Genomic DNA, 56890 nt, shown 5'->3' on the forward strand with positions numbered 1-56890 from the left:
AAGAAAACGTTATGACATATGATATAAAGCAGTTCAATAAATTAATGAAGACAGTGATCGAATGGAAAAATGAAATTATTGCAGCAATTTCAACGGGTTATAGCAACGGATATATAGAAGGATGTAACAATCGAACAAAGGTACTCAAACGGACTTGTTATGGCATACAAAAATTTAAACGAATGAGAAATCGGATACTTTATATGGCTGCATAAAAATAGAAAATAGCGAGGAGAAATCCCTCGCTAAAAATTCACTTTATGTTTTTACCCCAACACTTGACAAAGAACCTTTATTTTAACATATCCTGCAATAACATAATGTTCAATATAGCTACGATACTGCCGATGCTCCACAAAAGAGTTTTTTGTAGTTTCGTATTTGCATATTTCCCCATTATTTTTTTTGAAGATGTTAGATAAATTTGTAAAACGATTGTCCAAGGTAACTGAATGCTCAAAGCAATTTGTGAATAAATAAGTCCTTGAAATGGATCATCAATAAAAAATAAAATAAGTAAGGCCAATCCATAAGTTAGTAAAACACCATGCCAAGAGTGATGATCTTTAATATTGTAGGCTTCTTCGAATAAACCGGCATAAATACTGCCTCCGGCTATACCAGCGGTGGTAGTGGATGCAATTCCTGAAAAAAATAAAGCAATTGCAAAAATTAAAGCAGCACCATCGCCTAAAAGTGGTTTCAACATGGTTTGAGCTTGATCTAAAGCATCAACAGGTACTTGATTCGTAAAAAAGACAGCCGCAGCAATTAAAATCATTGCACTATTGATCGCCCAGCCAAGTCCCATGGAAAAAAGTGTATCTAAAAATTCATATTTTAATTGTTTATGAATGATTGTTTCATCTTCGAGATTCCATTGACGGCTTTGAATAATTTCAGAATGCAAAAATAGATTATGCGGCATAACGACCGCTCCGAGTACACTCATAATAATGGGCAGTGAATTTTCTGGTATGGTCGGTATAACCCAACCGGTAACGGCCTGTCCCCAATTGATCTGAACCAGACTTAATTCTGCTAAAAAAGACAGACCAATCAAAGATACAAAACCTATAATGACTTTTTCTAGTTTTTTATACGAATTCGACCATAACAGCCAGCCACAAAAACAGGCTGTGAACACAGCACCCAGTTTTATTGGAAGATGAAATAACATCGAAAGCGCAATTGCTCCACCCAAAATTTCAGCTAAAGCTGTGGCAACAGAAGCCGCTATGGCTGAAAATAAAATCGTGCGTGAAATCCAAGGCTTAAGATAGATTGTAGCGGCTTCGGCTAAACATAAACCACTTACGATGCCTAAGTGAGCAACATTGTGCTGTAAGACAATTAACATGATGGTAGATAGTGTGACCATCCATAGTAAATCATAGCCATAATCAGCACCGGCTGCCATATTGGAGGCCCAGTTTCCCGGATCGATAAAACCAACTGTAATTAAAATACCAGGGCCAATATATTTTAAAAAGTCACGGGCTTTTTCGCTGGAATCATGCGTTATTTTAAAGTAAGAATATAAATTTTTCATTCGCAAGACCTTCCTTATAGAATAAATTAAAGAATGCAGGTTCGTTTCCTATTTATTTTCGGTTCATTACTGTTTACGTAGTTAGTGAAACGTATCTATGCACAAATTCTTGTATAGTATTATAAATTCCCGCATGATTCATTAAGTTCCTGCATACAATAAAACTATATAATTAAAGAATGTTAACAGTCTGTTAAATGGGAATAAAAATAGGACTTTAGATTCTTTAAATTATTATACTGCCTCAATCAGCAGATTTAAAATATCAATTTTATGTCTGACAAAAATGATAAAATTTGCTTTCGTTACAGGTATTTTGCAGATAATGTCGTATTAGCATACATAGAGAGTAAATATTGTATAGGGGAGCTGCATAGTATGAAAAAGTTATTTAAATGTAGTGTATGTAATTTTATTTGGGAAGGCGAAGATGCTCCAGCCGTTTGTCCAAAATGTGGGCAGCCACATGAAAAATTTGTGGAATTGACACCAGAGCAAGCTGCTTTGGTTTACAAATCAGAAAAAACCAATGATATACACATGAAAATTGTGACATTGGTTGATAAAATGATTGAAGTTTCTAAACAGGGGATTATATTAGATCTTGATCCAGCCTGTGTTGCTGGTTTTAAAGCTGCCATTGAGGAAGGCTATATTATAAAGCAGCGCTCAAAAGCAGAAATTGAAAATCATATCGGCAAGGGTAAATGGTAAAATAACAGTAAAAGCTCTGCAATCGGAATTTTATTCCGTATTGCAGAGCTTTTTTATTTGATCGCTCTAAAAAATAGATCCGATATTCTTTCATAGAATTGCTTTAGGACTAAGCTTCATTGTTTGAAGATGGCGGCACAAAAACTCGTTTTGCGAGTTCTGCATCTAAATACAATAAATCAACACCGTGATCGCCAATCAAATCTAATTTTCCAATTACCTCAGCTGCGTTGGATTCTTCTTCGATTTGTTCGTTAATATACCAATGCAGGAAGATTTGTGTAGCAAGATCGTTTTGCTCAACAGCTACTTTATATAATTTGTTAATCGATGAAGTGATTTCTTGTTCATGTTCTAATACGTGCTTAAATATTTTAGCTGGCGTGCCAAAATCAGCTGGCGGTGCATCAATATTTTGTATGACTACTACACCTTCACGACTGTTTAAATAATCATATAACTTTAGCGCATGAAATGTTTCTTCTTCATATTGAACTCGTAACCAATTGGCAAAACCTTTTAAGTTCTTTGTTTCCATATGCGCTGACATAGCTAAATACAAATTCGCCGAATAAAATTCAAGTGTAATTTGATCATTGATAGCATTTTGCATTTTTTTACTTATCATACTGAAGAACCTCCTGTAAAATAAATTGTATCTATAACACAATAATACCATTTTTGTTTTTTTATGCAAGTTTATTCTAAAAAAATAATAAGGACTTTATGCGAAATATTCAAACAAATGTAAACATAATAAAAAACAGCAAACTCTTTTACAAATGTTCTATTTGTAGAATATTGAAAAAATAATATCACTGTTATATAATATGAATATAAAAATATAAAATTATAAGTAATGAATAATAGATAATAGATAATAAATAATATGAAGTAACAATAAATATGTAGATAATTAATTAATCAACTAAAAAAATGAACGATAAACCTGTAGAGGAGTTGCTTTTGTGAAAAAAATCATTGATGATATACGAATGATATTCAAATGCTGTAGTCTCTATTATGAAGATAATATGAGTCAACAAGAAATTTGTGATTTTCTTGAGATATCAAGACCATCTGTTTCTCGTATGATAAAAATGGGAAAAGAACAAGGTATTGTAAAATTTGAAATTAAAAGTCCTTATGGTGTTACATTTGGTAAAATGGAACGCGAACTAGAAAAAAAATTCAATTTAAAAGAGGTTATTATTGTTGATTCGAGTTCAATAGTAAATGGAAATGAAGGGATAAACAGTAAATTAGTTGAAGAGTCCATCGACTTTTTAGGAAAATTGCTAGAAGATGGTGAGTACGTTGGTGTTACAATGGGGATGACATTGCAAAATCTCACAAAAATGGAATGTATTGAAGAGCCAATCAAATGTACTTTTGTACCAATTGTTGGTGGTGTGGGTGAAAGTAGACCGGATATTCATTCGAATTATATTGCAATGAAAATGGCTAAAATGTTTGGCGGTGATTGTATACAATTTTTTGCTCCAGCAGTATTTTCTAATGCTGATGTATTAACTGGGTTTATGATGGAAAAGTCAGTGAAAAATATTTTCAAAATATTTAGAAAAATCAATACAGTCATTATGGGGATAGGTGTACCGGATAGAACAGGTTCCACTCTAATGCATACGGGTTATGTAGATGAAAATATCTTAGAAGAGTTTGTTAAGTTGGGTGCTGTTGGTGATATAGCATTACAGTTTTTTGATGAATTTGGAAAAGTTGAAAAATTCAGAGAATTTAATGAAAGAGTTGCAGGAATGCCAATTGACCAATTAAAGAAAGTACCACAGCGAATTGGAATTGCTGGAGGCACACAAAAAGCAAAAGCTGTGTATGGTGCGATAAAAGGAGAATTTTTGAATATATTAATTACCGATATTGATTGTGCCAAAGTATTATTGGAAATGTAGGAGGATTATTTATATGGAGTTTACAACATTGATTGCAGTTTTACTAATTTTTATGCTGATTCAAGCTAGTGGGACATATCTTCAAGTTAAGCAGTATAAAAAAGCTGTGCGAAGGCTGCATAAAATAGGAAATGTGGGTATTGGTAGTAGAAAATCAAAATTGAGACCTGGTAATATTGTGGTTATTGCTTGTAATAACAAAGGGGAAATTACAGGTGGTGAAATCATGGAAGGTTTTACAATATTTAATGGTTTTAAAGAGCTTAATGATATTATTGGGAAAAATATTTATGATTTAAAAGCAGAATATATGGCTTTACCAGAAAAAAAACAAAAGATTTACCAAGCTCATGTTCAAGCAATTGATGCTTTGGATATGCGTTTAAACTCAATAAAAACTTAGTGAGATGAAAAAACTTATAGGTGTTTTTAAAGCAGGTGTGAGTTTTATCATATAAGATGATTAAAAAATCTATTAAAGGAGGTCATTCAATGAAATACAATGCTGAAATTACTGGATGGGGGTCAGAAGTAACAGCATTATTAGATGATAAAGATTTAAACTTTATTATCATCTTTAATGAAACAGCACCACCAGAGCTGGCTGAAATTTCAGTTTTGCATAGAGTAGCTCCACTTTTAGCTGATATCAATGTGTTAGATACATTGATTCTTTGTGACAAGGTATTTACAATTACAGCGATTGGTGACGAAGCCTTGCATACATTAAGAGAACTTGGACATTGTACATTGTCTTTTAAGGGTGGTAATGAACCAGAAAGACCAGGCTGTATTATGATTGAAGGGGATGAATTTACATCGAAAGACTTAGTTAAAGGCGGTACTATAGAAATATTTTAAATAAAAAATGAATAACAGGAGTGATTTATATGTTAAACATGAATCAAAAATTGATTAAACGTCAACAAGAAGGAAAAATTATCCGTACAGGTATCGTAGGTGCAGGGCAAATGGGTAGAGGCATGGTAACACAAATGGCATTGATGCAAGGTATCACACCAGCAATTGTATCTGATATTGCGATAGAAAATGCTATACATGCTTTTAATTATGCTGGTATTAAAGACGATCAAATTGCAATTGTCAATACTCTTACTGAGGCAAATAAGATGATGGAAATGGGTAAATTTGTAGCAACAACAGATGCAAATTTAGTATCGCAAGCAAACTTAGTAGAATGCGCAATTGATGCAACTGGTGTACCTGATGTAGGAGCAAAAGTAGCAACGGATGCAATGAAAAATGGTAAACATTGTGTCATGTTAAATGTAGAAACCGATGTAGTTATTGGACCTTACCTCAAAAAACTAGCGCAGCAACAAGGCGTGATTTATACAGGCTCTGCTGGTGATGAACCTGGTGCGGTAATGGAATTATATTGTTTTGCAAAGGCAATGGGGATGGATGTAAAAGTAATGGGTAAAGGTAAAAATAATAAACTGGATTATGATTGCAATCCAGATTCTGTATTAGAAGAAGCAACTCGCCGTAAAATGAGTCCTAAAATGCTTTGTTCTTTTAAAGATGGTACAAAAACAATGGTAGAAATGACTGCTATGTCTAATGCTACGGGTTTAGTTCCAGATATAATCGGTGGTCATGGGATCGTATCTGATGTAAAAGGATTAGCAGATTTGTGCAGATTGAAACAAGATGGTGGTGTGTTAAATAAACATGGCGTGGTTGAATATGTAAATGGTATTGCTCCGGGTGTATTCGTTGCTGTGTCTACTGAAAATGAAGAAATTGCATATCAAATGAGATATCATAGCATGGGGAATGGACCATTATGGATTTTATATCGTCCATACCATTTATGTAACCTTGAAACACCATTAACTGTAGCAAAAGCTGTAATTGATGGTGAAACTACGATCGTACCAATGGATGGCCTTGTAAGTGAATGTATCACAGTAGCCAAAACTGATTTAAAAGCTGGTCAAACCATTGATGGTATAGGAGGTTTTACAACGTATGGTTCTATCGCAACAGCAGAAGAATCGGATGCAAAAGGATATGTGCCGTATGGTTTAGTAAATAAAAACGCAAAAATGTTGAAAGATGTGAAGAAAGGTCAACTGATAACGAAAGATATGGTTCAACTTGATACTGCAACGCTTATCTACAAATTGCGTCAAGAACAAGATAAAATGTACGGCAAATAAAAGGATTTATCCGCATGGTTGTTCCTCCTATAATTTAGTTAACGTAATGTAAGTTGAATTGTTAATATTGCATAAAATTTACAAAAAAAGGGGTAAAATTATGTTAGTTACATCAAAAGAACTTTTGCAAACAGCCAAACAACAAAAGTTCGCTATACCGTCTGCTAATTTCTTTGATTGGACCTCTGTAATGGCTCATACAGAGGTTGCCAGTGAGATGAAATTGCCTATTATCTTAAGTTACGCTGAGGCGCATAAGGATTATTTATCTTTAGAAGAAGCAGCCTTACTTGGTAAATTTTATGGAAAAAAAGTAGATGTTCCGGTGGTATTGCATTTGGACCACGGCACATCTTTAGCAGTAGTAAAACAAGCTATTGATTTAGGGTTTACATCGGTTATGATCGATGCTTCTCAAGATGTGTTAGAAAAAAATATTGTGATCACTAAAGAAGTAGTGGCGTATGCACATGCAAAAGGTGTTGTCGTAGAAGCTGAAATCGGACATGTTGGGACTGGAACTCTTGTTGGTAGTGTTGGTGAAGGCGGTGACTCTGGGCAGGATGATGATTCCATTTATACCTCGGCAGAAGAAGCGATGGAAATGTGTAAACAAACGAAGGTTGATTCATTGGCGATATCTATCGGAACAGCACATGGTACCTATAAAGGGATCCCTGTTATTAATTTTACAAGACTAGAAGAAATTGCAGCAAGTATGGATACACCACTTGTATTGCATGGAGGTTCATCTTCTGGTGATACAAATTTAAATAGATGTGCAACAAGTGGCATTGCTAAAATTAATATATATACTGATTTTGTTCTTGCTGCTAAAGATAAAATGTCTATAACAACAGCAGAAAACTATTATGAAGTAATAGCACAAGCGAAACAAGGCATTAAAGATTGTTTGAAACATTACTATCAAGTATTTGAAACAGCAAAATACAATAAATAGGAGATGGGAACATGGAGGAGAAAATCAGAACACCATTTTTTATGGTAAACCTTAAATCATATCTTTATGGAAAGAAATCATTAGAATTGGCACTAGAGGCTGATAAATGGGCAGAAGGCAAGGAGTTTGATGTGTTTTTTACAGCATCCTCTACGGATATTCGACTGATTGCAGAAAAAACAAAAAATCTTATCGTAACGGCACAACATATGGATGCACTAAAAGCTGGTCGTGGTATGGGGTACTTAGTGCCAGAAGCGTTAAAAGAAGCTGGTGCAAAGGCTGTATTTCTGAATCATGCAGAACATTCTTTAAAATTAGTAGATTTAGTAAAAACGATTGAAAGAGCTAAAGAAGTAGGTATGTATACAGTTGTCTGTGCTGATTCCGTTAAAGAAGCACAAGCAATTGCTTTACTCGATCCAGATATTATTTTATGTGAACCGACTGAGCTTATCGGTACAGGGAACACGAGTGATCAAGCTTATATCAAGCAAACAACTGACAGTATCAAAAAAATAAACCCTAATATTTTGGTTATGCAAGCGGCCGGAATTAGTACTGCGGATGATGTGTATCGTACAATTATGGAAGGTGCAGATGGAACCGGTGGTACAAGTGGGATTGTGTGTGCTGAAGATCCAAAAGAAATGGTAAAAGACATGATTAAAGTGATTAAAAAAGCGAAAGAAGATAGGGGGATTTGAGATGACAGTATATATTGAAGAACTGATAGTGAGATCTAATGGAAACAGAGCATCTTATCATGAAATTACAAAAGAAGTTAGAGCAGTTATTGAAAAAAGTAAAGTAAAAAATGGTATTTGTGTAATCACAACACCACATACAACGTGTTCGGTAATCTATGAAGAATATTCTCATGATACAAATTATTGTGGTGATGAGTATTTGCAAGTTGATTTTAATAATGTATTAGAAAAAATTGTTCCAAGATGTTTGACAGAAGGACAATATTATCATCCAGGACCTGAACATGTTGCTTTTGGTGAAAAAGATTGTGATACAGCATTGGTACCAGACAGAAGATCTTTATTAAATACAGAAGCTCATATCAAAGCATCTCTTGTAGGAGAAAGTGTAACAAGTGCTATTGAAAATGGTGTATTGCAGATTAATCAAGTTACAGGTTACTACTACTTTATTGATTGGGATCCAAATCGTCCAAGAGATAGGCAATGTAAGATTGTTGTCATGGGGGAATAAAAAAGTTTTTTACAAGGTATAAAATAGTTTTCGGTGTTAATCCATTTTAGGAGCTGATGGCTTCTTATATGGCAAAAGATAGAATATATAAGAAGCCTTTAGTCTTAACATAAAAAATTTAAAACTCTCTACGCAATCCATTCTTTTATAAAAAAATATAGCATGTTTTCACAAAACAATAATCGGAAAATTCTAAAAAAATAACATACACGGTCAAGTTTGGTAAGTATCGTCGATGATTTTTTGAAAAAATTAGGGAGGTAAAAGCATTATGGAATTTATTGCAGGTTTAGCCAATGGTTTTATGGACGTCTTTAAAGCAGGTGCAGGTACTTTTGCAAGTTGGGTGGCAGGAATTATTCCTTTAATTGTGGTTTTAATGACGGCTGTAAGCTCAGTTATTAAATTAATTGGTGAAGAACGGGTAGATAAATTAGCACAACGAGCAACACAAAACATTATTACGAGATATACAGTGTTGCCAGTATTAGCAGTGTTATTTTTAGGAAATCCAATGTGTTATAGTTTTGGCAGATTTGTACAGGCAAAACATAAACCAGCATTTTATGATGCAGCGGTGAGTTTTGTCCATCCAATCACGGGACTATTCCCGCACGCAAATGGTGGCGAACTTTTCGTATACATGGGAATTGCAGCCGGAATTACGACGTTGGGATTGCCACTTGGTGACTTAGCGGTAAGGTATTTCTTAGTCGGGATTGTCGTTATCTTTATTCGCGGGGTTGTAACAGAAAAAATCTATGCGTATATGAAAGCTAAAGAAGAAAATTAAAATTGGTCTATAGAAAGGATGGAGTAATTTATGTATAAGGCAATTACAATATCTAAAGGCAAGGGTGGCTGGGGTGGACCTTTAACGATTCAACCAACAGAAACTTGTAATAAAATCATTAGCGTTACTGGTGGTGGAATTCATCCAGTTGCGGCAAAAATTGCAGAAATGACAGGCTGTGAAGCAATTGATGGATTTAGTTCAGCTGTACCGGATGTAGAAACTTTGGTAGCCGTTGTTGATTGTGGTGGCACAGCGAGATGCGGTGTATATCCGAAGAAAAAAATCTTTACTGTAAATTTAACACCAGTTGGTAATGTTGGACCATTGGCGCAATATATTACTGAATCATTATATGTATCAGCAGTAACTGTAGAAACAATTACGTATGCTGCAGAAGAAACTCCACTGACTGCAAAAGATGGTTTTAAAGCAGGCAATGTAAGTCCCACTAATGAAGCAGTGCCAAATGCGCCAAAAACTAAAGCACAAGCAAGAGCGGAACTTGCAAAGATGAATGCAGGAAAAGAAAAGAACTTTATAACAAAATTAGGAATTGGTGTTGGTGGAGTCGTAAATAAATTCTACCAAGCTGGTCGCGAAACGATAGATATGGTGGTAAAAACTATTTTACCATTTATGGCATTTGTAAGTATGTTAATTGGTATTATCAGTGCATCGGGCATTGGAGATGTAATAGCAAAAACAATTTCACCATTAGCAAGTACCTTGCCGGGGATGCTAGTCATTTCGGTAGTATGCTCATTGCCATTTATTTCGCCAGTAATTGGACCAGGTGCAGTTATTGCGCAGGTTGTAGGTACACTTTTAGGTGTGGAAATAGGATTAGGGCATATTCCAGCGCAATATGCGTTACCAGCATTATTTGCCATTAATGCCCAGGTAGGCGGTGACTTTGTACCAGTAGGACTTAGCTTGGGCGAAGCCGATCCAGAAACAATAGAACTTGGAGTTCCGGCTGTATTATATTCACGTGTAATTACAGGTCCACTTGCGGTATTGATTGCATATGCAGCTAGCATTGGAATGTATTAATCAATACTTAAAATTGTAAAGAAAAGTTTGGATCTTAAGGAAAGCTTTGGTTGAACTAAGTATTTTATGTGATATGTATTAGATTTTTAATCATACAGTTGTGCAGCTTAAAGGTCTTAGCATTTTGGCTAAGGCCTTTTTTTATAATCGGAAGAGTACACTGACAATAGGAGTATTATATTTAAATAATGAGGTAGGATGGAGTATTTGATTTTTTCTAAATTCTGTACTTTTAAGCCGACATATTGTATCATTAAATTATGTTGGGTTTATCTAGCAAAATTGTTGATCAAAAGGGGAATGATTAAATGAGTAACATCGATATGACATCAGTAAATGCAATCCGTATTTTAGCAGCGGATGCAGTACAAAAAGCTAAGTCAGGGCATCCAGGTTTGCCGCTGGGCAGTGCAGCAATGGCTTATGAATTATGGGCAAAACACATGAATCATAATCCTAAAAATCCGAAATGGGTTAATCGTGATCGGTTTGTTCTTTCGGCTGGACATGGTTCAACGCTACTTTATTCACTTTTACATTTATTTGGTTATGGTTTAACCGTTGATGATTTGGCGAATTTTCGTCAAGATGGATCACTGACTCCAGGCCATCCGGAATATGGTCATACGGTAGGGGTTGAAGCTACAACTGGACCATTAGGTGCTGGTATGGCTATGGCTGTTGGTATGGCTATGGCGGAAACACATTTGGCGGCAACATTTAATAAAGAAAATTTCCCAATTGTTGACCATTATACATATGTACTGGGCGGCGATGGCTGTTTAATGGAAGGTATTTCTTCGGAAGCCTTTTCCTTAGCAGGTACATTGGGTTTAAGTAAATTAATTGTATTTTATGATAGCAATAAAATTTCTATTGAAGGCAGTACGGATCTTGCTTTTACAGAAGATGTGCAAAAACGTCTTGCCGCATTTGGTTTTCAGATCATTATAGTTGAAAATGGCAATGACTTGGTGGAAATTGGTAAGGCAATTGAAACAGCGAAGGCTGATAAAAAAAGACCATCCTTTATTACTGTAAAAACACAGATTGGTTTTGGCTGCCCGGCTAAACAAGGGAAAGCAAGTGCACATGGTGAACCACTGGGCGAAGACAATGTGAAAGCGTTAAAAGAAAACTTGAAATGGGAAAAACTTGATCCGTTTTATGTGCCAGATGCCGTGTATGCGAATTATAAAGAACTGGCAAAACAAGGTGCACAGGCAGAAGCGGAGTGGAATAAGCTTTTTGCAGCGTATTGCGCTAAATATCCAGACTGTAAAACATTATGGGATACATTCCACAATGAAGTAGATGCGAAAAAATTATTAAAAAATGAAGCATTCTGGGCTTATGAAAATAAACCGCAGGCAACACGGAATTTATCTGGTAGTGCAATCAATAAGTTGAAAGATATCATGCCAAATCTATTTGGTGGTAGTGCAGATCTTGCTCCATCCACAAAGACACATATGGATGGTATCAGTGATTTTTCAAAAGAAAATTATATTGGTCGTAACCTGCACTTTGGTGTAAGAGAACTGGCTATGGCTGGTATCGCCAATGGGATTACTCTTCACGGTGGTCTTAAGACTTATATTGCAACATTCTTTGTTTTTAGTGATTATATAAAACCAATGGCGCGATTGGCAGCTCTTATGGGAATCCCTGTAACGTATGTGTTAACGCATGATAGCATTGGTGTCGGAGAAGATGGTCCGACACATGAACCGGTTGAACAATTGGCTATGCTCCGTGCTATGCCAAACTTTAATGTTTTTAGACCAGCAGATGCAACAGAAACAGCAGCTGGCTGGTACTTAGCGGTGACAAGCAGACATACACCAACGGCACTGGTTTTAACAAGACAGAATTTGCCACAACTTGCTGGCAGCAGTAAAGAAGCACTGAAAGGTGCTTATGTTATTGCGGAAGCAACGAAGAAAGTGCCAGATGCTATCCTTATTGCGAGTGGTTCAGAAGTTGAACTTGCAGTAAATGCTAGAATTGAACTGGCTAAAGATAATATTGATGTACGTGTTGTAAGTATGCCTTGTATGGATTTGTTTGAAGCACAAACAGATGCTTATAAAGAAAGCATTCTGCCTCGATCTGTAAAAGCTAGAGTTGCAGTTGAAGCAGCGATTGATTTTGGTTGGGGAAAATATGTTGGTCTAGATGGAGCAACCGTTACGATGAAAGGGTTTGGTGCATCGGCACCGGCTGGAATCTTATTTGATAAATTTGGTTTTACGACGCAAAATGTTGTAGAAACTATGAAAAAAGTATATTTATTGGCAACGGATACAGATCAATAAAAACATAAAAATTTAATATATGTTGAAAGAACTCTTCCTATATAATTAAGAAGGGTTCTTTCTTTTTGTGGAGTACAATATATTTTTTTGAAGTGAGCTTAGGGGAATAATACAAAAAGATACACTAGGTAACGTGTGCATGGAAATATTGAGCAGATAAGTGTTGACATTGATTTTATCTGATGGTATTATATATAAGTGCCTGAAATAAAAGCATTCATGTTGGTATATAGGGGTGAGGCGAATGACGCTTGAAGCACTGAAAAACGCCAATAGAGTGATTGGCATAAAACAAGTTACGAAAGCTGTGAATAAAGGATTTGTTGAATCCGTTTTTCTTGCGGATGATGCTGATGAGAGGGTATTGAAGCCCCTTGAGGAGTTATGCAAAAGTAAAAACATTGAGGTTGTAAAAGTTTTGGCAATGAAAGATCTTGGTCAAGCTTGCATGATTGAAGTTGGCGCAGCGGCCGCAGCAATTTTGAAGTAGTTATTATTGTTAAAAATCTCATCTCTTTCATATATGAAGGAGATTGGATTATTAAATAATAAATTTTGAATTTAAGGAAGGAGGTGCATGTATGCCTACAATTAATCAGTTAGTTCGCAACAGCAGAAAAAGTATGCAGGAGAAATCCACAGCACCAGCTTTGAAGAATTGCCCTCAGAAACGTGGCGTTTGTACAAGAGTATATACAACTACTCCTAAAAAACCAAACTCCGCACTGAGAAAAGTTGCCCGTGTTCGTTTAACGAACAGTATCGAAGTAACAGCTTATATTCCGGGTATTGGTCATAATCTTCAAGAACATAGTGTTGTTTTGATTAGAGGCGGCCGTGTAAAAGATTTACCAGGGGTTCGTTATCATATCATTCGTGGTTCTTTAGATACGGCAGGTGTTCAAGATCGTATGCAAAGCAGATCGAAATATGGTGCAAAACGCGCTAAGAAAAAATAATTTATAAAGTTTATAAATGAAGATTATTGAGTAAGGAGGGATATCAATGCCAAGAAAAGGTGCTGTACCTAAACGTGACGTATTACCGGATCCGGTATACAATTCTAAAATAGTAACGAAATTCATCAACAAGGTAATGCTTTCCGGTAAGAAAGGCGTTGCTGAAAAAGTTGTGTATGATGCATTTGAAAGCATTAGAGCAAAAACTGGTAAAGATCCATTAGAAGTTTTTGAAACTGCTTTGAAAAATGTTATGCCAGTTCTTGAAGTTCGTGCTCGCCGTGTTGGTGGTGCTAATTATCAGGTTCCAATCGAAGTTCGTCCTGATCGTCGTATGACGCTCTGTATTCGTTGGATTGTTAATTATGCAAGACTTCGTGGAGAAAAAACAATGAACGAAAGACTTTCTGGTGAATTAATGGATGCTGCCAACAATACTGGAGCAGCAATTAAGAAAAAAGAAGATACTCATAAAATGGCTGAAGCTAACAAAGCATTTGCTCATTATCGTTGGTAGTATCTATCTATAGAAAGTAAGGAGCGATGTAATAGTGGGTAGAGAGTTTTCACTTGAAAAAACTCGTAACATAGGAATTATGGCACATATTGATGCCGGTAAAACCACTACTACTGAACGTATTCTCTTCTATACAGGTATCGTACACAAGATTGGTGAAGTTCATGAAGGCGCTGCTACAATGGACTGGATGGCTCAGGAACAGGAAAGAGGTATTACAATTACTTCTGCTGCGACTACTTGCCACTGGAAAGATCATCGTATCAACATCATCGACACACCAGGCCACGTGGACTTTACAGTTGAAGTAGAACGTTCACTTAGAGTGCTTGACGGCACGGTTGCTGTGTTCTCTGCTAAGGGTGGGGTTGAACCTCAGTCTGAAACAGTATGGCGCCAGGCTGAAAAATATAATGTACCTCGTATGGCGTACATTAATAAAATGGATATTATTGGGGCGGATTTTTACAATGTTATTCAAATGATGATTGATCGTTTGAATGCAAACCCAGTTGCAATTCAACTTCCAATTGGTGCTGAAGATCATTTCCTTGGTGTAATCGATCTGATAAAGATGGATGCCATCATATATGAAGATGACCTCGGTGAAGTTAGTGAAGAAGTTGCTATTCCAGAAGATATGAAAGAAATCGCTGCAAAATATCGTCAGATATTACTTGATGCCGTTGCTGAATGTGACGATGAGTTAATGATGAAATATCTTGAAGGCGAAGAATTAACAGAAGCCGAAATCAAAGGAGCAATTCGTAAAGCGACTATCGCTTGCACGATGACTCCAGTTGTTTGCGGTTCTTCTTATAAAAACAAAGGTGTTCAGCCAATGCTTGATGCAGTAGTTGATTACATGCCTGCACCGACGGATGTTCCGGCGATTAAAGGTACAAATCCTGATACTGGTGAAGAAGATAGTCGTCCTTCTGACGACAGCGCACCATTTTCAGCTCTTGCATTTAAAATTATGGCGGATCCATTTGTTGGTAAACTTGCATTCTTCCGTGTATATTCTGGTATGCTTTCTTCTGGGTCTTATGTATTTAATTCTACAAAAGGCAAAAAAGAACGTATCGGTCGTATTTTGCAGATGCATGCAAACCATCGTGAAGAAATCAGTGCTGTTTATAGCGGTGATATCGCAGCGGCAGTTGGTTTGAAAGATACAACGACAGGTGATACGCTTTGTGATGACAAAGCTCAAATCATTCTTGAATCCATGATCTTCCCAGATCCAGTTATCTCGGTTGCAGTTGAACCGAAGACCAAAGCAGATCAGGAAAAAATGGGTATTGCACTTTCAAAATTAGCTGAAGAAGATCCTACATTCCGTGTAAGAACTGATCAGGAAACTGGACAGACTATTATCTCCGGAATGGGCGAACTTCATTTAGAAATTATTGTTGATCGTATGCTTCGTGAATTTAAAGTTGATTGTACTGTAGGTAAACCTCAGGTTGCTTACCGTGAAACAATCCGCAAACAGGTTAAATCCGAAGGTAAATTTGTTCGTCAGTCTGGTGGTCGTGGTCAATACGGTCATTGCTGGCTTGAACTTGTTCCGCAGGAACCTGGTGTTGGATTCAGCTTTGAAAACAAGGTTGTTGGTGGTTCGATTCCAAGAGAATTTATCAATCCAATCGAAGCTGGGATAAAAGAAGCTATGGAAAACGGTGTTGTTGCCGGCTATCCAATGGTTGATATTAAAGCAATCGTATATGATGGTTCATACCATGATGTCGATTCTTCTGAAATGGCTTTTAAAATTGCCGGTTCGATGGCATTTAGATCAGGTGCTCAAAAAGCAACACCAGTACTTCTTGAACCATACATGAAAGTTGAAGTTATTGTTCCAGAAGATTATATGGGTGATGTAATTGGCGATTTAAATTCAAGACGTGGTCGTATTGAAGGAATGGAACCTAGAAATGGTGCACAAGTCATTGATGCATTTGTTCCACTTTCTGAAATGTTTGGTTACTCAACGGATTTACGTTCGAAAACACAGGGTCGTGGGAACTACTCAATGGAAATATCCCATTACGATGAAGTTCCTAAAAATATATCAGAAGCTATTACAGCTAAAAACAAGGGCGAATAAGGGAGGAATTATTCACAATGGCTAAGAAAAAGTTTGAAAGAACGAAACCACATGTAAATATTGGTACTATCGGTCATGTCGATCATGGTAAGACTACTTTGACGGCTGCTATCACAAAAGTGTTATCAGCACAAGGCGGCGCTGACTTTATGGATTATTCTATGATTGATAAGGCTCCAGAAGAAAGAGAACGTGGGATTACAATCAACACAGCTCACGTAGAATATGAAACTGAAAAAAGACATTATGCTCACGTTGACTGCCCGGGCCATGCCGATTATGTAAAAAACATGATCACTGGTGCGGCACAAATGGATGGTGCTATCTTGGTTGTAAGTGCAGCTGATGGTCCTATGCCACAGACTCGTGAACATATCCTTTTATCCCGTCAGGTTGGCGTACCAGCTATGGTTGTTTTCTTAAACAAAGCTGATATGGTTGATGACGAAGAATTATTGGAACTTGTAGAAATGGAAGTTCGTGAACTTCTTTCCAGCTATGAATTCCCTGGTGATGATATTCCAGTTATTACTGGTTCTGCATTAAAAGCTCTTGAAGGCGATGAAAAATATACAGCTAAAATCCTTGAACTCATGGACGCTGTTGATGAATACATCCCTACACCAGTTCGTGATACAGATAAACCTTTCTTGATGCCTGTCGAAGATGTCTTCACAATCACTGGCCGTGGTACAGTTGCTACTGGTCGTGTTGAACGTGGCGAAATCAAAATCGGCGACATTGTAGAAATTGTTGGTATGTCAGAAGCTCCTAAATCTACAACCGTAACTGGTATTGAAATGTTCCGTAAAATGCTCGATAGTGCTGTAGCTGGCGATAATGTTGGCGCACTTCTTCGTGGTGTTGAACGTAAAGAAATTGAACGTGGACAAGTTCTTGCTAAACCAGGATCTATTCATCCACATACGAAATTCATGGCTCAGGTTTACGTATTGACGAAAGAAGAAGGCGGCCGTCATACACCGTTCTTCACAAACTATCGTCCACAGTTCTACTTCCGTACAACTGACGTAACTGGCGTTGTTCGTTTACCAGAAGGTACTGAAATGGTTATGCCTGGCGATAACATCGAAATGGATATCGAATTAATCACTCCGATTGCTATTGAAAAAGGTTTACGTTTCGCTATCCGTGAAGGCGGCCATACAGTTGGTGCCGGTCGTGTAATCGAAGTTAAAGCTTAATTTTAACAATTAGTTATATAAGGGCGACGATATCGTCGCCCTTATATAAAGATTTTTTTTGGTACCCCCATGCGATGACGTGGTAGATTGCTCGCATAATCGAGGGAACTATCACGGAGAAATGTCCGGTCTTGAACTTGGGCGATAAGGAGGAAATTATATTGTCTAAACAACAGAAAATTAGAATTCGTTTAAAGGCTTATGATCATAAAGCTCTTGATCAGAGTGCAGTGAAAATTGTTGATACTGCAAAGAGAACGGGTGCAATGGTGTCCGGTCCTATTCCACTACCTACTGAAAGAAATATATATACAATTTTACGTTCTCCACATGTCAACAAGGATTCACGTGAACAGTTCGAAATGAGAACTCATAAACGTCTGATTGACATTTTAGAACCAACTTCCAAAACCGTAGACGCTTTAATGCGCTTGGATTTGCCAGCTGGTGTGGATATCGAAATCAAATTGTAAGAGGAGGTGGAATGAATGTCTAAAAAAGCAATTTTGGGTAAAAAACTTGGTATGACTCAGATTTTTACCGAAGAAGGTAAAGTAGTTCCTGTTACAGTTGTTGAATCAGGTACAAACGTTGTTGTACAAAATAGAACGTTTGAAAATGATGGTTACAATGCTGTACAGTTAGGTTTTGGAGCAATAAAAGAATTTAAAGTAACAAAACCTATGAAAGGTCATTTCGCAAAAGCTGGCGTAACACCAGTGAAATATATTCGTGAAATGCGTTTGACTGATGTTTCTGAATATAAAGTCGGTGATACAATCGGCGTTGACATATTTAGTGCTGGTGAATTAGTTGATGTTACAGGTACTTCCAAAGGTAAGGGTTTTGCTGGTACTATTAAACGTTATAACTTCGCTTGCGGCCCAATGGGTCATGGCTCTAAATCACATCGTGAACCAGGTTCTACTGGTGCAATGATCAGTGGTCACGGCGGACGCGTATTAAAAGGTAAAAAATTACCAGGTCGTATGGGTGGCGCACAAGTTACTGTACAACGCTTAAGTGTTGTAAGAGTAGATGCTGATCGCAACTTGATCTTAATTAAAGGAGCTATTCCTGGTCCTAAGAATAGTTTCGTAGTAATTAAAAATACGATTAAACCAGGTAAAAACTAATTGGAAGGAGGATATGCTATATTATGCCTAAAGTAGCAGTTTATACGATCACTGGTCAAACAGCTGGTGATTTAGAATTGAATGAAAACGTCTTTGGCGTTGAAGTAAATACAGCACTTGTTCATCAAGCGATTGTTATGCAGCTTGCAGCACAGCGTCTTGGTACACATGCAACTAAAACTAGAGGTTTTGTTCGCGGTGGTGGACGTAAACCTTGGAAGCAAAAAGGCACAGGTCGTGCAAGAAGCGGAAGCACGCGTTCCCCAATTTGGGTAGGCGGCGGTACGGTTTTTGGACCTTCACCTCGTTCTTATGCTTTCAGAATGCCTCGTAAACAACGTCGTTTAGCAATTAAATGTGCTTTGTCTGATAAAGTACAAAGTGGCGATTTTGTCGTTTTAGAGAACCTCAATTTTGATGCTCCTAAAACAAAAGATGTTGTTAAAATGTTAAATGACTTTAGCGTTGATAAAAAAGTTCTGATTGTTACAGCCGACATGGTTGAAAACGTAGAAAAATCTTCGCGCAATATCCCTGGTGTAAAAGCTATCAGTTCTTGTGGATTGAATGTTTATGATATCTTGAATCATAACAAACTCTTCATTACAAAAGATGCGATTACACGTATTGAGGAGGTACTTGCATAATGGACGCACGCGATATTTTGATCCGTCCACTTATTACTGAAAGAACTACTGAACTTATGGCTGAAGGTAAATATGTATTTGTTGTGGCTAAAGCAGCAAATAAAATTGAAATCAGCAAAGCAGTTTCAGATATTTTTAAAGTAAAAGTTGAGTCGGTAAACACAGTAAATGTGCTTGGTAAAGTAAAACGTATGGGACGCAGCATTGGCAAACGTTCTGATTATAAAAAAGCAATTGTGAAACTTGCAGCTGGAGAAACAATCGAATTCTTCGAAGCATAAGTTTCGACTTTTTGAAAAGGAGGTTAATTACGTGGCAGTAAAAAGTTTTAAACCATATTCTGCAGGCCGAAGATTTATGACAGTGGCTTCATTTGATGAAATCACTACAGATAAGCCTCAGAAATCCCTTGTTGAAAAACTAAACCAACATGGCGGTCGTAACCAACAAGGTCGTTTGACAGTAAGACATCAAGGCGGCGGTCATAAACGTTTATATCGTGTAATCGATTTTAAAAGAAATAAAGATGGTATTCCAGCACGTGTTGCTACAATTGAATACGATCCGAATCGCAGTGCACGTATTGCGCTTTTAAATTATGTTGACGGTGAAAAACGTTATATTTTAGCACCAAACGGATTGAAAGTTGGGGATCAAGTTGTTTCAGGCGCTGATTCAGATATCAAACCTGGTAATGCACTTCCAATTTTAAATATTCCAGTTGGTACGATGATCCACAATATTGAGCTGAAAATTGGTAAAGGTGGACAATTAGTTCGTTCTGCTGGTGCGAGTGCTCAATTAATGGCAAAAGAAGGCGATTATGCACTTTTGCGTATGCCTTCCGGTGAACTTCGTAAAGTTCATATCAACTGCCGTGCAACAATCGGTCAGGTTGGCAATTTAGAACATGAAAACATTACGATCGGTAAAGCAGGTCGTTCCCGTTGGTTGGGTATTCGCCCAGCAAACCGCGGTGTATCGATGAATCCTAATGACCATCCACATGGTGGTGGTGAAGGACGCAGCCCAGTTGGCCGTAAAAATCCTGTTACTAAATGGGGTAAATGTGCTATGGGTGCTACAACTCGTCGTAAGAAAAACTCTGACAAGTTTATTGTTAAGGGTCGTACGAAATAAATAAAGTAAGATAAACAAGCAGGTGCGAACCTTAATTATTAAGTTTGCCCTGGATGAAGGGAGGACATACTTTGTCAAGATCAATAAAAAAGGGACCTTATGTTCATGAAAGTGTTATGAAAAAAATCACAGCAATGAATGAAGCCGACGAAAAAAAGGTCATCAAAACTTGGTCACGCAGCTCTACAATTTTGCCGACATTTGTTGGTCATACGTTGGCAGTGCATGATGGTCGCAAACATGTACCTGTATACGTAACTGAAGATATGGTTGGTCATAAACTTGGCGAATTCGCGCCGACACGTACTTTCAAAGGTCATTCCGGCGAAGAAAGACGTACATCACTTAAGTAGTAAGTGCCGAAAGGAGGCTCCTCTGTGGAATCGAAAGCAATAGCAAAATACATTCGCGTAGCTCCTCGTAAAGTGCGTGTTGTTATGGATCTTATCCGTGGCAAAAACATTGGAGAAGCGTTTGCGATCTTAAAGTTCACACCTAAAGTTGGTGCTGACGTAATAGAAAAAGTATTGAAATCAGCAATAGCAAATGCTGAAAACAATTTTGATATGAATGTTGATAAGCTTTATGTATCCTCGGCTTTTGTTGATCAAGGCCCTACATTAAAACGAATCCATCCGCGTTCCCGTGGACAGGCGTTCAAAATTTTGAAACGCACATCTCATGTTACAGTTGTAGTAAAAGAAAGATAAGAAGGAGGGAAACGAATTGGGTCAGAAAGTTAATCCACATGGTCTGCGTCTAGGTATTGTGAAAACTTGGGATGCAAAATGGTACGCAGATAAAGATTATGCAGCTAACCTGCATGAAGATATTAAAGTGCGCACATACTTGAAGGAAAACCTTCATACTGCTGGCGTATCTAGAATAGAAACAGAACGCTCAAAAAATCGTTTGAAATTAACGATTCATACGGCTAAACCTGGTATGGTTATTGGTCGCGGCGGTTCTGGAATTGAACAAATTAAAACTGGTTTGAAAAAACTTACTACAAAACGTGTTGATATTAATATCGCTGAAATCAAACAGCCTGATATGGATTCTACACTTGTAGCTGAAAATATTGCAGCTCAATTAGAACGCCGTATTGCGTTCCGTCGTGCAATGAAACAAGCTGTTACCCGTACAATGCGCATGGGTGCAAAAGGTATTAAGGTAATGGTTGGTGGTCGTCTTGGCGGTGCCGAAATTGCTAGAAGTGAATTCTACCGTGAAGGTAGTATCCCTCTTCATACGTTAAGAGCTGACATTGACTACGGTACAGCTGAAGCTCATACAACTTACGGCCGCATCGGTGTAAAGGTATGGATCTTCAAAGGTGAAGTTCTTCCAGAAAAGAAACAACCAGTAGCTGTTGCCTCTGTTGAAGGGAGCGAAGCTTAATGTTATTACCAAAAAGAGTAAAATATCGGAAACAATTCCGTGGACGTATGAAAGGTAAAGCCCATAGAGGCAATACTGTAAGCCATGGTGAATTTGGTCTTCAAGCATTAGAACCAGCTTGGATCACAAATAGACAAATTGAAGCAGCTCGTATTGCTATGACTCGTTATATCAAACGTGGCGGCCAAGTTTGGATTAAAATTTTCCCAGATAAGCCTGTAACTTCGAAACCTGCTGAAACTCGTATGGGTAGTGGTAAAGGTTCCCCAGAATACTGGGTAGCAGTTGTTAAACCAGGTCGTATTTTGTTTGAAATGGATGGCGTGACACCTGAGATTGCTAAAGAAGCAATGCGTCTCGCAGCTCACAAACTTCCTATTAAAACAAAATTTGTTACACGTGACCAAGCTCAACAGCTGGCGGATTTGGCAGAGGGTGGTGAAGTAAATGAAGGTTAAAGATATACGAGATATGAGTGCTGGCGAACTTAACCAGAAAATTGCTTCGCTTAAAGAAGAGTTATTTAACCTCAGATTTCAACTCGCTACTGGTCAGCTTGAAAACCCGATGCGTATCAAAGAAGTTAAGAAAACAATAGCCCGTCTTAAAACAGTTCAACGTGAACAAGAGCTTAAAGCTTAAAACGTTTACAGACGAAAATGATATGCAGAGGAAGGAGGCTCCCCTAGATGAGCGAAGAAAGAAATGAACGCAAGACTAAAGTTGGTAAAGTTGTAAGTGATAAAATGGATAAAACAGTTGTAGTTGCTGTTGTTGATCTTGAACAACATCCACTCTACAAAAAAGCAGTAAAAAAGACTGTTAGATTCAAAGCGCATGATGAAAATAATGACGCACATACTGGCGATACCGTATCAATCATGGAAACTCGTCCACTGTCTAAAGACAAACGCTGGAGAGTAGTTGAAATTCTCGGAAGAGCAAAATAAGATTGATCTTATGAGGCAATTCTGTTTAGGATTTTAAGAAGGAGGTAAAACAATGATTCAACAACAAACAATGCTCACTGTTGGTGATAATACTGGTGCAAAAGAAATTATGTGCATTCGTGTTTTAGGCGGTTCATATCGCAAATTCGCTAATATTGGTGACGTAATTGTAGCTGCAGTTAAATCCGCTGCTCCTGGCGGCATGGTTAAAAAAGGTGAAGTTGTTAAGGCTGTAGTCGTACGTACTAAAAAAGGGTTACGACGTTCAGATGGCTCTTACATTCGCTTTGATGAAAACGCAGCTGTTTTAATTAAAGATGATAAAACTCCAAAAGGAACCCGTATTTTTGGACCAGTAGCTAGAGAGTTGCGTGACAAAGATTTCATGAAAATCGTCTCACTAGCTCCAGAAGTTATCTAATAGTGAGGAGGTGCCATATTGTCACTTAAAAAATTACACGTAAAAAAAGGCGATACAGTTTTAGTATTGTCTGGTAAAGATAAAGGCAAACAAGGTAAAGTTGTTCAGGCGTTACCTAAAAAAGACAAAGTTGTTATTGAAGGCGTAAACAAAATTAAACGTCATACAAAACCTAGCCAAAGTGCTCCACAAGGCGGAATTATTTCGAAAGAAGCTCCTATGGCTGCAGCAAAAGTTATGGTTGTATGTCCAGCTTGTTCGAAAGCTACCCGTATTGCGAAAAAAGAAGTCAATGGAAAGATGCTTCGTGCTTGCAAAAAATGCGGCGAAATCATCGATCAGGCTAAATAATTAAGGAAGGAGGAACACTGGTGGATAGATTAAAAGAGAAATATCTTAATGAAGTTGTTCCGGCTTTGACTGAACAATTCGGTTATAAAAATGTAATGGAAATTCCTCAAGTAGATAAAATTATCATTAACATGGGTGTTGGGGAAGCTGTTGGTAATCCAAAAGTTCTCGATGCTGCAGTGAACGATATGACTATGATTGCTGGTCAAAAACCTGTACTTACTCGTGCTAAAAAATCTTTAGCAGCTTGGAAGTTACGTGAAGGTATGCCAATTGGTGCGAAAGTAACTCTTCGCGGCTCTCGGATGTATCAATTCTTAGATAAATTTATGAACATTGCGCTTCCACGTGTACGTGATTTCCGTGGTGTAAGTGCAAAAGCATTTGATGGTCGTGGTAATTATTCTGTAGGTTTGAAAGAACAATTAATTTTCCCGGAAATCGAATATGATAAAATCGATAAACTTCGTGGCATGAATATTGTTGTTGTTACAACAGCAAACACTGATGAGGAAGCAAGAGCGCTTCTTAAATTGATGGGCATGCCATTTAGTGCGTAAAAGGAGGTACTGACTGTGGCCAAAAAGTCAATGATTGAAAAATGGAGCCAAGAACCTAAATTTAAGGTTCGCAAGTACAACAGATGTAAAATCTGTGGTCGTCCACACGGGTACATGAGGAAATTTGAAATGTGCCGTATCTGTTTCAGAGAACAAAGCTACAAAGGTGCCGTTCCTGGAATAACCAAAGCTAGCTGGTAATAAGATAGAACGAAAGGAGGATATCGATTTATGGTAATGACTGATCCTATTGCAGATCTGTTAACTCGTTTGCGTAATGCAAACTCGGTTTTTCATGAGAAAGTTGAAATTCCTGGTTCGAAAATCAAAAGAGCTATTGCAGTTGTTTTGAAAGAAGAGGGTTTCATCAAAGATTTTAGCTTTTCACAAGATAATAAACAAGGCGTTCTTACATTGACGCTTAAATATGGTCCGGAACGTGAAAAAGTAATCACTGGCATTAAACGTATTTCCAAACCTGGTTTACGTGCATATGCTAAAAGCGACCAAATACCTCGCGTACTTGGTGGTCTTGGTATCGCAATTGTTTCCACTTCAAAGGGAATCATGAGTGATAAACAAGCTCGTCGTGCTGGTCTCGGCGGCGAAGTAATCGCTTACGTTTGGTAATATATTTTTTTAGCTAGGAGGTGTACTAATGTCAAGAATTGGTAGAGCGCCGATCGAATTTGCAGCTGGCGTAACAGTTACAATTGCAGATGATAACACGGTGAACGTAAAAGGTCCAAAAGGCGAATTAACTCGCACATTTCATAAAGATATGATATTTGAAATGGAAGGCAATGTTATTACAGTAAAACGTCCTTCCGATGATAAACTACACAGATCATTACATGGTCTTTCTCGTACTTTACTTAATAATATGGTACTTGGTGTAACAGAAGGTTTTACAAAAACTCTTGAAATCAACGGTGTTGGTTATAGAGCAGCACAGACTGGTAATAACATCAACTTATCGCTTGGGTTTTCCCATCCATTGGTTGTAGAACCACCAGCTGGTATTAGCTTAGCGGTTCCTGCACCAAATAGAATTGTTGTTTCAGGTATTGATAAAGAACAAGTTGGCGCAATTGCTGCTAACATTCGCAGTTACAGAGAACCAGAACCTTATAAAGGTAAAGGTATTAAATATGAAGGTGAAGTTGTTCGTCGCAAGGTTGGTAAAGCTGGCGCGAAAGGCAAAAAATAATCATCTTTAGGGGAAAGGAGTGACTAATTTGCTTCTTAAAGCAGACAAAAATAAATCTCGTCAAAAACGTCACTTAAGAGTTCGTAATCATATTTCTGGAACTGCAGCAAGACCACGTTTGAATGTGTTTCGCAGTTTGAGTAATGTTTACGCACAAGTGATTGACGATATAAATGGTGTAACATTGGTTGCAGCAAGTTCAAAAGATAAGGGCTTCGAAAATTACGGTGGTAATGTTGAAGCAGCTAAAGCAGTCGGTACAGCAATTGCTAAACTTGCTTTGGAAAAAGGTATTACAGAAGTTGTGTTCGACCGTGGTGGTTATATATATCATGGTAGAGTTGCAGCATTAGCAGAAGCAGCTCGCGAAGCGGGTCTGAAATTCTAATTTTGTAAAGGAGGTAAATGAATGGCCAGAATCGACTATACTGCTCTTGAATTACAGGAGAAAGTTGTATATATCAATAGAGTTGCTAAGGTTGTAAAAGGTGGTCGTCGTTTTTCATTCAGCGCACTTGTTGTTGTTGGAGATGGAAACGGTCACGTTGGCGCTGGTTTGGGTAAAGCCGGTGAAGTTCCTGAAGCAATCAGAAAAGGCATCGAAGATGCTAAGAAAAATCTTATTGAAGTTTCATTGGTTGGAAAAACAATTCCACATCAGATTATCGGTGTGTTTGGCGCAGGTCGCGTTTTCTTAAAACCAGCTGCTAAAGGTACTGGTGTTATTGCTGGCGGTCCAGCACGTGCAGTGCTCGAACTTGCAGGCATTCACGATATCTTAACAAAATCTCTTGGTTCTTCAAATCCTAATAACATGGTTCGCGCTACGTTAAAAGGTTTGAATCAATTGAAAAAAGCTGAAGTTGTAGCAGAACTTCGTGGTAAAACAGTCCAGGAACTTTTGGGTTAAGGAGGCATTTCAATGGCAAAACTGAAAATTACTCTTACCAGAAGCCTGATCGGCAGACCTGAAAATCAAAGAGTTACTGTTAAGGCTTTAGGGTTACGTAAATTAAATTCGTCAGTAGAACAAGAAGATACGGCTGTGATTCGCGGCATGGTTCACAAAGTTGAACATCTTGTTACAGTTGAAGAATTACAAGACTAAGTTCAAGGAGGTGCTATGGTATGAATTTACATGAATTATCCCCAGCTCCTGGTTCCAAGAAAGTTCGCACCCGTGTAGGTCGCGGTATTGGTTCTGGACTAGGCAAAACATCTGGTAGAGGTCATAAAGGTCAAAATTCTCGTTCCGGTGGTGGTGTTCGTACTGGTTTTGAAGGCGGACAGATGCCAATTTATCGCAGATTACCGAAACGTGGTTTTACAAATATTTTTGCTAAAGTGTTTGCTGAAGTAAACGTAGCAGAATTAAATCGTTTTGAAGACGGCGCAACAGTTGATCCAGTTGCTTTAATCGAAATCGGCATCCTTAAAAATGTGCATGACGGTATTCGTATTCTAGGGAATGGTGAACTTACAAAAAAATTAACTGTAATCGCTAACGGCTTTACGAAATCTGCTGAAGCCAAAATTACAGCGGCAGGCGGAAAAGTAGAGGTGATCTAAGGTGCTTTCAGCCCTTGCGAATATCCTCAAGATTACTGAACTCAGACAAAAGATTGTATTTACATTAATCATGTTTGCGGTTTTCAGACTAGGAACACATATTCCTGCTCCAGGAGTAAATCCTGCCGTAATTGAGCAAATGTTTACGAGCGGCAACCTTTTGGGCTTGATGGATTTGTTTTCCGGTGGTGCTCTAAGTAAATTTTCTATATTTGCGATGAGTATTACTCCTTATATCAATGCTTCAATCATAATGCAGCTGTTAACAGTTGTTGTTCCGACACTTGAGCAGTGGTCCAAGGAAGGTGAAGAAGGGCGTAAACGAATCACCCAGGTTACCCGTTATTTAACCGTTGTACTTGCATTTGTACAAGCCATAGGTATGGCAATTGGTCTTAAACAGGCTATTTTAAATCCAGGTGTCGCATCAATATTAATTATTGCAATCACTCTGACAGCTGGTACTACATTTTTGATGTGGGTTGGTGAACAGATTACAGCTTATGGTGTTGGTAATGGTATTTCACTTATCATCTTTGCTGGTATCGTAGCAGCTTTACCAAAATCGTTGGGTACGATTTACAAGTATTTACAAGCAGGGACCATTAGTTATTTTAATGTGGCTTTGTTTCTAGTAATTGCGCTGTTCATGGTTGTTTTCGTTATTGCGATTCAGCAGGGACAACGTAGGATTCCAGTTTCTTATGCAAAACGAGTAGTTGGCCGCAAGACATACGGTGGTCAGTCTACGCACATTCCGCTTAAAGTTAATCAAGCGGGTGTTATTCCAATAATCTTTGCGTCATCCGTGTTAATGTTTCCAGTAACTATTGCCCAGTTTATTGAAGTTCCCTGGGTAAAAACAATTGCCGGTTATTTTGCGTGGGGTACACCTGTTCAGACGGCGTGTTATGCGTTGCTGATAATATTCTTCACGTACTTTTATACCGCGGTTACTGTAAAGATATCGGATATGGCAGAGAATCTGAAAAAATACGGTGGTTTTATACCGGGTATACGCCCTGGCAAGCCAACGGCAGAATATTTAGATCGCGTTATGACTCGAATTACGCTTGCAGGCGCTTTCTTCCTCGCATTTATCGCTATTTTGCCGAATGTGGTTGCAGGTGCAACCGGCATTCAAGGCGTATATTTTGGCGGTACAGCTCTCTTGATCGTTGTTGGGGTTGCACTTGACACGATGAAGCAGATCGAAGCGATGGTTGTAATGCGTCACTACCAAGGTTTCATGAAGTAGGGGAGGATTTTAGTATGTATATCCTGTTAATGGGACCGCCGGGGGCTGGTAAAGGTACTCAGGCGGCAAGTCTTGTGGAAAAGTTCGCGATTCCACATATTTCTACAGGCGATATGTTCCGCGCTGCTGTGAAAGAAGGAACCGAACTTGGCAAGCAAGCGAAGGCATGCATGGATGCTGGACAACTGGTTCCAGATAACGTAACAATCGGCATTGTTGGAGAACGTCTGGCAAAAGCGGATTGTAAAAAAGGTTTTATTTTGGATGGATTTCCGAGAACTGTTGACCAAGCAGATGCTTTGGACAAAATTCTCGTTAGTCTTGAAATAAAATTAACTCGTGTATTAAATATTGATGTTCCGGCCGAAGAGTTGATTGCTAGAGCAGTTGGCCGCCGTATTTGTAAAAAATGCGGTGCAACGTACCACGTAACATTTAAGCCGACAGCTAAAGTCGGCATTTGTGATGCGTGTGGCGGTGAAACATATCAAAGAGCAGATGATAGTGAAGCTACCATGAAAAATCGTTTGTCTGTATATGTTTCACAAACTAAGCCGCTCATTGATTACTATCAGAATGCAGGTTTATATACTGAAGTTGATGGTAGACAAGCAATCAACAAAGTGTTTGATGATGTTGTTGCAAGCTTGAGAGGTTAATAGATGCTCATCCAAAAGTCTAGTCGGGAAACCGATGCTGAATTAGACGCTGGTAAGCCGGACGTTTGTACATCCGAAAATAATAAAATCACCGAAAGATATATACGAAGTTGTGGTGCAATTCCAACTTTAAAAGTCTATGGTGAAGATCCGGGAGCAGCCGCTAAGGCTGCACTGGAAATTCCCAATTTAAATAACGACGATGTTGGGCATGGCATTTGTAAAATGCAAAAAGCTCCTCAGATTCCGAATGCTGGTTTAGGCAGTCATGTGCCACGATTACAATCTGGACTGACTTTAGCCCAACCACAAATAGGTCAAGTTGTTGAAAGCATTACAGGTCGTGATATTTCGACGAGGTACTTGATCGTTAAGATTCAAGGGAATATGCTTTTTGTCAGTGATGGCAGAAAACGGAAAATCGTGAATCCGAAAAAGAAAAACATTCGGCATGTCAGTGTTTATAAAAAGGTATTTGAAGAGATTGCGAAGCGCATTCAAGCTGATCGAAAGGTTACTGATGAAGAAATTCGCAGTGCTTTAAAATCCTCGGACGCTGACAGGCATCGAGAAGGGAGAAACTCATGTCCAAACAAGACGTAATTGAAGTTGAAGGTAAAGTGCTTGAATCATTGCCAAATGCAATGTTCCAAGTCGAATTAGAAAATGGTCATGTTGTATTGGCACATGTTTCAGGAAAAATTCGCATGAATTTCATTCGTATTTTACCTGGGGATAAAGTTACAATTGAACTTACGCCATACGATTTAACTCGTGGCCGTATAACCTACCGTTTCAAATAATTCGTATTGATGTCTGATGCAAACAGGCATCAGATCGATCAAAATGACATTGTAAGAAGGGGGCAGAGCGCAATGAAAGTTAAACCATCGGTTAAAGCTATTTGTGAAAAATGCAAAGTAATTAAGCGCAAAGGTCACGTAATGGTTATTTGTGAAAATCCGAAACATAAACAAAAACAAGGATAAGAGGGGGTGCTTGATATATGGCACGTATTACCGGAATAGATTTGCCGCGTGATAAGAGAATCGAAATTGCTTTAACATATATCTTTGGTATTGGTCTCACGACTTCTAAAAAGATTTTAGTAGCTACAGGTATTAATCCCGATACCCGTACTCGTGATTTGACAGAAGATGAAGTTGCAAAACTTCGTGAAATCATTGATAAAGAATGTAAAGTAGAAGGCGATTTACGTCGTGAAGAATCATTAAATATTAAACGCTTAGTAGAAATCGGTTGTTACCGTGGAAGAAGACATCGTATGGGTCTTCCAGTTCGCGGTCAGAACACGAAAAATAATGCACGTACACGTAAAGGTCCAAAAAGAGCAGTTGGAGCGAAGAAAAAGAAAATAGTGTAAAGGGGGTTAAACATTGGTAGTTAAGAAAGTATCGCGTACAAAGAAAAAAGTTCGTAAAAATATTGAATTTGGTATCGCTCATATTCGTTCAACTTTCAATAATACGATTGTAACAATTACGGATGTCCAAGGTAATGCATTATCATGGTCAAGTGCTGGTGGACTTGGGTTTAGAGGTTCTAGAAAAAGCACTCCATTCGCAGCTCAGATGGCAGCAGAAGTTGCCGCTAAAGCAGCAATGGAACATGGTTTGAAATCAGTAGAAGTATTCGTTAAAGGTCCTGGATCCGGACGTGAAGCGGCAATAAGATCATTGCAGGCTACAGGCTTGGAAGTTAACTTAATCAAAGATGTTACTCCAGTCCCTCATAATGGATGCCGTCCGCCAAAACGTAGAAGAGTATAATGGAGGTGCAAATATAGATGGCAATTGATAGAGTCCCGGCTCTCAAAAGATGCCGATCCCTCGGTATCGAACCAGCTGTTGTTGGCTTAAATAAAGAATCGAAACGTCAACCAAGACGTACGAATAAAAAAGTAAGCGAATATGGTACACAGCTTAAAGAAAAACAAAAAGCAAAATTTATCTATGGTGTTTTAGAAAAACAATTTAGATCTTATTATGATAAAGCAAAAAAAATGCCAGGTGTTACAGGTGAAAACTTATTAGGTCTTCTTGAAAGAAGAATTGATAATGTTGTTTTCCGTTTAGGTCTTGCTGCTACTCGCAGACAAGCTCGTCAAATTGTTTCCCATGGTCATATTGCTGTAAATGGTAAACGTCTTGATATTCCGTCTGCTTTAGTTAAAGTGAATGACGTTGTTACGATTAAAGAAACTAGCCGTGGCAATGAATTCTTTAAAGGTGTTGTAGAATCATATGATTCATTAAGCACACCTGCTTGGATTTCTGCAGATGCTCAAAACTTGAGTGGTACAGTTACAAGATTTCCAAATCGTGATGAAATCGATGTTCCTATCGATGAACAAGCGATTGTTGAATTGTACTCCAGATAATATGTCTTTATGTATCAATATTGACATAGCGTAAGGTATTCTATTACGCAAAATTGAGGAGGGTATTCCAGATGATCGAAATCGAAAAACCGAAGATTGAGATAGTGGAAATCAGTGAAGACAATCATTATGGCAAGTTTATCTGTGAACCGTTAGAACGTGGTTATGGTACTACGCTTGGGAACAGTCTGCGTCGCATATTATTGTCGTCTTTACAGGGTGCTGCAATTACCTCCATTAGGGTTGATGGGGTTCTCCATGAGTTTTCCACCATTCCTGGTGTTCGGGATGACGTTACGAATATCATTCTAAACTTAAAATCACTTTGCCTTAAAATGCATAGTGAAGAACCAAAAGTAATTCGGATTGATGTTGAAGGTGAAAAAGACATCACAGCTGCTGATATTATCACAGATGCTGATGTCGAAATCCTCAACCCTGAATTGCATATTGCTACAGTCGATGCAAGTGGTTCTCTGAAAATGGAACTGACTGTTGAACGCGGTCGTGGTTATGTTCCAGCCGATAAGAATAAAAGGCCAGATCATGTAATTGGTATTATTCCTATCGATTCACTTTTTTCGCCAATCCAGAGAGTGAACTATACAGTATCTGATACTCGTGTAGGTAACGTTACAGACTACGATAAGTTGACTCTGGAAGTTTGGACCGATGGCTCTATTCGACCGGAAGAAGCAGTAAGCAAATCTGCAAGCATATTGGTTGCACATTTGAAACTGTTCCAGAATATGGCTGGCCTTCCTGAAGAAGACGAAGAAACTGAAGGAACATTTACGGAAGCTCCAGAAAGTGACGTTTCTAAAGTTTTAGAAATGACTATCGAGGACTTAGATCTATCAGTTCGTTCATATAACTGCTTGAAAAGGGCCGGTATTAATACGGTTTCAGATCTTGCACAAAAAAGCGAAGATGATATGATGAAAGTTAGAAATCTCGGTCGTAAGTCTCTTGAAGAAGTTAAGAAAAAATTGCAAGAGCTTGATTTGGCACTTGTTGAAATTGAAGAATAGGAGAGGAAGATATGGGCTATAGAAAATTAGGACGTGACTCTAGTGCACGTAAAGCTTTGTTTCGCCACATTTTAACTTCTTTCTTTAAATATGAACGCATTGAAACTACAGAAGCTAAAGCAAAAGAAATCAGCGGACTTGCTGAGCAACTCATTACTTTAGGAAAACGCGGGGATTTACATTCACGCCGTCAGGCTATTGCGCGTCTCATTGATGAAGAAGTAGTAAGAAAATTATTTGATGAAATTGCACCTAAATACAATGATCGCCAAGGTGGTTACACTCGTGTACTCAAACTTGGTCCTCGTCGCGGCGATGCTGCTCCGATGGCAATTCTTGAATTAGTGTAATTCGCAAAGGGCGGCCATTCGGTCGCCTTTCTTGTTAAGCGAAAAGAAAATAATTTCTTTTCGTTTACCAAGAAAGGCGATTGCGTTAACAAATTGTATCAAGTATAATAAAGGGGTATTGCTTAAAGCAGTACCTCTTTATTTTAGCGGATTTTCTTAAAAGGAGTATGACAATAGTGGAGTTAATTCAAGTAGAACATTTAAGTCATCTATATCATAAGGATATGGATCATGAATATAAAGCACTCGATGATATTAATTTAACGATTCAAGAAGGCGAATTCATTGTTATTATCGGTACAAACGGGTCTGGAAAGTCAACCTTGGCAAAACATTTTAATGCACTCTTATTGCCAACAAGTGGGATTTGTCGAGTGGCTGGAATGGAAACAAGCTCTGAAGCGAATTTGTGGAAAATAAGGCAGCACATAGGAATGGTTTTTCAAAATCCGGATAATCAGATTGTCGCTACTTTGGTCGAAGAAGATATTGCATTTGGTCCAGAAAATTTAGGGGTGCCAAGTGAAGAAATAAAAAAACGTGTGACAGAAGCCCTTAAAGTAGTTGGTATGGAAAAATATCGAAAATTTGCTCCTCACCTTTTATCAGGTGGACAAAAACAACGCGTTGCCATTGCGGGGGCTCTTGCGATGCATACACGTTGTCTGGTGCTTGATGAACCAACAGCAATGCTTGATCCAATCGGGCGTGCGGAAGTTATGGCAACTGTGAAAAATCTGCATGATGAAGCAGGTATTACGATTATCTATATCACTCATTTTATGGAAGAAGCAGTCATGGCAGATCGAGTTGTGGTTATGAAAGAAGGACAGATTTGTGATCAAGGAACACCAACAGAAATTTTCACGCAGGTAGAAAAATTGAAAAAGTTAGGTCTTGAGGTCCCCTTGGCTATAGAGGTCGCTGCAAAGCTTCGTGAACGGGGAATTCCGTTACCTCCTTATATTATTACCAATGAAGAATTGGCGGTGTGTTTATGTCAATTGAAGTGAAGAATATAACATATACATATATGGCAAAAACTCCTTTTGAAAGAGTTGCCTTGAAAAATATAGATCTAACCATTGAAAAGGGTGAATTTATCGCTATTATCGGACATACTGGCTCTGGTAAATCTACGCTGGTTCAACATCTTAATGCACTGCTTACGCCGACTATTGGGTCCGTACTGGTGGATGGAAATGATATCAATACAAAAAATGAAGCAGCAAAAACAGCACGGCGAAAAGTTGGCATGGTTTTTCAATATCCTGAACATCAGTTGTTTGAAGAAACGGTTTATGAAGACATTGCATTTGGACCACATAATATGGGGTTTTCAGAAGAGCTGGTTGAAAATCATGTTAAAAAAGCTATGGAGTTTGTTAATTTAGATTTTGATGAATATAAAGATCGTTCTCCCTTTCAATTAAGTGGTGGGCAGATGCGGCGTGTTGCCATTGCGGGGGTCATTGCCTTAAATCCACAATATCTTATTTTGGATGAACCAACAGCTGGACTGGACCCCATTGGCAGAAAAGATTTATTTAAAAAAATACAGCAGATTCATAAAAAAGAAAAGATAGCGATTGTACTTGTATCACATAATATGGATGATGTGGCTGCCTTGGCCGATCGAATTATCGTTATGAATCATGGGGAAATCACCATTGATGCGAAACCAAAGCAAGCTTTTTCTCAAATCGAACAAATAACAGAAGCTGGTTTAGCCGTACCGCATATGACAGCTCTTTTAGAGCAACTAAAGCAAAACGGAATGGCAGTCGATACGACACCACTTACACTTGGGGCTGGGGTCGATAGCATTTTGGCGGCAATAAGGAGGCGGAAATGATGTTGACAGATATAACAATTGGTCAATATTTCCCGGGAAATTCATTTATTCATCGTCTCGATCCGCGAACAAAAGTTATTGTGCTGCTTTTGTTGATCGTCGCTATTTTTTTACTTGATACACCATGGGCCTATGCGGGCTTATGCGGATTTACATTTCTTATTATTCATGTATCCGGTGTACCATTAAATATGATGATTAAATCATTAAAACCGCTTTTTTGGATTCTTTTATTTACGTTTCTTATTCATTTATTTACAACACAGGGTGATATTATTTGGCAAGGCTGGATTTTTTCTATTACCGGACAAGGTTTGAAACAGGGGGTTTTTATTTCAATACGTTTAGTCCTGTTGATTTTATTGTCTTCACTTTTGACTTTTACGACATCACCAATTGCGTTAACGGATGCACTCGAAAATTTGATGAATCCATTTAAGCGACTTGGGTTACCAGCGCATGAATTAGCCATGATGATGACAATAGCCTTACGTTTTATTCCAACATTGCTCGAAGAAACAGACAAAATTATGAAAGCACAAAAATCACGTGGAGCGGATTTTTCATCAGGAAATATTGTCAAACGACTAAAAAGTCTCATCCCGATTTTAGTTCCTCTATTTATTGGTGCTTTTCGTCGGGCAGATGAACTTGCTATAGCGATGGAGGCAAGATGCTATCGTGGCGGTGCGAATCGTACACGTATGAAGGTATTGAAAATTGAGCGGATTGATTATGTGGCGTATTCGTTTCTGGCAATCGTGCTGGCGGGACTTAGTGTATTAAAATGTAGTGGGTTATAAATATGAAAACAGAAAATAAAGATAGTATGAAACAAAGAAAACGCAATATAAAACTTTTAATTAGTTATGATGGTGGAAACTATCATGGATTTCAAAGACAAAACAATTCACTAGCGGTGCAAAATATTTTAGAAAAAAAACTTGAGATTTTATTTGGCGATACAATTGAAATGGCGGCATCGGGGCGAACGGATGCCGGCGTTCATGCCTATGGACAAGTCGTTAATTTTTTCACAGATGGAACCATTCCAATTGATCGAGTGGTACGAGCTGCGAATAGTTTATTGCCCAATGATATTGTCGTAAAAGCGGCAGACGAAGTAGATTTTGATTTCAGTGCTCGCCATTCAGCAATTAGTAAAATCTATATATACCGTATACAACAAGGTGAGATACTAGATCCATTTTTGCGCAACTACACATGGTATATTCGTTCTGGATTAAATTTAGTTGCTATACAGCAAGCTTTAGCTTATGTTGTGGGGGAACATGACTTTTCTGCTTTTCAGGCTGCTGGTAGTGTACCGATGCTTCCTGTTCGGACCATTTATGAAGCAACTTGTGAACAAAAAGGTTCAATTATTGAATTTAGCTTTTTCGGCAATGGATTTTTATACCATATGGTGCGTAATCTTGTAGGAACTTTGGTAAATGTCGGGACTGGTAAAACGACACCAACTCGCTTTAAAGAAATCATGGATGGAAAAGATCGAAAAAAAGCTGGGGCTACGGCGCCGGCGCAAGGATTATATTTGAAACAAGTTAATTATTGAAAACTAGGGTCATAGGTTTAAAACTTTTGAGCCTAGTTTTTCTTTATTTTTAAATTTCTCGATAAAAAAATTAGAAATCTCTTCCTTATCTTGTTATAATATAAATATGTCTTATTAAAATAATAGAAGTGTACTTTAGGTGGTGAATGAAATGCAATCATTATTAAAAGTTGGGATTGATATCGGATCAACGACAATTAAGGTAATTGTTTTAGATGCAAAAAATCACTTGCTTTATAAAAAATATGTGCGACATTTTTCTGAAATCACGGCGGCCTTGCAAGATAATTTTCTTGCTTTAAAAAATGTAGTAGGGGCTAGCTCGTTTTCTTTTGCGCTGACAGGGTCGGCGGGAATGGGAATTGCTCAGAAACTTATATTGCCATTTGTTCAGGAAGTTATTGCATGCAGTGCGGCTGTTAAGGTTTTTGTGCCCCAGACTGATACGGCGGTGGAGCTCGGTGGTGAAGATGCAAAAATAACGTACTTTGGTGCAGCGCAAGAACAACGAATGAATGGCGTTTGCGCAGGTGGAACGGGATCTTTTATTGATCATATGGCATCGCTGTTACATACGGATGCACAAGGGCTTGATAAACTTGCAGCGAAAGGACGACAAATTTATCCGATTGCATCACGTTGCGGGGTATTTGCTAAAACAGATATTCAAGCACTGATGAATGATGGTGCAGAAAAAGAAGATATTGCACGGTCTGTTTTTCAAGCGGTTGTTAATCAAACGATTGGAAACCTTGCCCAAGGTCGCCCTATTGAGGGCAAGGTGGCATTTTTGGGTGGACCGCTGTATTTTCTGCCGCAGCTAAAAAGCCGCTTTATTGAAACTTTGGAGCTTGATACAGCACATGTGGTTGATTTTACGGAAGGCTGCTATTTTGTAGCAATGGGAGCAGCGCTATCCGATGAAACTGAAATAATGGATTATGAGACTTTAGCAGCTCGATTTGCGGATCAAACGCAATGGACAGAGAAATCAGATGTGAATAATTTCACCTTGTTTAAAGATGACGAAGCACGACAAGAATTTACGAAACGACATGCAAAAGATAAAATTGTTCGTGGGGATCTTAGTCGATATAAAGGTGATATTTATCTAGGTATTGATGCTGGATCGACAACGACGAAACTTGTTGCAATTGGCGAAAATAAGGAAATACTGTATTCTTCTTATGGCAGTAACCAGGGATCACCATTAAAAACAGTAATTACAGAACTGAAAGATCTTTATGCGAAACTTAATTCAAATACTAAAATTGTTTGTGCGGGCACGACTGGTTATGGTGAATACCTTGTAAAAGCTGCAATTCATGCCGATTTTGGTGAAGTTGAAACTTTTGCTCATTTGCGGGCTGCCCAAGAAGTTTGTCCGGATGTATCGTTTGTGCTTGATATTGGTGGTCAGGATATGAAGTGCTTCTTTGTGAAAGATGGCACGATTGATCAGATTGTTCTAAATGAAGCATGCTCGGCTGGTTGCGGGTCATTTATTGAAAATTTCGCCCAAAGTCTGAATTTGACGGCGGGTGAATTTGCTCAAAAAGCAATGCAGTCGCATAAACCGGTTGATCTTGGTACACGCTGTACGGTGTTTATGAATTCAAAAGTGAAACAGGTGCAAAAAGAAGGTGCGGATGTCAGCGATATTTCCGCGGGGATCGCATTGTCGATCATTAAAAATGCTCTATTTAAAGTGATTCAAATAAAAGATGTAAATGAGTTAGGAAATTCGATTGTGGTACAAGGCGGTACTTTCTATAATGATGCTGTTTTACGTTCCATGGAATTACTGCTTGATCGTCCCGTCATACGTCCTGATATTTCTGGACTTATGGGAGCATATGGTACGGCTATTTTAGCACAGGAACGTTCAACAGGAGCATCTGAGCTTCTGCCAGAGCAAGAGATAACAAACTTTACAGTTACAACAACATCACATCGTTGCAAAATCTGCGGCAATCAATGCTTGATTACAACACAGAAATTTTCCAATGGAGAGAAATATCATATTGGAAATCGTTGTGAACGTGGAATTGGAAAACACAAAAAAGAAAATAAAGTGCCGAATATCTATGAATATAAATATTATCGTTTATTTGATTTTTATCAGCCACTGGCGCATCCAAGCCGTGGAACGATTGGCTTGCCACGTGTTTTGAATATGTATGAAGATTATCCATTTTGGTTTACTTTTTTTACAATGCTTGGGTATAAAGTTGTGTTATCAGGAAAATCAACACCGGAAATGTATCATAAAGGGATGGCAACGATTCCTTCTGATTCTTTATGTTATCCGGCTAAATTGGTGCATGGACATATTATGGATTTAATCCATAAGGGAATTAAAAAGATTTTTTATCCATGTATCCCATATAATATGAAAGATACCATGAATCCAAGTGATAACCATTACAATTGTCCGGTTGTGGCTTCTTATGCAGAAAATATTCGTGCGAATATGGATATTTTACGTACCGAAAATATTCAATTTATGCAGCCGTTTTTGCCACTGGATGATAGGTTTCGTCTCATAACACGATTGACCGAAGAGTTTGCGATTGAACATATCAACAAAAAAGAAATTTTGTCAGCAGTGGATGCTTCTTATATTGAACTGGAAAAATATAAAAAAGCGATCCGAGTACAAGGAATGAAGATTCTAGAGCAGATTGAAACAGAAAAATTGCATGGGATTGTCTTAGCTGGTCGCCCGTATCATTTAGATCCTGAAATCAATCATGGTATTGCTGAAATGATTCAGTCCTATGGACTCGCAGTACTATCAGAAGATGTAATCTATCATCTTCATGTTGAACCCGAAAAATTACAGATCATGAACCAATGGAGTTATCATGCCAGACTCTATCATGCTGCAAGCTATGCTGCCGCACATGAAAACCTTACGCTTATCCAGCTAAGTTCGTTCGGTTGTGGCTTGGATGCCATTACGATCGGGCAAGTCAAGGAAATAATGGAACAGCATCAACGTATCTACACGATGATTAAACTCGATGAAGTAACTAATCTGGGAGCAGCACGAATCCGTTTGCGTTCGCTTATGGCCGCCTTGCAAAAAGGGCCGTGCAATAAAAGTGAACCAAAATTAATTGAAGCTCGGCCAATCTTTGGTGATGATAAAAAAGAAACCAATACTATTCTGGCACCACAACTATCACCAATCCATTTTTCTTTGATCACTACGGCACTGCGTAAATATGGTTATCAAGTTCTGATTCCAGAACTGCCTAATCGTGCAGCAATTGATTTGGGGCTTCGTTATGTTAACAATGATATGTGTTATCCAGCGATTGTTATTGTTGGACAACTTTTAGCAGCACTTAAATCGGGTGTTTGCGACCCAGATAAAACCTCAATCATGTTATTTCAGACATGTGGTGCTTGTCGCGCAACTAATTATCTGAGTCTGATGCGAAAAGCTTTAAAAGATGCAGGCTATCCACAGGTTGCTGTTTTTGCTTGCTGGGGGCCAGAGCAAGATGCATTTTCCTTGAATATTGCTAGCTTTACGGATGTAATCAAAAGCATTATGTATGGAGACTTGCTAATGCGGCTGGTAAACCGAATTCAGCCTTATGAAACTGAAGCTGGGTCTACGCAGCGATTATATGAAAAATGTCTGGAAAATTGCAAAAAAGAAATACTGAATGGAAACTATCTTAAATTTAAGCGAAATGTACAAAAAATTGTCCATGAATTTGACCAGTGTATTATCCATGAACATCTTTGGAAGCCAAAAGTAGGAGTGGTTGGCGAAATTCTCGTTAAATATCATCCTGTGGCCAATAATCACCTTGAAAAAATATTGGCGAATGAAGGTGCAGAAGTGGTCATGCCGGATATGATGGATTTTTTATTCTATATGGCAGTTGATGATATTGTCAAATATCGTCTTTTGGCAGGGAAACTTTCGGATAAAATGAAATCTGAAGTATTTATAAAAGTGATGGAGATGATTCGCCATCCAATTCGGAAAGCCTTGCAGAAAAGTCAGCGTTTTACCGCACCAAATCGAATTCGTGACATTGCTGAACTGGCCAAAAAACATGTATCACTTGGTAATATGGCGGGAGAAGGCTGGTTCTTAACTGGTGAAATGTTAAAGCTGATTGAAAGTGGAACTAAAAACATCATTTGCTTGCAACCTTTTGGTTGTTTGCCGAATCATATTACCGGAAAAGGTATGATTCGCGAAATTTTACGATCCTATCCAGAGAGTAATGTTATTGCTGTTGATTGTGATGCTGGTGTAAGCGAGGTCAACCAGCTTAATCGTATCAAGCTAATGTTATCTGTAGCAAAAGAAAAAAAGCCGCTGAGCGTAACGGAGGCAATATTATAAGAAAAAACAGATGAGGCGGTAGCTTCATCTGTTTTTTTACCTTTTTATTGTAGAAAAAGCAAATAACTCTATACAAATTTGTCTGGGACTGGTATAATATTTTTTGTTGCTCTTTATCCACAGTTTAAATGTGGATAACAAAAAAAGAAAAATAACTTGACTTTAGGTTCTATTTTTATTAAAATATAGTTTATATGAGGCTTTAACCGAGATTTCCACTAGCCCCGGAGATCAGGGCGAACCTTTGTATAATAACTTTAATAATGGAAATTTAGAAAAGTTAATAAACAAGGAGGGATATCGAATGAAAACAACGTTTATGGCAAATGAGTCCAACATCGAACGTAAATGGTATGTTGTAGACGCTGAAGGTAAAACTGTAGGTAGATTAGCTGCTGAAGTTGCGAAAGTACTTCGCGGTAAACATAAACCGACCTTTACGCCTCATGTTGATACTGGAGACTTCGTAATTGTAGTCAATGCAGAAAAAGCTGTATTCACAGGTAAAAAATTAATTAATAAAACATATTTCCGTCATTCAGGATATACTGGGGGTACTACATTTACACCAGCTGGTAAAATGTTTGAAACTCATCCTGAAAGAGTAATTGAAATAGCTGTTAAGGGTATGATCCCTAAAAATAGACTTGGTTCACAAATTTATACAAAATTGAACGTATACGCTGGTCCTGAACATCCTCATGCTGCTCAGAAACCAGAAGTACTTGAATTAAATATCAGATAATATCTGGAAGGAGGAACATTATTTATGGCATTAGCTATCTATTACGCTACAGGTCGCAGAAAAACTTCAGTTGCCAGAGTTCGTCTGGTTCCAGGTGAAGGCAACGTAATCATCAATGGTCGTGAAATGAAAGAGTATTTTGGTCTTAAAACTCTTGAACTGATCGTTAGACAACCGTTACATTTAACTGAAACAGTTGATAAATATGATGTAATAGCACAAGTAGAAGGTGGCGGTTCATCGGGACAAGCCGGTGCAATTCGTCATGGCATTTCGCGTGCACTTCTAAAAGTTGATATCGATTTACGTGCTGCTTTGAAAAAAGCAGGTTTCTTAACACGTGATCCACGTGAAAAAGAACGTCGCAAATACGGCTTGAAAAAAGCTCGTAAGGCTTCACAGTTCTCGAAACGTTAATATTAATGAATTTAAAAGCCCCAAGAACCCAGTGTTCTTGGGGCTTTTCTTTAAATAAAAACCTATAAAATCGGTAAGTTTTTAAGTGGGTTAAGTGATTTACTCCATAAATATTTAGCATTGCACGCAACTTACATATGTTTTTCTAAAAATGGACCATAATCACGATCCGTATCACAAATATGTTTAATTAACCAATCACGAAGAACCGTAAGCAACTGATTGGCAGGCAAGAGGTTTTTATCATATAAGCATTTATATTCAATTACTTTCGCTTTAAAATCATCATGTATTTTTTTGTGCTTTTCATAATTAGGATAGTTGTATTTGGCCATTAACGTTTCTTCATGAGAAAAATGAGTGTTTACATATTTGGTTAGACCTAGAAGTAATTCTTCCATCGTATCTTTTCCACGGCCTTCTTTCATTGCAGCATGAAGATTATTTATCATAGTAACTAATTTCTTGTGTTCTTCATCGAATTTAGGGATGCCAACACTAAATTCATCAGTCCATGTAACAATAGCCATAATTGAATCCCCCTAAAGTATATTGTGAATCATTTTAGAGAAAGATTCGACAAATTAAATACAAGTCCTGCAATTTTAATGATTTGCTGCTACAGTTTTCTTTGAAAGTATAAGGCAATGGATGCTGGCAGGATTTATATTTATTTTGGCGAACATTTAAAAGCAAAGTGATTAAAGAAAGGAGCATAAGTGTGATGGATCAGGATATTTGTTTTGGCAACATAGTTGTAGATTGCAATGATGAACAAAAGTTGTGCCGATTTTATAAACAACTGCTTGGGTGGGAAAAACGTGAAATGTATGGACATCCAGCAGTGCGAAGCGAAAATGGATTGGTGTTTTTATTTATAGAGGACGAAGAATATGTTTCGCCTATTTGGCCTGACCAATTAAATAAGCAACAAAAACAAATGCATTTTGATTTCCAAGTCGATGATGTAGCTGCGGCAGTTCAAAGAGCAGAGTCTTTAGGGGCTGTTAAAGCAAAATCGCAGTTTGGTGGAGAAAACTTTGTAACGATGCTAGATCCCGCGGGGCATCCATTTTGTCTTTGTGCGAAAGGGTAATTTATAAGCAAAAGAAAAGCATCTTTCGAGGTGCTTTTTTTTTGCCATAAAATATCCTTTTTAGATAGAGGTATTTATGTTCCAATAGAGAAGTATCTTTATAGAATTGAGTAATAAAAACAAGTAGGAGGAATACGAAATGAGCTGGTTTAGTAATTTAAAAGTAAGTCAGAAGTTGTATGTCTTGATTACTGTTTTTAGTGTGGCAATTATTATTATTGGGGGACTTGGGTATGTTAATTTAAAACAGAGCAGCGATAACATGGATGTTTTGTATAAGATTGACGTTGAAAAGTCTAATTTAGCCTATGAAAGTCGTTTGTATATTAGGCGGATACAGGCGGATCTTTTTTCATTAATGCTTACAAAGGATGATCGTGAAAATATACGTTTATCCAATGAAATTAAAGATTTTAGAGCAGCAATTGACAAAAACAATGATGCCTATGCAAAACTTTCCTTAGATGCAAATGAACAAACGGCATTGGAATCGTTTAAAAGTCTACTGACTAAATTTGATGGAGGCACTGGAAAAGTAATTGCTTTAGCTGTGCAAAATAAAAATGAAGAAGCATACCAGTTTTTTCAAACACAGGTGGAAGGTATCTCCAATGATGTCGCAAAAAATTTAATTTCGATATCGGAAAGCAGTAATAAAAAAGCGGATGATATGAGTATTCAAGCCAAAGAAGATCTACAAAAATCCACGATGATGGCTTCTGTGATTACTGTAGTGGCATTACTTTTAGGGATTGGTATAGGAATACGCATTATTCATCAGATTAATTTACGGCTAAAAGAATCGGTTGATTTTTTAGGAAATGTAGCAACCGGAAATTTTTCGCATGATGTTGCAGCGCATCGGTTGCTGGATAAAAGTGAATTTGGGGTTTTATCTAAATCCATGAATCAGATGAATCAAAATATTCGCTCCTTAATCAAACAATTGCTGAATACTTCGGAACAGGTAGCGGCGGCTTCAGAGCAATTAACGGCCAGCGCCGAACAATCAGCGCAAGCTTCACAGCAAATCGCTGTCTCCATTACCGAAGTTGCCGCTGGTGCGAATCGAGAATTAGAAATTGCCGTTGCCACCAATCATATTGTAGAAGAAATGGCAAAGGGGATTCAGCAAGTTACGGAAAATACAACGGGTGTTGCGAAAACGGCGGAATCAACGACTACATCTGCTTTTGAAGGGGGAAAAGCTATTGAAAAAACAATAGCTCAGATGGGGGCAATTAATAAACGAACAGAAGATACAGCGGATGTTATTGATGAGTTAGAAGCAAAATCAAAAGATATTAATACCATGGTAGCATTGATTTCAAATATTGCTGATCAAACCAATCTGCTTGCCTTAAATGCGGCGATCGAAGCAGCAAGAGCAGGTGAACATGGCAGAGGTTTCGCTGTTGTTGCGGAAGAGGTACGAAAATTATCGGAACAGTCGGCGAGTGCATCAAAGGATATTCAAGTTCTTATCAAGGATGTGCAGACAAGAACGCAAACCGCAGTTACTTTTATGAAAGAAAGTAAACGAGAAGTTGCAAGCGGTGCGGAACTTGTTGATATTGCTGGTCGAACATTCAATGAAATTGTTAATATGATTAAAGGTATTACCGAAGAAATTACGAGTATTTCAGCTGCTGCAGAAGAACTAAGTGCTGGAACTGAGAATGTTGTAAATTCAACGGAAAATATAAAAAAACAAAGTAGCAAAATTTCCGAGGAAACACAAACGGTTTCAGCAGCAACCGAAGAACAATCAGCATCTATGCAAGAAATTGCGGCAGCTAGCACCCACTTATCGAAATTGGCAGCCGATCTCCAAAATGAAATTCAAAAATTTACAATTTAAAATATAGGGCATCATTTTCTTTCTCTGTAAGACCACTCAACTCTATACCCAATTTCTGATGATTGCCATATAGAATATTTAATGCAACTTATATAGAGAAAAAGCACTCGCAAGAAAGTGCTTTTTTTGCCAATATTTATCGAGCTATTATAAGTTGTATTACCATTTTATGATGATTCCACCGTGTGTTAATCCGGCACCAAAGCCGTACAGCAGTAAAACATCACCTTTTTTGATTTTTGAATTTTGCTGACCTAACCAAATAGCTAATGGAATGGATGCGGAAGATGTATTGCCATAAAAATCATTACTGATTAAAGTTTTTTCAAAGGGGAAATTCAGTTTTGCGCACATACTTTTTATCATACGCAAATTGGCACTGTGGGGGATGAACCAATCAATTTGCTGGAGTAACATATCATTTTTTTCTAATAAAGTTTGAATGCCAGTCGGAATATTTTTAATCACATATTCATATAAGAGAGGTCCTTCTTGTTGGAAAATATGATCTTTTTCAAAAGGTTTATCATTTACCGTTGGCGCCAAATTACTACAGGCGACAAGCGGGGCTAAACTTCCATCTGATGTAAAATAGGATTGTAGAATTTTCTGATGTGATGAATTTTTTTCCATGAGTACAGCAACAGCTGCATCACCAAATAAAATACAGCTGCCACGTTCGGTATAGTCGAGAATTTTTGATGTTGTTTCCGCAGCGATTAACAGTATTTTTTTGCTATGCCCAGCGGTTAATAAAGAATCAGCTACACACAGACCATACGTAAACCCAGTACAGGCAGCGTTTAGATCCATTGTGCCGGCATTTTTAATTGCAAAGTGTCCTTGGACAAGAGCGGCAACGCTTGGTGTCAGGTGATCTGCGGTGAAAGTCGTTACAATAACCATATCAACATCAGCGATTGATAGTGCAGAATTTTCTAAAAGATTTTCGACCGCTTTGATTGCGAGATCGCTAGAAAATTCATTTTCAGCAGCAATACGTCGTTCTTGTACACCAGTACGTTTAAGAATCCATTCGTTCGTTGTATCAATCATGTTTTCAAGATCACCATTGGTTAAAATTTTTTTTGGAACATAAGCACCGATACCTGCTATATTTGTATACATTTAAATACCTTCTTCACAAATTATTAAATATTAGTACCTAGTACTAATATTGGCTAATTTATTTTAACACTGGATAGTCTATAATACAATGTTAAAATCATGAGTTAAAGAATTTTAATTTATCTAGATATTCTATGTTGAAAAGTGTTATAATATGATTATATGAGTTAAAGAATTTTAATTTTTATAACTCTAAAATTATAAGGTGGCGTTTAGTATGAATCATTTCGCGAAGAAAATAACTTTATTGACACTGATAAGCGTAATCCAATTAGGATTTGCTGTCGGCTTTACAGAGGCTTCTCCTTTGCACACGAATAATGACTCCTCTGCACAAGTTCAATTTTATGAAGGTCCTGGTGATCCTGGTCCTGGTAATCCAAATGAACTAAGGCATGAACCACCACGGCATGAACCGCAGCGACCTCCACAACCACCAAAATCTCACCACCACTGGTGGGATCTTTAATACTTCAAAAAGATATAGTAATTATTTTATCTAAAGCGCTAGGGAGTTATAAGATGCTTTTCGTGTCTTAATTAAAGGGATTTTTACACATTTAAACAAGGAGGCTATTTTCATGAGTATTTTATCCAAAAAAGGTATAATTGGGTTAGCGACAGGTGTTGCTCTTTTTGCAGGAACAATGAGTCCATTCGTTGCACAAGCATCTCCACCGAATGATGGTGAAGATGGAGGCAGACCTCCAATGATGGATCAACATCAAATATCACCAGATAAAGTGGCCCAAAACTTGTCGGATACATTTGGCATTGCTAAAGATGATATTTTAGATTATGTAAATGAAGGCGTTGGTGAAAGAGATTTGTCGACAGGTTGCTTTTTGGCGAAAGCCAGTGATAAATCTTTAAAAGCTGTTATGAGTATCAAAATGAAAAAAGCAAGTTGGCGCGATGTTGGTCAGTCTTTAGGTCTTACGAAAGAAAAAATGGAATCTACTGGCAATGAAATTGCCGCAAATCGCCTTGAAAGCAAATTAAAGATTGCCAAACAAACGGGATTAGGACTTCTGCAAGATGGATATCAACCGAATGATATTGCGCTTGCCAATGAATTAGCAGGAAATAGTAAAAAATCAATTCAGGATGTTTTAGCTATGAAAAAAATGAATAATACATGGGAAGATGTAGCAGATTCTTTAAATATTGATGAAAGTACGTTTAGAAATGATATAAAAATCATTCGTGATGCTTTTTCGAATGCAGGAGAATTTCCTGGACAACATAATTCCTTTTCACTGTAAAATAAGCTTGTTAAACAATAAAAGCCGTGTACTCAATTGTATACGGCTTTTCTGTTGCAAGTTGTATCGATAGCAGCAAAGTAAACATATTTGATTCTGTCCTTAAATGCTTGATTTTTAAAATTTATAGCTTAAAATTTTTTAATAAAAACAGTCTTATAGATAAAAATATAGGGCTGTTTTATTTGTTTTTAGCTAAAATATCGTTTTAAATGACGATTTTTACGGTTTTTTTGTAAGTATCAGTAAGGAATTTGATTAAGGCAGTCTTTTTAAATGTAAGACAATCACTTAAAATTTTTACATTTTTACTTATAAAGATTTATTTAATAAAAAAAGTTTAAAAAATCTGTTAAATATCAAAAAGAAAACGTTTTCGAACGATGCCAGAGGCTTGCTATTATCATTGTTTATAGTAAAATGGGCAATATGTTTAATATTTCTTCTTACTAATTGAAAGGTGGTTTCTATGGTACATACGAGAAAAACTGCTGTGGCGATTGTTTGCGGCGGCGGTCCGGCTCCAGGAATGAATAGTGTTATTAGTGCGGTAACGATGGAGGCACAACGACGTGGCTGGGATGTTTATGGAATCTATGATGGTTTTTCTCATTTGGCAAAAGGTGAAAAGCAGTATATCAAACTGAATTACGATTTGGTAAGCCGTATTCATTTGACGGGTGGCTGTATACTTCATATGTCACGTTTCAATCCGACCAAGCGGCAGGCGGATCTGCAAATGGTTGTTGATACGTTAAATGAAATAGGTGTGACCTATCTTGTTACAATCGGGGGTGACGATACGGCTTTTAGTGCGTCTAGTGTTGCAGAATATGCAAAACAATGTGGACGCTCATTTTGCGTAGTCCATGTGCCAAAAACGATTGATAATGATTTGCCGCTGCCGGCGGGAATGCCAACCTTTGGCTTTGAAACAGCCCGGGCGGTAGGGACTATGCTGCTTGAAAACTTAATGGAAGATGCCCGGACGACGAATAATCGTTGGTATTTTGCTGTGACGATGGGGCGGACGGCAGGGCATTTAGCATTGGGAATGGGAAAATCTGCTGGTGCGATTATCACATTAATTCCCGAAGAATTTACGAGTGAGACGATTCGTCTGCAGCAGATCGTAGATCTTCTGACTTGTTCGATCGTTAAACGTTATTTGACCGGGCGTAATTATGGTGTTGCAGTTATTGCTGAGGGCGTTATCGAAAAAATTGCACCAGAGGATTTTCATAAATTGGGGGATGCCTGTCTGGATGAGCATGGGCATCTGCGGTATGCTGAATTGAATTTTGGAGAAGTCTTGAAAAAAGCAGTGATGAAGGAACTCAAAAAAATACAGATTCAGTTGACTATTGTCGATGAAAAAATCGGCTATGCATTGCGCTGTGCGCCGCCGATTTCATACGATATTGATTATACAAGATCACTCGGTTATGCAGCAGTGCGTTTTCTTGATGAAGATGGCTGTTCGGCGATGATTACCATGCAGCACAATGAAGCAGTGCCAATGCCATTTTCCGAGCTGCGTGATGAAAAATTGGGGCGGACGAAAGTACGCCGTGTTGATATTGAATCGACGCATTATCAGTTAGCGAAAGATTTTATGATCCGTTTGCTGCCAGATGATCTGGATGATGTGAAACTGGCAAATATGTTTGATTTATCGCCACAGGCTTTTAAAGATCGTTATCAATATTTATTTTTATAAGGAAGAACGTTAAACTTTACCGACAATTTGTCTAAACTATCAAAAAAGTCGTTTATTTCACTTGTGGGATGAACGACTTTTTTAGAATAACAAGCAGGAAAATATCCTTGTAAAACCTAATAGATTAAAGATGGCAGCTATGGGTTACGTAAATACTTCTGCCAATAAATTTCTTGAAAAGCAGGGTGGATTTTAGAGTGCATGTTTTTATTTATCTATATAAGATTCTAACGTTTTTGGTCTTGCCAGTTGGGTTGATATCTGTTGTATTATTTGGTGTTTGTATTTATACTTGGCGTCGAAAGTTAAACATCAAATATGTCTTGACATTCGTAACACTATTTTTGTATTTATGTGCCAATCCGTTTATAAGTCATCTGCTTTTGCAGCAACTGGAGAAAGAATATATTCCAACGGCCGCTGTACAGGGCGATTTGATTGCAGTTTTGGGTGGCGGTGCCTTAAATGGTACTCCAGATATAGAAGCGGATGGAGGATCTTTGGGTGGTGGCTCGATGAATCGCCTGATTGCAGCGATTCGCTTGCAAAAGCGACTTCATATACCGATTGTTGTAAGTGGTGAAGATCCGGAAACAGCCAAGGCCAAAGAAATCATGCTGGATTTAGGTGTTTTGCCAGAAAATATCATTATTGATGATCAGGCGCATACAACGGTTATGAATGCAGAGCATATTGCTGCAATTTGTGAAGTCGCAGGCTTTAAAAAGCCGATTATTGTTACCTCGGCTTATCATATGCCGCGGGCGGTGCTTTGTTTTAAGCAGGCTGGAATGATGGATTTTGAAACATTTGCGGTCGATTATCAGACGGATTTTTCGGATTCTAGTAGTTACAACAAAGATATGTTTGTGTGGCTGCCCACTTTAGGAGCTTTAAAAAACACCACAACAGCGGTCCGTGAATATATGGGAATTACCGCCATGCAACTACAATGGCTCTAAATTTACTGGAATAAATTATTTAGGAATAAAGGATTTTAGCGGATGAGAAAGAATAAATATAAAGTTAAGTATTTATGTTTGATGAAATAGGAGGAGTATTTAGAATGAAAAAATTGCTTCAAATGTTATTGGTTGCCTGTGTTGTTCTTGTAAATGTACAGCTGGTATCAGCCAATCCTGAAAAAACGATAATTACGGAGGGTTTTGATCTTTCGACAATTCATCGTTTGGTAATTGTCGACCCTCAATATAGTCCGGTAAAAGATGGTGCTACGAAAGATGCTGTCATGAATATGTTTTACAAGACCGGTGCGAGTGCCAGAATTTATGTAATGCCAAAATCAGATGTTGAAAAATCAATTTTAAAGGATTCCAATGTGGATCTCAGCTCTTTAGAAACCAAAAAAGCGGATGAAGTATTTACGTCCAATGTTGGTAAATATGCGGATGCGTATATGGTAGCGACTATCGTACATAACAGTCGCGTTGTTATTTTCTATGATGTATATTCTGCACAGACAAACCAGATGGTATATTCTTATGAAATTGTTGCGGGCAGTCATGATGAAGATTCACTTAAAACCTATGAAGGTTTAACAAAAAATTTCTATCGCTCTTTTGAAAAAACAGTACAACAACAAATTAAAGATCAAAATAAAAAGAAATAAAAAACACTAAAAAAGCGTATCCGCATCTCTTAATAGATGCTGGATACGCTTTTTTAGTGTTTTAAATACAAAGGAGTTTGTTTTGTCTTTTCGGCAATAGTCGGGGCAACGAAGCCGGCTCGTACCATTGTATCCAGAACAACGTTCTGCCGTTTTTTTGCCATAGGAAAATCAACATACGGTGAATAGAGCGAAGGTGCATTTGGTAGACCAGCAAGCATCGAAGCTTCGGCAAGCGTCAAATCTTCGGGATCTTTACCAAAATAACCTTGCGCGGCCTCCTGAATTCCATAAAAGTTAGAGCCAAAATAAATTGTATTCAAATAGAGTTCGAGAATTTTTTCCTTTGAATAGCGGTTTTCCATATCGACAGCTAATATGAGTTCTTCGGCTTTGCGACCGAAGGACTGTTCGTGTGATAAAAATAAGTTCTTCACTAGCTGCTGTGTAATCGTGCTGGCACCTTCTTCTATTTTTCCATATTGAAGATTGACGAGTGAGGCTCGTAGGATACTTTCGACATCAAACCCCCAATGTGAATAAAAGCGATTATCTTCTACGGCGATGATTGCTTGCTGCATAGGAACCCCAATTTTATCAATTGTTACATATTTTTTCTCATCCACTGTTTTTGCTACGGCATCCCGCAAGAAAACAATGCGTGAAACACGATCAAGGGTTGAAATATTTTGGGATCTATTGGTATTGGCGACTGGAATAGAACTATCTTTTTCTGACGGATGAATTTGATCTTGCAGTTTGGTACCAAGTTCTTTTGTATCATGCAAAATGATATTGCTGCCGCCGGAAAACCAAAAGCAGATAAAAAATAAAACAATGGATAAAAGTAAAAAGCGTGAAGTACGCATAAAATCCTCCTAAAAATAAGAATAGCTCCATTATAACATTAGAACGTTTGTTTTCATACGATCTGAGGAAATTTAGTAGAAAGAAATAATTTCACAGCGGTAAATAAAGGTTTAAAGCACATAATTTTATAAAAAATAAAAAAATAGTGTTATTTTGTAAATTTACTATTGAAATTTTATGCACTTATGATGTATAATTATGAGCATGGAGTTTGAGGAGGAATTGGTATGAAAGTTAGTGTTATTGGTGCTACAGGGTATGCTGGCGCAGAACTTTTACGACTTCTGCACAATCATCCCAAAGCAGAAGTTATGTATATGACATCGGAAAGCCACACCGGTCAACCGATTTCAGCGATATATCCTCACTTACGAGGAATTTATGATCAGAAGTTAATCAGCATGAAGGAAATAGATAAGATTGCTGGGGCAAGTGATGTTGTTTTTATTGGCTTGCCACATGGACACGCGATGGCGGTCGGTAAGGCACTGGAAGGTAAAAGTGTTAAAATTATTGATCTCGGAGCAGATTATCGCTTTACGGATACAAAAACATATGAAGAATGGTATAAAGTTGAACATACCCATAAAGATGCAAAACGTGTTTATGGATTGGCAGAGCTTTATCGCAAGGATATTAAAACGGCATCGATTGTGGGAAATGCTGGCTGTTATACGACTGCGAGTATTTTGGCGTTAGCGCCATTGGTCAAATATAATTTGATTAGCATCGATACGATTGTAATTGATGCTAAATCGGGTGTGTCAGGAGCGGGTCGTTCAGCAAACTTGAGCAATCATTTTCCGGAAATGTATGATAATTTCAAAGCATATAATGTAGGCGGACATCGCCATACACCGGAAATTGAGCAAGCTTTATCAGAGCTTGCAGGCGAAAAAATTATTTTGAGTTTCACACCGCATCTTGTACCGATGTCTAGAGGAATATTGAGTTCTTGTTATGCAAAGCTTAAACCAGGCGTGACGGCAGAGCAGGTTGATACTGCATATGAAATGATGTATCAAACCGAATTTTTTATTCGTCTTCTGGGACGAGGTGGTTATCCCGCGACAAAAGAAGTACGTGGTTCGAATTTCTGTGATATAGGCTGGCACATCGATGCCCGTGTTGGCAGGGTGATTGCTCTTTCAGCGATTGATAATCTTGTAAAAGGTGCTGCTGGGCAGGCCGTGCAGAATTTTAATATTATTTGTGGTTTTGATGAAAAAATGGGACTTTTAAATGTTCCTGTTTATCCTTAATGGATTTATACGAAATAAATATTTGGAGGAATTTTTGTGTTTAGAGAAAATAATGCAGGTGTTACATTTGCCAAAGGGTTCACAGCAGCGGGTGTTAAAGCTGGAATTAAAAAAAGCGGTAAAGCAGATATTGCTGTAATTTATACAGAAAAAGAAGCTGTAGTTGCTGGCACATTTACGCAAAATGCAGTGGCTGCAGCTCCCGTACATGTTTCAAAAGCGGTAGTTAAATCGGGGACTGCTTTTGCAATTGTTGCCAATGCTGGTTGCGCGAATGCTTGTACTGGACAGCAGGGGATGGATGATGCCAATCAAATGGCAGCTATCACAGCGCAGGAATTAGGTGTGAAGGCGGATGATGTTATTGTTGCTTCTACCGGTGTAATTGGTGTAAATCTGCCAATGGATAAAATGGAACTAGGTATTAAGGCCGCTGTGAAAGACTTAAATGCAAACGGTAGTGTGGCGGCAGGTAATGCCATCATTACAACGGACACAAAATCGAAAGCCTGCTCACTGGAAATCAAAATCGGCGACAAAAAAGTCCGTTTAGGGGCGATTGCCAAAGGTTCTGGTATGATTCAACCTAATATGGCAACGATGCTTTGCTTCATTACAACGGATGCAGCAATCAATCAAAAATTATTACAAAAAGCACTTTCGGAAGTTGTTGAAACTTCGTTTAATATGATTTCGGTCGATGGCGATATGAGTACCAATGATATGGTCGTTGTTATGGCAAATGGCATGGCTGAAAATGTTGAAATTACAACAGAAAATGATGATTATAAAATTTTCTGTGATGCCCTTGATAAAATTTGTACAGGAATCTCACAAGAAATTGCGAAAGACGGTGAAGGGGCAACAAAATTTCTGACAATCAAAGTAACCGGTTCGACTTCTTTTGCCGATGCAAAAACAGTTGCGATGTCAGTGGCCAAATCTCCACTTGTCAAAACGGCATTTTTTGGACAGGATGCAAATTGGGGTCGCGTTATCTGTGCAGTCGGTTATGCCGGCGTACAAATGATACCAGAACAAACGATTGTGAAGTTTGGCGATATTACGGTTTTTGATAAAGGCATGGGCGCCGCGTTTGATCAAGCTGCCCTGCGTGATGTGATGGAAGCGCATGATATAGAAATTTCGATTGATATGGGATTAGGCGATGAAGAAGCCACGGTATGGTCCTGTGATCTTTCTTATGAATATGTAAAAATCAATGGAGAATATCACACCTGATAGGAGGATACTACGTGGAATTTTCATCAAAAGATAAAGCCGCTATATTAGTGGAAGCTTTGCCATATATTCAAAAATTTTTTGGTAAAACAATTGTTATCAAATATGGTGGCAATGCGATGGTCAATAATGAATTAAAAGCAAAAGTAATGGAAGACATTGCTTTGATGAAATATGTTGGTATTCGGCCCGTTGTCGTACATGGCGGCGGTCCTGACATCACGGGATTTTTGCAGAAAATCGGTAAAAAATCAGAATTTGTCAGCGGTTTGCGTGTGACAGATGAAGAAACGGTTCAAATTGCAGAGATGGTTCTGGTGGGCAAAGTCAATACTGAAATTGTCAGTTTGCTGAATCACCGCGGGGTAAAGGCTGTCGGACTAAGCGGCAAAGATGCAGAACTCATTCGCGCTAAAAAAAAGCTGGCTGAAGTTTACGAGGGTGAAACGGTTCGGATGGTTGATATTGGTTTTGTTGGTGAAGTCGAAAAAATCAATGTGGATATACTGAATGATCTTTTAGATCAGGATTATATTCCGGTCATTGCACCGATTGGTGTTGGTGCAAATAATGAAAGCTATAATATTAATGCTGATTATGTGGCAGCTGAAGTTGCCGGTGCACTTCATGCCGAAAAACTGCTTCTTTTGACAGATATTGAAGGAATTTATAAAGATTACCATGATAAAACAACGTTTGTTTCAACATTGACACAAGATGAAGCAAAAGAAATGATAAAAGATGGAACAATTGCTGGTGGTATGATCCCCAAAGTTGAAGCGTGTTTGTGTTCACTTGAAGCGGGGGCAGGAAAGACCCATATCATTGATGGGCGTCTTGATCATTCGTTGATTTTAGAAGTTTTCACACCACAGGGGATCGGCACGGAAGTTGTTCGGTAACAAGTAAAAAAGCATACGGAGAGGACGAGTCAGATGACAAACGAAGAAATTTATAAACAAGACGAAGCATCCTATTTTCCGGTCTTTGCAAGATATCAAATTGTTTTAGACCATGGAGAAGGACCTTACGTATATGATACAGACGGAAAAAAATATATTGATTATCTGGGCGGGATTGCTGTTAATGTTTTAGGACATAATCATCCGGTCTTGGTAAAAGCGATTGCTGAACAAGCGGGGAAAATGATCCATTGCTCGAATCTTTATTATACAAAAGTCCAAGTTGATGTTGCAGAAAAACTAAAAAAACTCAGTGGTCTTGGCAAAGTGTTTTTGGGTAATTCTGGTGCGGAAGCCAATGAAGGGGCTATGAAGCTGGCTCGTAAATATGCACATAGCATCGACCCAGACAAATCGCAGATCATTACAGCAATTCACAGCTTTCATGGACGTACGCTTGCTACACTTACGGCCACGGGTCAGCCAAAATATCGGGAAGGGTTTGGTCCTTTGCCGGCAGGTTTTGATTATGTACCTTATAATGATATTAAAGCTCTTGAAAATATGATGAGCGATAAGACTTGTGCTGTTATGCTGGAACCAATCCAAGGCGAAGGCGGCGTGAATATGCCGGGCGTTGATTATCTTAAACAGGTTCGCGCTTTATGTGATAAATATCATGCAGTACTCATTTTTGATGAAATTCAGACGGGGATGGGCCGGACGGGTACATTGTTCGCTTATGAACAATTAGGCGTGAAACCGGATGTTGTTACCCTTGCAAAAGGTCTTGCTGGCGGGGTACCAATTGGGGCCTTTATCGCAGCCGATGAAATAGCGAAGGTTTTCCATGCTGGCGATCATGGCTCGACTTTTGGTGGCAATCCGCTTGCTTGTGCAGCCGCCAATGCAGTTCTTGATACGATTGCAAGCGATCATTTACTGGAAAATTGTCAGGAAATGGGCGCTTATCTTAAGAGTAAATTGGAAGAATGTAAGGTGAAATACCCTTCGCTTATCGTAGATGTTCGTGGCCTTGGCTTGATCCTTGGCATGCAATTAACGAAACCAGGTCGTGACATCGTAAATGAATGTCTCGAGCAGGGAGCTATCATCAATTGTACAGCAGGGAATGTTTTACGGTTTGTGCCACCGCTTATCATCACAAAACAACATGTGGATGAGTTGATGACAATACTGGATAAAGTTTTAAAAAAACATGCATAAGCTAAAGCTATTATAGTATAATAATTAGGTGCTTATCACCGAATATAGATAAAATATGCGGGCGGTAAAATTTTTGGGGGTTTTAATATGTTGAAAGGCAAAGATTTATTATCGATACACGATCTTACGACAGAAGAGGTGTATGAAATCCTTGACCTTGCCAAAGAATTAAAGGCAAAGCAAAAAGCTGGTGTTGAACATCCTATTTTGAAAGGTAAAACGCTGGGGATGATTTTTCAAAAATCATCAACACGAACTCGTGTATCGTTTGAAGTAGGGATGTATCAATTAGGTGGTACGGCACTTTTCTTATCTGGTAATGAATTACAGATAGGCCGTGGCGAGCCGATTAAAGATACAGCGCGTGTTTTGTCACGGTATCTTGATGGTGTGATGATTCGTACGTTTGCTCATGCTGATGTGGAGGAATTTGCCAAATATGCAGATATTCCTGTCATTAATGCCTTGACGGATTTGCTGCATCCTTGCCAAGTTCTGACAGATTTGTTGACAATACAGGAGCATAAAGGCAAAAAACTCAAGGGCTTGAAGCTCGCTTACATTGGTGATGGGAATAACATGACTCATTCGTTGATGTATGGTTGTGCCAAAGTTGGAATGCATTTTTCGGTGGCGACGCCGCCAGGCTATGAACCAAATGCGGCTGTGACCAAAAATGCAGTGGAAGATGCAAAGATGACGGGTGGTTCTATAACGGTAAGTCATGATATCTTTGCGGCTGCAAAAGATGCTGATATCCTGTATACAGACGTTTGGGCGAGCATGGGACAAGAATCGGAGCGTCAGGAACGTAAAGAAATCTTCAAAAATTATCAAATCAACAAAGAACTTTTACAAACTGCTGATCAAAGAGCAATTGTACTGCATTGTCTGCCGGCTCATCGTGGTGAAGAAATCACGGAAGATGTTATGGAAGATCATGCACAAGTCATCTTTGATGAGGCGGAAAACCGTCTGCATGTCCAGAAGGCAATTATGGCCTTAACAATGTGTGATTAAAACTTTAAAATAATAATTTGGAAAAGAGAGGCGTTTTAAAAATGGCTGATGTAAAGAAAGTAGTACTTGCATATTCCGGTGGTTTA

The 56890-nt window shown here is 38.2% G+C and carries 73 protein-coding genes (1 of these 73 cut by a window edge); 68 read left to right on the top strand and 5 right to left on the bottom strand.

Annotated features, from left to right (window positions below; translation table 11 throughout):
• Positions 1-215, top strand: a 215-nt coding sequence (locus F606_RS0113345; RefSeq protein ID WP_019554385.1) for a transposase, incomplete at its 5' end; no start/stop codon positions are given.
• 77 nt (positions 216-292) lie between these two features.
• On the opposite strand, the gene F606_RS0113350 is transcribed toward F606_RS0113345, so the two are convergent.
• Positions 293-1552 (bottom strand): Nramp family divalent metal transporter, encoded by a 1260-nt coding sequence (locus F606_RS0113350; RefSeq protein ID WP_019554386.1) that lies wholly within the window; start codon positions 1550-1552, stop codon positions 293-295.
• A gap of 378 nt (positions 1553-1930) precedes the next feature.
• Between F606_RS0113350 and F606_RS23835 the strand changes: the two genes are divergently transcribed.
• Positions 1931-2266 carry a rubredoxin-like domain-containing protein gene (locus tag F606_RS23835; RefSeq protein WP_019554387.1) on the top strand — a complete coding sequence of 112 codons (336 nt, stop codon included), beginning with the start codon at positions 1931-1933 and terminating at the stop codon, positions 2264-2266.
• A gap of 109 nt (positions 2267-2375) precedes the next feature.
• Here F606_RS23835 and F606_RS0113360 read toward each other — a convergent pair whose 3' ends face one another.
• Positions 2376-2894, bottom strand: coding sequence for a ferritin (locus F606_RS0113360; RefSeq protein ID WP_019554388.1), 519 nt, complete (start codon positions 2892-2894; stop codon positions 2376-2378).
• 340 nt (positions 2895-3234) lie between these two features.
• On the opposite strand from F606_RS0113360, the gene F606_RS0113365 reads away from it, so the two are divergent.
• From F606_RS0113365 to rpsI, 53 genes are all read left to right on the top strand, one after another.
• Positions 3235-4197, top strand: coding sequence for a sugar-binding transcriptional regulator (locus F606_RS0113365; protein ID WP_019554389.1), 963 nt, complete (start codon positions 3235-3237; stop codon positions 4195-4197).
• A gap of 13 nt (positions 4198-4210) precedes the next feature.
• The gene (locus F606_RS0113370; protein ID WP_019554390.1) at positions 4211-4600 is read left to right on the top strand and encodes a transcriptional regulator GutM; all 390 of its coding nucleotides are present in this window, start codon (positions 4211-4213) and stop codon (positions 4598-4600) included.
• A gap of 89 nt (positions 4601-4689) precedes the next feature.
• Positions 4690-5058 carry a PTS glucitol/sorbitol transporter subunit IIA gene (locus F606_RS0113375; RefSeq protein WP_019554391.1) on the top strand — a complete coding sequence of 123 codons (369 nt, stop codon included), beginning with the start codon at positions 4690-4692 and terminating at the stop codon, positions 5056-5058.
• 29 nt (positions 5059-5087) lie between these two features.
• Positions 5088-6383, top strand: a complete 1296-nt coding sequence (locus F606_RS0113380; RefSeq protein ID WP_019554392.1) for an NAD(P)H-dependent oxidoreductase — start codon at positions 5088-5090, stop codon at positions 6381-6383.
• A gap of 100 nt (positions 6384-6483) precedes the next feature.
• Positions 6484-7344 (top strand): class II fructose-bisphosphate aldolase, encoded by an 861-nt coding sequence (locus tag F606_RS0113385; RefSeq protein WP_019554393.1) that lies wholly within the window; start codon positions 6484-6486, stop codon positions 7342-7344.
• An 11-nt stretch (positions 7345-7355) separates the two neighbouring features.
• Positions 7356-8051 (top strand): triose-phosphate isomerase, encoded by a 696-nt coding sequence (locus F606_RS0113390; protein ID WP_019554394.1) that lies wholly within the window; start codon positions 7356-7358, stop codon positions 8049-8051.
• Between the two features lies 1 nt (position 8052).
• Positions 8053-8568 (top strand): YjbQ family protein, encoded by a 516-nt coding sequence (locus tag F606_RS0113395; protein WP_019554395.1) that lies wholly within the window; start codon positions 8053-8055, stop codon positions 8566-8568.
• Between the two features lie 271 nt (positions 8569-8839).
• A complete protein-coding gene (gene srlA, locus F606_RS0113400) occupies positions 8840-9361 on the top strand; it encodes a PTS glucitol/sorbitol transporter subunit IIC (RefSeq protein ID WP_019554396.1) in 522 nt (173 codons plus the stop codon).
• Positions 9362-9391: 30 nt separating this feature from the next.
• Positions 9392-10417 carry a PTS glucitol/sorbitol transporter subunit IIB gene (gene srlE / locus F606_RS0113405; protein WP_019554397.1) on the top strand — a complete coding sequence of 342 codons (1026 nt, stop codon included), beginning with the start codon at positions 9392-9394 and terminating at the stop codon, positions 10415-10417.
• 308 nt (positions 10418-10725) lie between these two features.
• Positions 10726-12735 (top strand): transketolase, encoded by a 2010-nt coding sequence (gene tkt, locus F606_RS0113410; RefSeq protein WP_019554398.1) that lies wholly within the window; start codon positions 10726-10728, stop codon positions 12733-12735.
• Between the two features lie 244 nt (positions 12736-12979).
• Positions 12980-13225 carry a ribosomal L7Ae/L30e/S12e/Gadd45 family protein gene (locus F606_RS0113415; RefSeq protein ID WP_019554399.1) on the top strand — a complete coding sequence of 82 codons (246 nt, stop codon included), beginning with the start codon at positions 12980-12982 and terminating at the stop codon, positions 13223-13225.
• Positions 13226-13316: 91 nt separating this feature from the next.
• Complete coding sequence (rpsL, locus tag F606_RS0113420) at positions 13317-13694, top strand: 30S ribosomal protein S12 (protein WP_019554400.1); 378 nt, start codon at positions 13317-13319, stop codon at positions 13692-13694.
• A gap of 46 nt (positions 13695-13740) precedes the next feature.
• Complete coding sequence (gene rpsG, locus F606_RS0113425) at positions 13741-14211, top strand: 30S ribosomal protein S7 (protein WP_019554401.1); 471 nt, start codon at positions 13741-13743, stop codon at positions 14209-14211.
• A 34-nt stretch (positions 14212-14245) separates the two neighbouring features.
• Positions 14246-16324: an elongation factor G gene (gene fusA, locus F606_RS0113430; RefSeq protein WP_019554402.1), complete on the top strand. Its 2079-nt coding sequence runs from the start codon at positions 14246-14248 to the stop codon at positions 16322-16324.
• Positions 16325-16341: 17 nt separating this feature from the next.
• The gene (tuf, locus tag F606_RS0113435; RefSeq protein ID WP_019554403.1) at positions 16342-17529 is read left to right on the top strand and encodes an elongation factor Tu; all 1188 of its coding nucleotides are present in this window, start codon (positions 16342-16344) and stop codon (positions 17527-17529) included.
• Positions 17530-17690: 161 nt separating this feature from the next.
• A complete protein-coding gene (gene rpsJ, locus F606_RS0113440; RefSeq protein ID WP_019554404.1) occupies positions 17691-18002 on the top strand; it encodes a 30S ribosomal protein S10 in 312 nt (103 codons plus the stop codon).
• Between the two features lie 15 nt (positions 18003-18017).
• Positions 18018-18665, top strand: a complete 648-nt coding sequence (gene rplC / locus F606_RS0113445) for a 50S ribosomal protein L3 (RefSeq protein ID WP_019554405.1) — start codon at positions 18018-18020, stop codon at positions 18663-18665.
• 23 nt (positions 18666-18688) lie between these two features.
• The gene (gene rplD, locus F606_RS0113450; RefSeq protein WP_019554406.1) at positions 18689-19312 is read left to right on the top strand and encodes a 50S ribosomal protein L4; all 624 of its coding nucleotides are present in this window, start codon (positions 18689-18691) and stop codon (positions 19310-19312) included.
• The gene (gene rplW, locus F606_RS0113455; protein ID WP_019554407.1) at positions 19312-19593 is read left to right on the top strand and encodes a 50S ribosomal protein L23; all 282 of its coding nucleotides are present in this window, start codon (positions 19312-19314) and stop codon (positions 19591-19593) included. The genes rplD and rplW overlap by 1 nt, the downstream gene beginning before the upstream one ends.
• Positions 19594-19624: 31 nt before the next feature.
• Entirely contained in the window at positions 19625-20452 is an 828-nt protein-coding gene (gene rplB / locus F606_RS0113460) for a 50S ribosomal protein L2 (protein ID WP_019554408.1), read from the top strand.
• A 71-nt stretch (positions 20453-20523) separates the two neighbouring features.
• A complete protein-coding gene (gene rpsS / locus F606_RS0113465; protein WP_019554409.1) occupies positions 20524-20805 on the top strand; it encodes a 30S ribosomal protein S19 in 282 nt (93 codons plus the stop codon).
• Positions 20806-20829: 24 nt separating this feature from the next.
• A complete protein-coding gene (gene rplV, locus F606_RS0113470; RefSeq protein WP_019554410.1) occupies positions 20830-21162 on the top strand; it encodes a 50S ribosomal protein L22 in 333 nt (110 codons plus the stop codon).
• A gap of 16 nt (positions 21163-21178) precedes the next feature.
• Positions 21179-21853 carry a 30S ribosomal protein S3 gene (rpsC, locus tag F606_RS0113475; RefSeq protein ID WP_019554411.1) on the top strand — a complete coding sequence of 225 codons (675 nt, stop codon included), beginning with the start codon at positions 21179-21181 and terminating at the stop codon, positions 21851-21853.
• Positions 21853-22311 carry a 50S ribosomal protein L16 gene (gene rplP, locus F606_RS0113480; RefSeq protein ID WP_019554412.1) on the top strand — a complete coding sequence of 153 codons (459 nt, stop codon included), beginning with the start codon at positions 21853-21855 and terminating at the stop codon, positions 22309-22311. The genes rpsC and rplP overlap by 1 nt, the downstream gene beginning before the upstream one ends.
• A complete protein-coding gene (gene rpmC, locus F606_RS0113485; protein ID WP_019554413.1) occupies positions 22301-22495 on the top strand; it encodes a 50S ribosomal protein L29 in 195 nt (64 codons plus the stop codon). Before rplP ends, rpmC begins: the two co-directional genes overlap by 11 nt.
• 47 nt (positions 22496-22542) lie before the next feature.
• Positions 22543-22803, top strand: a complete 261-nt coding sequence (gene rpsQ / locus F606_RS0113490; RefSeq protein WP_019554414.1) for a 30S ribosomal protein S17 — start codon at positions 22543-22545, stop codon at positions 22801-22803.
• 52 nt (positions 22804-22855) lie between these two features.
• Positions 22856-23224, top strand: a complete 369-nt coding sequence (rplN, locus tag F606_RS0113495; protein WP_019554415.1) for a 50S ribosomal protein L14 — start codon at positions 22856-22858, stop codon at positions 23222-23224.
• Between the two features lie 18 nt (positions 23225-23242).
• The gene (gene rplX, locus F606_RS0113500) at positions 23243-23575 is read left to right on the top strand and encodes a 50S ribosomal protein L24 (protein ID WP_019554416.1); all 333 of its coding nucleotides are present in this window, start codon (positions 23243-23245) and stop codon (positions 23573-23575) included.
• Between the two features lie 20 nt (positions 23576-23595).
• Entirely contained in the window at positions 23596-24135 is a 540-nt protein-coding gene (gene rplE / locus F606_RS0113505; protein ID WP_019554417.1) for a 50S ribosomal protein L5, read from the top strand.
• A gap of 15 nt (positions 24136-24150) precedes the next feature.
• Entirely contained in the window at positions 24151-24336 is a 186-nt protein-coding gene (locus tag F606_RS0113510; protein ID WP_019554418.1) for a type Z 30S ribosomal protein S14, read from the top strand.
• A 30-nt stretch (positions 24337-24366) separates the two neighbouring features.
• Complete coding sequence (gene rpsH / locus F606_RS0113515; protein WP_019554419.1) at positions 24367-24765, top strand: 30S ribosomal protein S8; 399 nt, start codon at positions 24367-24369, stop codon at positions 24763-24765.
• Between the two features lie 28 nt (positions 24766-24793).
• Positions 24794-25345, top strand: coding sequence for a 50S ribosomal protein L6 (gene rplF / locus F606_RS0113520; RefSeq protein WP_019554420.1), 552 nt, complete (start codon positions 24794-24796; stop codon positions 25343-25345).
• Positions 25346-25373: 28 nt separating this feature from the next.
• The gene (gene rplR, locus F606_RS0113525; RefSeq protein ID WP_019554421.1) at positions 25374-25733 is read left to right on the top strand and encodes a 50S ribosomal protein L18; all 360 of its coding nucleotides are present in this window, start codon (positions 25374-25376) and stop codon (positions 25731-25733) included.
• Between the two features lie 21 nt (positions 25734-25754).
• A complete protein-coding gene (gene rpsE / locus F606_RS0113530; RefSeq protein ID WP_019554422.1) occupies positions 25755-26255 on the top strand; it encodes a 30S ribosomal protein S5 in 501 nt (166 codons plus the stop codon).
• A gap of 12 nt (positions 26256-26267) precedes the next feature.
• Positions 26268-26453 (top strand): 50S ribosomal protein L30, encoded by a 186-nt coding sequence (rpmD, locus tag F606_RS0113535; protein WP_019554423.1) that lies wholly within the window; start codon positions 26268-26270, stop codon positions 26451-26453.
• Positions 26454-26473: 20 nt separating this feature from the next.
• On the top strand, positions 26474-26914 hold the full coding sequence (gene rplO / locus F606_RS0113540; RefSeq protein WP_019554424.1) for a 50S ribosomal protein L15: 441 nt from the start codon (positions 26474-26476) through the stop codon (positions 26912-26914).
• Position 26915: 1 nt separating this feature from the next.
• A complete protein-coding gene (gene secY / locus F606_RS0113545; RefSeq protein ID WP_019554425.1) occupies positions 26916-28172 on the top strand; it encodes a preprotein translocase subunit SecY in 1257 nt (418 codons plus the stop codon).
• Positions 28173-28186: 14 nt separating this feature from the next.
• The gene (locus F606_RS0113550) at positions 28187-28831 is read left to right on the top strand and encodes an adenylate kinase (protein ID WP_019554426.1); all 645 of its coding nucleotides are present in this window, start codon (positions 28187-28189) and stop codon (positions 28829-28831) included.
• A gap of 3 nt (positions 28832-28834) precedes the next feature.
• A complete protein-coding gene (locus tag F606_RS23710; protein ID WP_019554427.1) occupies positions 28835-29434 on the top strand; it encodes a KOW domain-containing RNA-binding protein in 600 nt (199 codons plus the stop codon).
• Positions 29416-29634: a translation initiation factor IF-1 gene (gene infA, locus F606_RS0113560; protein WP_019554428.1), complete on the top strand. Its 219-nt coding sequence runs from the start codon at positions 29416-29418 to the stop codon at positions 29632-29634. Before F606_RS23710 ends, infA begins: the two co-directional genes overlap by 19 nt.
• A gap of 72 nt (positions 29635-29706) precedes the next feature.
• Positions 29707-29820 (top strand): 50S ribosomal protein L36, encoded by a 114-nt coding sequence (gene rpmJ / locus F606_RS0113565; RefSeq protein ID WP_019554429.1) that lies wholly within the window; start codon positions 29707-29709, stop codon positions 29818-29820.
• 17 nt (positions 29821-29837) lie between these two features.
• Positions 29838-30215: a 30S ribosomal protein S13 gene (gene rpsM / locus F606_RS0113570; protein WP_019554430.1), complete on the top strand. Its 378-nt coding sequence runs from the start codon at positions 29838-29840 to the stop codon at positions 30213-30215.
• Between the two features lie 13 nt (positions 30216-30228).
• Positions 30229-30621, top strand: coding sequence for a 30S ribosomal protein S11 (gene rpsK / locus F606_RS0113575; RefSeq protein ID WP_019554431.1), 393 nt, complete (start codon positions 30229-30231; stop codon positions 30619-30621).
• 17 nt (positions 30622-30638) lie between these two features.
• The gene (gene rpsD / locus F606_RS0113580) at positions 30639-31232 is read left to right on the top strand and encodes a 30S ribosomal protein S4 (RefSeq protein ID WP_019554432.1); all 594 of its coding nucleotides are present in this window, start codon (positions 30639-30641) and stop codon (positions 31230-31232) included.
• Between the two features lie 71 nt (positions 31233-31303).
• Positions 31304-32263, top strand: a complete 960-nt coding sequence (locus F606_RS0113585; protein ID WP_019554433.1) for a DNA-directed RNA polymerase subunit alpha — start codon at positions 31304-31306, stop codon at positions 32261-32263.
• Between the two features lie 11 nt (positions 32264-32274).
• A complete protein-coding gene (rplQ, locus tag F606_RS0113590; protein WP_019554434.1) occupies positions 32275-32613 on the top strand; it encodes a 50S ribosomal protein L17 in 339 nt (112 codons plus the stop codon).
• Positions 32614-32786: 173 nt separating this feature from the next.
• A complete protein-coding gene (locus F606_RS0113595; protein ID WP_026329395.1) occupies positions 32787-33626 on the top strand; it encodes an energy-coupling factor transporter ATPase in 840 nt (279 codons plus the stop codon).
• The gene (locus F606_RS0113600; RefSeq protein ID WP_019554436.1) at positions 33611-34468 is read left to right on the top strand and encodes an energy-coupling factor transporter ATPase; all 858 of its coding nucleotides are present in this window, start codon (positions 33611-33613) and stop codon (positions 34466-34468) included. The genes F606_RS0113595 and F606_RS0113600 overlap by 16 nt, the downstream gene beginning before the upstream one ends.
• Positions 34468-35271 (top strand): energy-coupling factor transporter transmembrane component T family protein, encoded by an 804-nt coding sequence (locus F606_RS0113605; protein WP_019554437.1) that lies wholly within the window; start codon positions 34468-34470, stop codon positions 35269-35271. Before F606_RS0113600 ends, F606_RS0113605 begins: the two co-directional genes overlap by 1 nt.
• 2 nt (positions 35272-35273) lie before the next feature.
• Complete coding sequence (truA, locus tag F606_RS0113610; protein ID WP_019554438.1) at positions 35274-36044, top strand: tRNA pseudouridine(38-40) synthase TruA; 771 nt, start codon at positions 35274-35276, stop codon at positions 36042-36044.
• Between the two features lie 151 nt (positions 36045-36195).
• Positions 36196-40419 carry an acyl-CoA dehydratase activase-related protein gene (locus F606_RS0113615; RefSeq protein ID WP_019554439.1) on the top strand — a complete coding sequence of 1408 codons (4224 nt, stop codon included), beginning with the start codon at positions 36196-36198 and terminating at the stop codon, positions 40417-40419.
• 304 nt (positions 40420-40723) lie between these two features.
• Positions 40724-41164 (top strand): 50S ribosomal protein L13, encoded by a 441-nt coding sequence (gene rplM, locus F606_RS0113620; protein WP_019554440.1) that lies wholly within the window; start codon positions 40724-40726, stop codon positions 41162-41164.
• Between the two features lie 24 nt (positions 41165-41188).
• Positions 41189-41581, top strand: coding sequence for a 30S ribosomal protein S9 (gene rpsI, locus F606_RS0113625; protein WP_019554441.1), 393 nt, complete (start codon positions 41189-41191; stop codon positions 41579-41581).
• A gap of 131 nt (positions 41582-41712) precedes the next feature.
• On the opposite strand, the gene F606_RS0113630 is transcribed toward rpsI, so the two are convergent.
• Complete coding sequence (locus tag F606_RS0113630) at positions 41713-42111, bottom strand: bacteriohemerythrin (RefSeq protein ID WP_019554442.1); 399 nt, start codon at positions 42109-42111, stop codon at positions 41713-41715.
• Between the two features lie 194 nt (positions 42112-42305).
• Here F606_RS0113630 and F606_RS0113635 point away from each other — a divergent pair, with 194 nt between their 5' ends.
• Together F606_RS0113635 and F606_RS0113640 are read left to right on the top strand one after the other, a co-directional pair.
• A complete protein-coding gene (locus F606_RS0113635; RefSeq protein WP_019554443.1) occupies positions 42306-42677 on the top strand; it encodes a VOC family protein in 372 nt (123 codons plus the stop codon).
• Between the two features lie 139 nt (positions 42678-42816).
• Positions 42817-44538: a methyl-accepting chemotaxis protein gene (locus tag F606_RS0113640; RefSeq protein ID WP_019554444.1), complete on the top strand. Its 1722-nt coding sequence runs from the start codon at positions 42817-42819 to the stop codon at positions 44536-44538.
• Between the two features lie 159 nt (positions 44539-44697).
• On the opposite strand, the gene F606_RS0113645 is transcribed toward F606_RS0113640, so the two are convergent.
• On the bottom strand, positions 44698-45666 hold the full coding sequence (locus tag F606_RS0113645) for a ketoacyl-ACP synthase III (RefSeq protein WP_019554445.1): 969 nt from the start codon (positions 45664-45666) through the stop codon (positions 44698-44700).
• Between the two features lie 217 nt (positions 45667-45883).
• On the opposite strand from F606_RS0113645, the gene F606_RS21155 reads away from it, so the two are divergent.
• From F606_RS21155 to F606_RS0113670, 5 genes are all read left to right on the top strand, one after another.
• On the top strand, positions 45884-46135 hold the full coding sequence (locus tag F606_RS21155) for a hypothetical protein (RefSeq protein WP_019554446.1): 252 nt from the start codon (positions 45884-45886) through the stop codon (positions 46133-46135).
• Positions 46136-46247: 112 nt separating this feature from the next.
• A complete protein-coding gene (locus F606_RS21160; protein ID WP_019554447.1) occupies positions 46248-46931 on the top strand; it encodes a hypothetical protein in 684 nt (227 codons plus the stop codon).
• A 469-nt stretch (positions 46932-47400) separates the two neighbouring features.
• Positions 47401-48651, top strand: a complete 1251-nt coding sequence (gene pfp, locus F606_RS0113660; RefSeq protein WP_019554448.1) for a diphosphate--fructose-6-phosphate 1-phosphotransferase — start codon at positions 47401-47403, stop codon at positions 48649-48651.
• A gap of 197 nt (positions 48652-48848) precedes the next feature.
• Positions 48849-49613, top strand: coding sequence for a YdcF family protein (locus tag F606_RS21165; RefSeq protein ID WP_019554449.1), 765 nt, complete (start codon positions 48849-48851; stop codon positions 49611-49613).
• A 104-nt stretch (positions 49614-49717) separates the two neighbouring features.
• Positions 49718-50281, top strand: a complete 564-nt coding sequence (locus F606_RS0113670) for a hypothetical protein (protein WP_019554450.1) — start codon at positions 49718-49720, stop codon at positions 50279-50281.
• 53 nt (positions 50282-50334) lie between these two features.
• On the opposite strand, the gene F606_RS0113675 is transcribed toward F606_RS0113670, so the two are convergent.
• Complete coding sequence (locus F606_RS0113675) at positions 50335-51150, bottom strand: transglycosylase domain-containing protein (RefSeq protein ID WP_019554451.1); 816 nt, start codon at positions 51148-51150, stop codon at positions 50335-50337.
• 228 nt (positions 51151-51378) lie between these two features.
• Here F606_RS0113675 and argC point away from each other — a divergent pair, with 228 nt between their 5' ends.
• The 6 genes from argC to F606_RS0113705 form a co-directional block, all read left to right on the top strand.
• On the top strand, positions 51379-52413 hold the full coding sequence (gene argC, locus F606_RS0113680; protein WP_019554452.1) for an N-acetyl-gamma-glutamyl-phosphate reductase: 1035 nt from the start codon (positions 51379-51381) through the stop codon (positions 52411-52413).
• Positions 52414-52449: 36 nt separating this feature from the next.
• Entirely contained in the window at positions 52450-53655 is a 1206-nt protein-coding gene (gene argJ, locus F606_RS0113685) for a bifunctional glutamate N-acetyltransferase/amino-acid acetyltransferase ArgJ (protein WP_019554453.1), read from the top strand.
• Between the two features lie 14 nt (positions 53656-53669).
• Positions 53670-54557: an acetylglutamate kinase gene (argB, locus tag F606_RS0113690; protein ID WP_019554454.1), complete on the top strand. Its 888-nt coding sequence runs from the start codon at positions 53670-53672 to the stop codon at positions 54555-54557.
• A 33-nt stretch (positions 54558-54590) separates the two neighbouring features.
• Positions 54591-55784 (top strand): acetylornithine transaminase, encoded by a 1194-nt coding sequence (locus tag F606_RS0113695; RefSeq protein WP_019554455.1) that lies wholly within the window; start codon positions 54591-54593, stop codon positions 55782-55784.
• A gap of 87 nt (positions 55785-55871) precedes the next feature.
• Positions 55872-56804 (top strand): ornithine carbamoyltransferase, encoded by a 933-nt coding sequence (argF, locus tag F606_RS0113700; RefSeq protein WP_019554456.1) that lies wholly within the window; start codon positions 55872-55874, stop codon positions 56802-56804.
• Between the two features lie 41 nt (positions 56805-56845).
• Positions 56846-56890, top strand: partial view of an argininosuccinate synthase gene (locus tag F606_RS0113705; RefSeq protein ID WP_019554457.1) — the beginning only. The gene runs 1176 nt beyond the window's last position; the window shows 45 of its 1221 coding nt (coding positions 1-45); its start codon is at positions 56846-56848; the stop codon falls past the right edge of the window.

Origin of the sequence: Propionispira raffinosivorans DSM 20765 (assembly GCF_000381065.1) — a bacterium.
GTDB classification, from domain to species: domain Bacteria; phylum Bacillota; class Negativicutes; order Selenomonadales; family Selenomonadaceae; genus Propionispira; species Propionispira raffinosivorans.

Bases quoted from the DNA above. Each gene is read 5' to 3' on its own strand.
- F606_RS0113350 (WP_019554386.1), bottom strand. From the start codon at position 1,552: ATGAAAAATTTATATTCTTACTTTAAAATAACGCATGATTCCAGCGAA.
- F606_RS23835 (WP_019554387.1), top strand. From the start codon at position 1,931: ATGAAAAAGTTATTTAAATGTAGTGTATGTAATTTTATTTGGGAAGGC.
- F606_RS0113360 (WP_019554388.1), bottom strand. From the start codon at position 2,894: ATGATAAGTAAAAAAATGCAAAATGCTATCAATGATCAAATTACACTT.
- F606_RS0113370 (WP_019554390.1), top strand. From the start codon at position 4,211: ATGGAGTTTACAACATTGATTGCAGTTTTACTAATTTTTATGCTGATT.
- F606_RS0113375 (WP_019554391.1), top strand. From the start codon at position 4,690: ATGAAATACAATGCTGAAATTACTGGATGGGGGTCAGAAGTAACAGCA.
- F606_RS0113380 (WP_019554392.1), top strand. From the start codon at position 5,088: ATGTTAAACATGAATCAAAAATTGATTAAACGTCAACAAGAAGGAAAA.
- F606_RS0113385 (WP_019554393.1), top strand. From the start codon at position 6,484: ATGTTAGTTACATCAAAAGAACTTTTGCAAACAGCCAAACAACAAAAG.
- F606_RS0113390 (WP_019554394.1), top strand. From the start codon at position 7,356: ATGGAGGAGAAAATCAGAACACCATTTTTTATGGTAAACCTTAAATCA.
- F606_RS0113395 (WP_019554395.1), top strand. From the start codon at position 8,053: ATGACAGTATATATTGAAGAACTGATAGTGAGATCTAATGGAAACAGA.
- srlA (WP_019554396.1), top strand. From the start codon at position 8,840: ATGGAATTTATTGCAGGTTTAGCCAATGGTTTTATGGACGTCTTTAAA.
- srlE (WP_019554397.1), top strand. From the start codon at position 9,392: ATGTATAAGGCAATTACAATATCTAAAGGCAAGGGTGGCTGGGGTGGA.
- tkt (WP_019554398.1), top strand. From the start codon at position 10,726: ATGAGTAACATCGATATGACATCAGTAAATGCAATCCGTATTTTAGCA.
- F606_RS0113415 (WP_019554399.1), top strand. From the start codon at position 12,980: ATGACGCTTGAAGCACTGAAAAACGCCAATAGAGTGATTGGCATAAAA.
- rpsL (WP_019554400.1), top strand. From the start codon at position 13,317: ATGCCTACAATTAATCAGTTAGTTCGCAACAGCAGAAAAAGTATGCAG.
- rpsG (WP_019554401.1), top strand. From the start codon at position 13,741: ATGCCAAGAAAAGGTGCTGTACCTAAACGTGACGTATTACCGGATCCG.
- tuf (WP_019554403.1), top strand. From the start codon at position 16,342: ATGGCTAAGAAAAAGTTTGAAAGAACGAAACCACATGTAAATATTGGT.
- rplC (WP_019554405.1), top strand. From the start codon at position 18,018: ATGTCTAAAAAAGCAATTTTGGGTAAAAAACTTGGTATGACTCAGATT.
- rplD (WP_019554406.1), top strand. From the start codon at position 18,689: ATGCCTAAAGTAGCAGTTTATACGATCACTGGTCAAACAGCTGGTGAT.
- rplW (WP_019554407.1), top strand. From the start codon at position 19,312: ATGGACGCACGCGATATTTTGATCCGTCCACTTATTACTGAAAGAACT.
- rplP (WP_019554412.1), top strand. From the start codon at position 21,853: ATGTTATTACCAAAAAGAGTAAAATATCGGAAACAATTCCGTGGACGT.
- rpmC (WP_019554413.1), top strand. From the start codon at position 22,301: ATGAAGGTTAAAGATATACGAGATATGAGTGCTGGCGAACTTAACCAG.
- rpsQ (WP_019554414.1), top strand. From the start codon at position 22,543: ATGAGCGAAGAAAGAAATGAACGCAAGACTAAAGTTGGTAAAGTTGTA.
- rplN (WP_019554415.1), top strand. From the start codon at position 22,856: ATGATTCAACAACAAACAATGCTCACTGTTGGTGATAATACTGGTGCA.
- rpsH (WP_019554419.1), top strand. From the start codon at position 24,367: ATGGTAATGACTGATCCTATTGCAGATCTGTTAACTCGTTTGCGTAAT.
- rplF (WP_019554420.1), top strand. From the start codon at position 24,794: ATGTCAAGAATTGGTAGAGCGCCGATCGAATTTGCAGCTGGCGTAACA.
- rpsE (WP_019554422.1), top strand. From the start codon at position 25,755: ATGGCCAGAATCGACTATACTGCTCTTGAATTACAGGAGAAAGTTGTA.
- rpmD (WP_019554423.1), top strand. From the start codon at position 26,268: ATGGCAAAACTGAAAATTACTCTTACCAGAAGCCTGATCGGCAGACCT.
- rplO (WP_019554424.1), top strand. From the start codon at position 26,474: ATGAATTTACATGAATTATCCCCAGCTCCTGGTTCCAAGAAAGTTCGC.
- F606_RS0113550 (WP_019554426.1), top strand. From the start codon at position 28,187: ATGTATATCCTGTTAATGGGACCGCCGGGGGCTGGTAAAGGTACTCAG.
- F606_RS23710 (WP_019554427.1), top strand. From the start codon at position 28,835: ATGCTCATCCAAAAGTCTAGTCGGGAAACCGATGCTGAATTAGACGCT.
- infA (WP_019554428.1), top strand. From the start codon at position 29,416: ATGTCCAAACAAGACGTAATTGAAGTTGAAGGTAAAGTGCTTGAATCA.
- rpmJ (WP_019554429.1), top strand. From the start codon at position 29,707: ATGAAAGTTAAACCATCGGTTAAAGCTATTTGTGAAAAATGCAAAGTA.
- rpsM (WP_019554430.1), top strand. From the start codon at position 29,838: ATGGCACGTATTACCGGAATAGATTTGCCGCGTGATAAGAGAATCGAA.
- rpsD (WP_019554432.1), top strand. From the start codon at position 30,639: ATGGCAATTGATAGAGTCCCGGCTCTCAAAAGATGCCGATCCCTCGGT.
- F606_RS0113585 (WP_019554433.1), top strand. From the start codon at position 31,304: ATGATCGAAATCGAAAAACCGAAGATTGAGATAGTGGAAATCAGTGAA.
- rplQ (WP_019554434.1), top strand. From the start codon at position 32,275: ATGGGCTATAGAAAATTAGGACGTGACTCTAGTGCACGTAAAGCTTTG.
- F606_RS0113600 (WP_019554436.1), top strand. From the start codon at position 33,611: ATGTCAATTGAAGTGAAGAATATAACATATACATATATGGCAAAAACT.
- F606_RS0113605 (WP_019554437.1), top strand. From the start codon at position 34,468: ATGTTGACAGATATAACAATTGGTCAATATTTCCCGGGAAATTCATTT.
- truA (WP_019554438.1), top strand. From the start codon at position 35,274: ATGAAAACAGAAAATAAAGATAGTATGAAACAAAGAAAACGCAATATA.
- F606_RS0113615 (WP_019554439.1), top strand. From the start codon at position 36,196: ATGCAATCATTATTAAAAGTTGGGATTGATATCGGATCAACGACAATT.
- rplM (WP_019554440.1), top strand. From the start codon at position 40,724: ATGAAAACAACGTTTATGGCAAATGAGTCCAACATCGAACGTAAATGG.
- rpsI (WP_019554441.1), top strand. From the start codon at position 41,189: ATGGCATTAGCTATCTATTACGCTACAGGTCGCAGAAAAACTTCAGTT.
- F606_RS0113630 (WP_019554442.1), bottom strand. From the start codon at position 42,111: ATGGCTATTGTTACATGGACTGATGAATTTAGTGTTGGCATCCCTAAA.
- F606_RS0113635 (WP_019554443.1), top strand. From the start codon at position 42,306: ATGGATCAGGATATTTGTTTTGGCAACATAGTTGTAGATTGCAATGAT.
- F606_RS0113640 (WP_019554444.1), top strand. From the start codon at position 42,817: ATGAGCTGGTTTAGTAATTTAAAAGTAAGTCAGAAGTTGTATGTCTTG.
- F606_RS0113645 (WP_019554445.1), bottom strand. From the start codon at position 45,666: ATGTATACAAATATAGCAGGTATCGGTGCTTATGTTCCAAAAAAAATT.
- F606_RS21155 (WP_019554446.1), top strand. From the start codon at position 45,884: ATGAATCATTTCGCGAAGAAAATAACTTTATTGACACTGATAAGCGTA.
- F606_RS21160 (WP_019554447.1), top strand. From the start codon at position 46,248: ATGAGTATTTTATCCAAAAAAGGTATAATTGGGTTAGCGACAGGTGTT.
- pfp (WP_019554448.1), top strand. From the start codon at position 47,401: ATGGTACATACGAGAAAAACTGCTGTGGCGATTGTTTGCGGCGGCGGT.
- F606_RS0113670 (WP_019554450.1), top strand. From the start codon at position 49,718: ATGAAAAAATTGCTTCAAATGTTATTGGTTGCCTGTGTTGTTCTTGTA.
- F606_RS0113675 (WP_019554451.1), bottom strand. From the start codon at position 51,150: ATGCGTACTTCACGCTTTTTACTTTTATCCATTGTTTTATTTTTTATC.
- argC (WP_019554452.1), top strand. From the start codon at position 51,379: ATGAAAGTTAGTGTTATTGGTGCTACAGGGTATGCTGGCGCAGAACTT.
- F606_RS0113695 (WP_019554455.1), top strand. From the start codon at position 54,591: ATGACAAACGAAGAAATTTATAAACAAGACGAAGCATCCTATTTTCCG.
- argF (WP_019554456.1), top strand. From the start codon at position 55,872: ATGTTGAAAGGCAAAGATTTATTATCGATACACGATCTTACGACAGAA.